The 57,671-nt window shown below is 46.8% G+C and carries 51 protein-coding genes and 2 tRNA genes (1 of these 53 running past the window's edge); 37 read left to right on the forward strand and 16 right to left on the reverse strand.

Translation table 11 applies throughout. From position 1 onward, the window contains the following. Positions 1-262: 262 nt before the first annotated feature. Positions 263-1,513 (reverse strand): serine hydroxymethyltransferase, encoded by a 1,251-nt coding sequence (glyA, locus tag QN395_RS12335; protein ID WP_322119902.1) that lies wholly within the window; start codon positions 1,511-1,513, stop codon positions 263-265. A 687-nt stretch (positions 1,514-2,200) separates the two neighbouring features. Here glyA and QN395_RS12340 point away from each other — a divergent pair. The 14 genes from QN395_RS12340 (at position 2,201) to QN395_RS12405 (ending at position 18,718) form a co-directional block, all read left to right on the forward strand. Continuing rightward, complete coding sequence (locus tag QN395_RS12340; RefSeq protein ID WP_323492125.1) at positions 2,201-2,953, forward strand: SDR family NAD(P)-dependent oxidoreductase; 753 nt, start codon at positions 2,201-2,203, stop codon at positions 2,951-2,953. A 133-nt stretch (positions 2,954-3,086) separates the two neighbouring features. Further along, a complete protein-coding gene (gene ybgC, locus QN395_RS12345) occupies positions 3,087-3,488 on the forward strand; it encodes a tol-pal system-associated acyl-CoA thioesterase (protein WP_323492124.1) in 402 nt (133 codons plus the stop codon). A gap of 161 nt (positions 3,489-3,649) precedes the next feature. Then, positions 3,650-4,345, forward strand: a complete 696-nt coding sequence (tolQ, locus tag QN395_RS12350) for a protein TolQ (protein WP_322119899.1) — start codon at positions 3,650-3,652, stop codon at positions 4,343-4,345. A 5-nt stretch (positions 4,346-4,350) separates the two neighbouring features. Next, positions 4,351-4,803: an ExbD/TolR family protein gene (locus tag QN395_RS12355; RefSeq protein ID WP_322119898.1), complete on the forward strand. Its 453-nt coding sequence runs from the start codon at positions 4,351-4,353 to the stop codon at positions 4,801-4,803. 41 nt (positions 4,804-4,844) lie between these two features. Beyond that, complete coding sequence (locus QN395_RS12360; protein ID WP_322119897.1) at positions 4,845-6,812, forward strand: autotransporter assembly complex protein TamA; 1,968 nt, start codon at positions 4,845-4,847, stop codon at positions 6,810-6,812. Between the two features lie 58 nt (positions 6,813-6,870). Then, on the forward strand, positions 6,871-11,379 hold the full coding sequence (locus tag QN395_RS12365; RefSeq protein WP_323492123.1) for a translocation/assembly module TamB domain-containing protein: 4,509 nt from the start codon (positions 6,871-6,873) through the stop codon (positions 11,377-11,379). Positions 11,380-11,718: 339 nt separating this feature from the next. Beyond that, positions 11,719-12,657, forward strand: coding sequence for a cell envelope integrity protein TolA (locus tag QN395_RS12370; RefSeq protein ID WP_323492122.1), 939 nt, complete (start codon positions 11,719-11,721; stop codon positions 12,655-12,657). Between the two features lie 34 nt (positions 12,658-12,691). Continuing rightward, positions 12,692-13,930 (forward strand): Tol-Pal system beta propeller repeat protein TolB, encoded by a 1,239-nt coding sequence (gene tolB / locus QN395_RS12375; protein WP_323492121.1) that lies wholly within the window; start codon positions 12,692-12,694, stop codon positions 13,928-13,930. 65 nt (positions 13,931-13,995) lie between these two features. Further along, a complete protein-coding gene (gene pal / locus QN395_RS12380) occupies positions 13,996-14,535 on the forward strand; it encodes a peptidoglycan-associated lipoprotein Pal (protein WP_322119893.1) in 540 nt (179 codons plus the stop codon). A 186-nt stretch (positions 14,536-14,721) separates the two neighbouring features. Continuing rightward, entirely contained in the window at positions 14,722-15,492 is a 771-nt protein-coding gene (gene ybgF, locus QN395_RS12385; protein ID WP_416200120.1) for a tol-pal system protein YbgF, read from the forward strand. A gap of 91 nt (positions 15,493-15,583) precedes the next feature. Beyond that, positions 15,584-15,659 (forward strand) — tRNA-Lys (locus QN395_RS12390). A gap of 113 nt (positions 15,660-15,772) precedes the next feature. Further along, positions 15,773-15,848 (forward strand) — tRNA-Lys (locus QN395_RS12395). A 198-nt stretch (positions 15,849-16,046) separates the two neighbouring features. Continuing rightward, positions 16,047-16,940, forward strand: coding sequence for an SAM-dependent methyltransferase (locus tag QN395_RS12400; protein ID WP_322119892.1), 894 nt, complete (start codon positions 16,047-16,049; stop codon positions 16,938-16,940). A gap of 320 nt (positions 16,941-17,260) precedes the next feature. Next, on the forward strand, positions 17,261-18,718 hold the full coding sequence (locus QN395_RS12405) for a Ppx/GppA phosphatase family protein (RefSeq protein WP_323492120.1): 1,458 nt from the start codon (positions 17,261-17,263) through the stop codon (positions 18,716-18,718). Here QN395_RS12405 and QN395_RS12410 read toward each other — a convergent pair. Continuing rightward, entirely contained in the window at positions 18,715-19,263 is a 549-nt protein-coding gene (locus QN395_RS12410) for a GNAT family protein (protein WP_322119890.1), read from the reverse strand. The two genes, QN395_RS12405 and QN395_RS12410, sit on opposite strands and share 4 nt — an antisense overlap. 257 nt (positions 19,264-19,520) lie before the next feature. Here QN395_RS12410 and QN395_RS12415 point away from each other — a divergent pair, with 257 nt between their 5' ends. Continuing rightward, positions 19,521-20,096, forward strand: coding sequence for a hypothetical protein (locus tag QN395_RS12415; protein WP_322119889.1), 576 nt, complete (start codon positions 19,521-19,523; stop codon positions 20,094-20,096). Positions 20,097-20,439: 343 nt separating this feature from the next. On the opposite strand, the gene QN395_RS12420 is transcribed toward QN395_RS12415, so the two are convergent. The 5 genes from QN395_RS12420 to QN395_RS12440 form a co-directional block, all read right to left on the reverse strand. Beyond that, the gene (locus QN395_RS12420) at positions 20,440-21,054 is read right to left on the reverse strand and encodes an alpha-ketoglutarate-dependent dioxygenase AlkB family protein (RefSeq protein ID WP_323492119.1); all 615 of its coding nucleotides are present in this window, start codon (positions 21,052-21,054) and stop codon (positions 20,440-20,442) included. A gap of 53 nt (positions 21,055-21,107) precedes the next feature. Beyond that, positions 21,108-21,617 (reverse strand): DUF1993 domain-containing protein, encoded by a 510-nt coding sequence (locus tag QN395_RS12425; protein WP_322119887.1) that lies wholly within the window; start codon positions 21,615-21,617, stop codon positions 21,108-21,110. Positions 21,618-21,704: 87 nt separating this feature from the next. After that, complete coding sequence (locus QN395_RS12430; protein ID WP_323492118.1) at positions 21,705-22,490, reverse strand: head GIN domain-containing protein; 786 nt, start codon at positions 22,488-22,490, stop codon at positions 21,705-21,707. A 448-nt stretch (positions 22,491-22,938) separates the two neighbouring features. Continuing rightward, a complete protein-coding gene (locus QN395_RS12435) occupies positions 22,939-23,151 on the reverse strand; it encodes a hypothetical protein (protein ID WP_323492117.1) in 213 nt (70 codons plus the stop codon). Further along, the gene (locus tag QN395_RS12440) at positions 23,124-23,474 is read right to left on the reverse strand and encodes a DUF2726 domain-containing protein (RefSeq protein ID WP_323492116.1); all 351 of its coding nucleotides are present in this window, start codon (positions 23,472-23,474) and stop codon (positions 23,124-23,126) included. The genes QN395_RS12435 and QN395_RS12440 overlap by 28 nt, the downstream gene beginning before the upstream one ends. Before the next feature lie 748 nt (positions 23,475-24,222). On the opposite strand from QN395_RS12440, the gene QN395_RS12445 reads away from it, so the two are divergent. From QN395_RS12445 to QN395_RS12460, 4 genes are all read left to right on the forward strand, one after another. Further along, on the forward strand, positions 24,223-25,512 hold the full coding sequence (locus tag QN395_RS12445; protein ID WP_322119884.1) for an efflux RND transporter periplasmic adaptor subunit: 1,290 nt from the start codon (positions 24,223-24,225) through the stop codon (positions 25,510-25,512). Positions 25,513-25,515: 3 nt separating this feature from the next. Beyond that, entirely contained in the window at positions 25,516-28,632 is a 3,117-nt protein-coding gene (locus tag QN395_RS12450) for an efflux RND transporter permease subunit (protein WP_323492115.1), read from the forward strand. A 284-nt stretch (positions 28,633-28,916) separates the two neighbouring features. Then, positions 28,917-30,164, forward strand: a complete 1,248-nt coding sequence (locus QN395_RS12455) for an SGNH/GDSL hydrolase family protein (protein ID WP_322119882.1) — start codon at positions 28,917-28,919, stop codon at positions 30,162-30,164. Between the two features lie 161 nt (positions 30,165-30,325). Next, positions 30,326-31,042, forward strand: a complete 717-nt coding sequence (locus QN395_RS12460) for an OmpW/AlkL family protein (RefSeq protein WP_322119881.1) — start codon at positions 30,326-30,328, stop codon at positions 31,040-31,042. A gap of 160 nt (positions 31,043-31,202) precedes the next feature. On the opposite strand, the gene QN395_RS12465 is transcribed toward QN395_RS12460, so the two are convergent. From QN395_RS12465 to QN395_RS12475, 3 genes are all read right to left on the reverse strand, one after another. Continuing rightward, positions 31,203-32,174 carry a GGDEF domain-containing protein gene (locus QN395_RS12465; protein ID WP_323492114.1) on the reverse strand — a complete coding sequence of 324 codons (972 nt, stop codon included), beginning with the start codon at positions 32,172-32,174 and terminating at the stop codon, positions 31,203-31,205. A gap of 109 nt (positions 32,175-32,283) precedes the next feature. Continuing rightward, complete coding sequence (locus tag QN395_RS12470) at positions 32,284-33,150, reverse strand: HDOD domain-containing protein (RefSeq protein WP_322119879.1); 867 nt, start codon at positions 33,148-33,150, stop codon at positions 32,284-32,286. Further along, complete coding sequence (locus QN395_RS12475; protein ID WP_323492113.1) at positions 33,147-33,464, reverse strand: hypothetical protein; 318 nt, start codon at positions 33,462-33,464, stop codon at positions 33,147-33,149. The genes QN395_RS12470 and QN395_RS12475 overlap by 4 nt, the downstream gene beginning before the upstream one ends. Positions 33,465-33,688: 224 nt before the next feature. Here QN395_RS12475 and QN395_RS12480 point away from each other — a divergent pair, with 224 nt between their 5' ends. Beyond that, on the forward strand, positions 33,689-34,345 hold the full coding sequence (locus tag QN395_RS12480) for a DUF1345 domain-containing protein (RefSeq protein WP_323492112.1): 657 nt from the start codon (positions 33,689-33,691) through the stop codon (positions 34,343-34,345). A 77-nt stretch (positions 34,346-34,422) separates the two neighbouring features. Here the strand turns inward: QN395_RS12480 and QN395_RS12485 are convergent, their stop codons facing one another. Then, on the reverse strand, positions 34,423-34,971 hold the full coding sequence (locus QN395_RS12485; protein ID WP_322119876.1) for a hypothetical protein: 549 nt from the start codon (positions 34,969-34,971) through the stop codon (positions 34,423-34,425). A 415-nt stretch (positions 34,972-35,386) separates the two neighbouring features. Here QN395_RS12485 and QN395_RS12490 point away from each other — a divergent pair, with 415 nt between their 5' ends. Then, the gene (locus tag QN395_RS12490) at positions 35,387-36,625 is read left to right on the forward strand and encodes a nucleoside recognition domain-containing protein (protein WP_323492111.1); all 1,239 of its coding nucleotides are present in this window, start codon (positions 35,387-35,389) and stop codon (positions 36,623-36,625) included. A 190-nt stretch (positions 36,626-36,815) separates the two neighbouring features. After that, entirely contained in the window at positions 36,816-37,250 is a 435-nt protein-coding gene (locus QN395_RS12495) for a hypothetical protein (protein ID WP_323492110.1), read from the forward strand. Positions 37,251-37,317: 67 nt separating this feature from the next. Here QN395_RS12495 and QN395_RS12500 read toward each other — a convergent pair whose 3' ends face one another. The 4 genes from QN395_RS12500 to polA form a co-directional block, all read right to left on the reverse strand. Then, complete coding sequence (locus QN395_RS12500; RefSeq protein ID WP_322119872.1) at positions 37,318-39,114, reverse strand: M14 family metallopeptidase; 1,797 nt, start codon at positions 39,112-39,114, stop codon at positions 37,318-37,320. Between the two features lie 18 nt (positions 39,115-39,132). Continuing rightward, positions 39,133-39,501 (reverse strand): hypothetical protein, encoded by a 369-nt coding sequence (locus tag QN395_RS12505; protein WP_322119871.1) that lies wholly within the window; start codon positions 39,499-39,501, stop codon positions 39,133-39,135. A 199-nt stretch (positions 39,502-39,700) separates the two neighbouring features. After that, the gene (locus tag QN395_RS12510) at positions 39,701-41,020 is read right to left on the reverse strand and encodes a TRZ/ATZ family hydrolase (RefSeq protein WP_323492109.1); all 1,320 of its coding nucleotides are present in this window, start codon (positions 41,018-41,020) and stop codon (positions 39,701-39,703) included. Positions 41,021-41,346: 326 nt separating this feature from the next. Then, a complete protein-coding gene (polA, locus tag QN395_RS12515; RefSeq protein WP_323492108.1) occupies positions 41,347-44,163 on the reverse strand; it encodes a DNA polymerase I in 2,817 nt (938 codons plus the stop codon). Between the two features lie 13 nt (positions 44,164-44,176). Between polA and QN395_RS12520 the strand changes: the two genes are divergently transcribed. The 4 genes from QN395_RS12520 (at position 44,177) to QN395_RS12535 (ending at position 47,742) form a co-directional block, all read left to right on the forward strand. Continuing rightward, positions 44,177-44,914: a TIGR00730 family Rossman fold protein gene (locus QN395_RS12520; RefSeq protein WP_323492107.1), complete on the forward strand. Its 738-nt coding sequence runs from the start codon at positions 44,177-44,179 to the stop codon at positions 44,912-44,914. 393 nt (positions 44,915-45,307) lie between these two features. Continuing rightward, positions 45,308-45,811 carry a hypothetical protein gene (locus tag QN395_RS12525; RefSeq protein WP_323492106.1) on the forward strand — a complete coding sequence of 168 codons (504 nt, stop codon included), beginning with the start codon at positions 45,308-45,310 and terminating at the stop codon, positions 45,809-45,811. Positions 45,812-45,841: 30 nt separating this feature from the next. Next, positions 45,842-46,822 (forward strand): homoserine kinase, encoded by a 981-nt coding sequence (locus QN395_RS12530; RefSeq protein WP_323492105.1) that lies wholly within the window; start codon positions 45,842-45,844, stop codon positions 46,820-46,822. Between the two features lie 8 nt (positions 46,823-46,830). Next, positions 46,831-47,742, forward strand: coding sequence for a BPSS1780 family membrane protein (locus QN395_RS12535; protein WP_322119865.1), 912 nt, complete (start codon positions 46,831-46,833; stop codon positions 47,740-47,742). 24 nt (positions 47,743-47,766) lie between these two features. On the opposite strand, the gene QN395_RS12540 is transcribed toward QN395_RS12535, so the two are convergent. Further along, positions 47,767-48,225, reverse strand: coding sequence for an OsmC family protein (locus QN395_RS12540; RefSeq protein ID WP_322119864.1), 459 nt, complete (start codon positions 48,223-48,225; stop codon positions 47,767-47,769). Positions 48,226-48,878: 653 nt separating this feature from the next. Here QN395_RS12540 and rplM point away from each other — a divergent pair. The 11 genes from rplM to QN395_RS12595 form a co-directional block, all read left to right on the forward strand. Next, positions 48,879-49,307: a 50S ribosomal protein L13 gene (gene rplM, locus QN395_RS12545; protein WP_322119863.1), complete on the forward strand. Its 429-nt coding sequence runs from the start codon at positions 48,879-48,881 to the stop codon at positions 49,305-49,307. 9 nt (positions 49,308-49,316) lie between these two features. Next, entirely contained in the window at positions 49,317-49,709 is a 393-nt protein-coding gene (gene rpsI, locus QN395_RS12550; RefSeq protein WP_322119862.1) for a 30S ribosomal protein S9, read from the forward strand. A gap of 160 nt (positions 49,710-49,869) precedes the next feature. Further along, positions 49,870-50,907: an N-acetyl-gamma-glutamyl-phosphate reductase gene (argC, locus tag QN395_RS12555; protein WP_323492104.1), complete on the forward strand. Its 1,038-nt coding sequence runs from the start codon at positions 49,870-49,872 to the stop codon at positions 50,905-50,907. Between the two features lie 48 nt (positions 50,908-50,955). After that, entirely contained in the window at positions 50,956-51,636 is a 681-nt protein-coding gene (locus tag QN395_RS12560) for a DUF6776 family protein (protein ID WP_323492103.1), read from the forward strand. A gap of 11 nt (positions 51,637-51,647) precedes the next feature. Then, positions 51,648-52,037, forward strand: coding sequence for a polymer-forming cytoskeletal protein (locus QN395_RS12565; protein ID WP_322119859.1), 390 nt, complete (start codon positions 51,648-51,650; stop codon positions 52,035-52,037). Between the two features lie 105 nt (positions 52,038-52,142). Beyond that, positions 52,143-52,493: an iron-sulfur cluster insertion protein ErpA gene (erpA, locus tag QN395_RS12570; RefSeq protein WP_322119858.1), complete on the forward strand. Its 351-nt coding sequence runs from the start codon at positions 52,143-52,145 to the stop codon at positions 52,491-52,493. 179 nt (positions 52,494-52,672) lie between these two features. Further along, positions 52,673-54,220 (forward strand): FAD-linked oxidase C-terminal domain-containing protein, encoded by a 1,548-nt coding sequence (locus tag QN395_RS12575; RefSeq protein WP_323492102.1) that lies wholly within the window; start codon positions 52,673-52,675, stop codon positions 54,218-54,220. Between the two features lie 153 nt (positions 54,221-54,373). After that, the gene (gene glcE, locus QN395_RS12580; protein ID WP_323492101.1) at positions 54,374-55,438 is read left to right on the forward strand and encodes a glycolate oxidase subunit GlcE; all 1,065 of its coding nucleotides are present in this window, start codon (positions 54,374-54,376) and stop codon (positions 55,436-55,438) included. A gap of 11 nt (positions 55,439-55,449) precedes the next feature. Further along, positions 55,450-56,706: a glycolate oxidase subunit GlcF gene (glcF, locus tag QN395_RS12585; RefSeq protein WP_323492100.1), complete on the forward strand. Its 1,257-nt coding sequence runs from the start codon at positions 55,450-55,452 to the stop codon at positions 56,704-56,706. A 10-nt stretch (positions 56,707-56,716) separates the two neighbouring features. After that, the gene (locus tag QN395_RS12590; protein ID WP_323492098.1) at positions 56,717-57,049 is read left to right on the forward strand and encodes a CidA/LrgA family protein; all 333 of its coding nucleotides are present in this window, start codon (positions 56,717-56,719) and stop codon (positions 57,047-57,049) included. Continuing rightward, positions 57,046-57,671: the 5' portion of an LrgB family protein gene (locus tag QN395_RS12595; RefSeq protein WP_323492096.1), read on the forward strand. The gene runs 118 nt beyond the window's last position; only the first 626 of its 744 coding nucleotides appear in the window; its start codon is at positions 57,046-57,048; its stop codon lies beyond the right edge, outside the window. Before QN395_RS12590 ends, QN395_RS12595 begins: the two co-directional genes overlap by 4 nt.

Genomic DNA, 57,671 nt, shown 5'->3' on the forward strand with positions numbered 1-57,671 from the left:
ATGGCCGCTCCTTTCTCATCTATTTTGCGCTTCTCGCAATAAAATTACTCTCCGGTGTTTCGTTTTGCAAGAACCTCGGTAGATAGTATATTTATTCTTATTGTATTACTTATGAGCTGAATTTGGCAAAACGGGTACAAAAACTATCAGTTATTACAACAACGCCACTCGGTCTGAGTGGCGTTGGTTTTACTGCGATCCGTATTTACACTACCGCTAATATTTTACGGTGGATTATCTGTGCTGCGTTTTATGCAGCGTTTTATGCAGAATACACAGGGAAGGCATCGGTCAGTTTTTTGACTTCGACTTTAACCCGTTCTATGGTCGCAGCATCATTTGGATTGTCCAACACATCGGCGATCAGATGGCCGACTTTGATCGCTTCTGCTTCTTTGAAGCCGCGCGTCGTGAATGCCGGGCTGCCCAAGCGGATACCGGAGGTAATCATCGGTTTTTGCGGATCGTTAGGAATGCCGTTTTTGTTGCAGGTCATGTGGGCAGAGCCGAGGATGGCTTCTGCTTCTTTGCCTGTCAAACCTTTAGGACGCAAATCGACCAGCATCACATGCGACTCGGTGCGGCCGGAGACGATGCGCAGACCACGTTCAGTCAGGGTTTGCGCCAGTGCAGCGGCATTTTTGACAACTTGTTGCTGGTAGGCTTTGAACTCAGGCGTCAGAGCTTCTTTGAATGCCACCGCTTTGCCTGCGATGACGTGCATCAATGGACCGCCTTGGATTCCAGGGAAAATCGCTGAGTTAACTTTCTTGGCAATCGCTTCATCATTCGACAAAATAATCCCGCCTCGCGGGCCGCGCAGACTCTTGTGCGTGGTGGAAGTTACTACGTCGGCGAATGGCATAGGGTTAGGGTAAACACCTGCCGCGATCAGACCGGCATAGTGCGCCATGTCGACCATAAAATAGGCGCCGATTTCTTTGGCGATTTTGCTGAAGCGTTCAAAGTCGATGCGCAGAGAGAATGCGGATGCGCCAGCGATGATGATTTTTGGTTTGGCTTCGCGCGCGAGTTTTTCCATTGCATCGTAATCGATGTCTTCGGCGGCATTCAGTCCGTAAGACACCACGTTAAACCATTTGCCTGACATGTTGAGAGGCATGCCGTGAGTCAGATGTCCGCCTTCTGCCAGGCTCATACCCATGATGGTATCGCCCGGATTTAACAGCGCGAAGAACACGCCTTGGTTTGCTTGGGAGCCGGAATTAGGTTGGACGTTAGCGAAGTTCGCGCCGAATAATTCTTTCAGGCGATCAATCGCCATTTGCTCAACCACGTCCACATATTCGCAACCGCCGTAGTAGCGCTTGCCCGGGTAGCCTTCAGCGTATTTGTTAGTGAGTTGTGAGCCTTGGGCTTCCATCACCGCTGGTGAGGTATAGTTTTCTGAGGCGATCAACTCAATATGTTCTTGCTGGCGGTGATTCTCTTGTTGAATCACGGCAAACAATTCTGGATCGGTGTTGGCGAGGGTATGAGTTTTTGCGAACATGACAAGCTTCCTGTTTAATTAGAGGGTAATTGCAGATGATCTGGTGCCCTGAAAAGGGAACGGGCAGCCTAAATCGCTATGTCCATATCAGGCTACCCAGGCGCACGGCTATTGAACCGAGATTTTCCATCAGGCGCACCAAAGGTGCTATTTGATTGCTGACAGCGCATTTTCGGTCATTTTTGACGTTCTTCGTTGCCCATGGCTCGCCATGAGCGCCTCATTCACGCTAAAGCTGCCTCGAAAAATGCATCCGTCATCAACTCAAATCCTGATGGAAAATCTCGGTTGAAATCTCACGCTTCCCGATGGATCTCCATCTTTGTCGTTAAGCGCTGCGTTTGTTGCTAATTGTGCAAACTGCTGCGTTTAAGACATTTTCGCCAGTCACGTGAGACGAAATGGTGCCCAAATTTTACGCCAAGCCCCATTTTTGAGCAAGATTTGGATGTGATTTGCCGAATAACGCTGTTTTAGTCTGATGAATACTTCGCGTTAAATAAATTGAAGGTGTTTGCTAATTGGAGGTTACAAGGCGTCACAAGCGCAGGCATAGCGATTGTATAAAAACCGCATAGAATGAGGGCAGGCGTTTTCGCGACGATGTTCGCCATGCAAAAAATTACTCACATCATCAGCATCAAATCCAGTATCACATCCAACATCACATCAAACTAAGAGGAAATCATGATCGTTTTAATCACCGGTGCAAGTTCAGGTTTTGGCGAAGAAATGGCGCGTAAGTTTGCGTCGAATGGTCATAAAGTCATTGCTACTGCCCGCCGCACGGATCGTCTGGACGCATTGCAGGCGGAACTGGGCACAACCTTGTTGCCTATCAAAATGGATGTCACCGACAAAGCATCCATCAGTGCAGCGCTGGCACAGTTGCGTGCCGAATGGAAAGAGATTGATGTGCTCATCAATAATGCCGGACTGGCGCTCGGCACGGAGCCAGCACATCTGGCCAATCTGGATGACTGGGAAACCATGATCGACACCAACACCAAGGGATTAGTCAGAATGACCCGCGCTATTTTGCCTGCGATGGTGGAGCGTGGCAGCGGTCTGGTGATTAATATCGGTTCGATCGCTGGTTCTACCCCCTATCCGGGCGGCAATGTGTATGGCGCAACCAAGGCATTTGTCGATCAATTTACGCTTAACCTGCGCGCCGATCTGGTTGGAACTGGGGTGCGGGCAACAAATCTTGCGCCGGGCTTATGCGGCGGTACTGAATTTTCTAATGTCCGCTTTAAAGGGAATGATGATGCAGCCGCCAAAGTGTATGAAGGTACTGTTCCGTTGACGGCAGTGGATATTGCGGAATCGGCTTACTGGATTGCGACCTTGCCCAAGCATATCAACATCAATTACATAGAAATGCTGCCGACTTGCCAGGGTTTCGGCGCTTTCAATATCAAGCGTAATCCGGCGTAAAACCCCGCATATGATCGACTAGGTTGAAATTTTATACTGGATGGGGTATTTTAAAGTGTCTAGGTAATGTCTGGACACTAAGTATATAAATCGGGGATACTCCCCCAATTTCTACCTTATTTATTGCTACATTATGGCTAAAGAATTCAACTGGTTTGTCCGTGTATATTACGAAGATACCGATGCGGGCGGCATCGTCTTCTATGCCAATTATCTGAAGTTTTTTGAGCGCGCGAGAACCGAATGGCTGCGCGCAGCCGGTATCAACCAGCAAATCATGACCACGCAGCATCAAGTCATGTTTGTCGTCAAAGGCACGGCAGTCGAGTATCATGCACCCGCCAGACTGGATGATGAACTCAAACTCACCGTTGTGGTCGAAAGGATGGGACGCGCTTCTGTCCAGTTTGTGCAAGAAGCCTGGTGCGGTGATCGCTTACTCGCAACCGGCACGATCAAAGTCGGATGCGTTGGCACAACGACTGTGCGCCCAAGTGCGATTCCAGCGGAAGTACTGGCAAAGCTGAGCCAGTAAAATCAGGAAAAATCAGCAAAAATCAGCAAAAATCAGAGAAATAAGACCAAACAAATACTGTAAGGTCAATCAGCCGAGCAAGTTACAAAGTCAGGCATCAGTTGCGCGAACTTACACACCCGTGCGCATACGAATAATCAACTTACCCAGATAGACTATTTATGAACGTTACACAAGACCTCTCATTTTTTACCCTGATTTCCGAAGCCTCTATCTTGGTACAACTGGTGTTGCTCTTGCTGGTGGGCGTGTCAGTGACGAGCTGGAATTATATTTTCAGAAAAATGTTTGCAATCAGCAAAGCGCGCAAGCAGACGGAAGAATTTGAACGCAATTTTTGGTCCGGTGGCAATCTCGGTGAGTTGTATCAGGTGGCAATGAGCAATCGTCGCAACAGTGGTAACAACTCAGGCGCGCTAGAGCGTATTTTTGAAGCCGGTATGAGCGAATATCAAAAGGTCAAAGCGGCAAATAAAGCGAACTTAGATGCGACCGCAATGCTGGACGGTGCGCGCCGTGCGATGCGTGCCGCTTATCAGCGCGAGATGGATCATCTGGAATCCCACTTATCGTTTTTAGCCTCAGTCGGCTCGGTCTCACCATATGTGGGTTTGTTCGGTACGGTTTGGGGGATTATGAATGCCTTCCGAGGTTTGGCTAATGTGCAGCAAGCCACGCTGGCTGCGGTGGCTCCCGGTATTGCCGAGGCTCTGATTGCCACTGCCATTGGTCTGTTTGCGGCGATCCCTGCAGTGCTGGCATACAACCGCTACTCACATGATATTGATCGCTTGGCGATCCGGTTTGAAACTTTTATTGAAGAGTTCTCCAATATTTTGCAAAGACAATCTCGTTAAATTGTATGAGTTCTCTGCGTGGCGAACGTAAACGCAAATTCAAAGCAGAAATCAATGTCGTGCCCTATATCGACGTGATGTTGGTACTGCTGATTATTTTTATGGTGGCTGCTCCGATGACCAATCCCAGCGTCATCAATTTGCCGACTGCCGGGCAATCAACCCAGCCGCCGTCTGAATATATTGAGGTAACGCTAGACACTAACAAATATGTGATCAGCATCAATACCAAAGGCGCTAACGGCAAAACTGGCAATGGTAACAACCAGCAAGAGGCTAAAGAGACCGCAGCCAATCGCGCCCAGTTAATGCAAAAGTTGAGCGAATATCACACGGCAAAACCCGATTTAGCCGTGCTGGTATCGGCAGATAAAGAAATGAAATACGACGAGATTATTCAAGTCATTTCCGAAGCCAAAAAGCTTGGTATTAATCGGGTTGGTTTGGCGACCAAGTGATGCGCCTGCGCCCATTATTCTTATTGCTAACATGCATCGGCATGACAAATTTTTGTCACGCCGATGCACCGCCTGCCGCGCTTCTTTCCCTGCCTGTCCCGAGCGTGATGTCTGCGCCAAGCTCGACAGCAGCGTCGACGGAAGTACAAAAGCAAGCGGAAACACCAACTCCAGCATTAACACCAGCGCCCACGCCCTCCACCGACATCGACACCAAAATTGCGCCCGATGCGGAAGAAGAGATTCTTGTAGCGAAATCGAATTTACGTCGTTTCCAGATAGGTGTTGCTAAAGGTGATTGGCTAGCCCTGTTGACACAACATATTCCAGAATTATCGTCAGATACCGATCCGCAAAACGTCACGCCAACGCTGATCCGAAAATTGCGTCAGGACATTGGCAACATATTAGCGACAGAGGGATACTTTTCGCCCGCGATCACATTTGATGCCGGAAAAGAGGGTCAAAATGGCGGCTCGTTTTTCCGTGGTGGCATTGGCAACCTCAGTAGCAACCTCAGTAGCAACCTCAGCAATAATGTCATTCGTGTCAATATTGATGCCGGCCCCAGAACTACAATACAGCAAGTGGATTTGCAATTTTCGGGTGCCTTAGAAGACGCTGCCAAGCAAGGCAAGGTCGATGCAGTCAAACGTCGTGAGGAGCTGATAGCCGATTGGCGCTTACCTGTGGGATCTGTTTTTAGGGACGAGGAGTGGGATAAGGCCAAAACCGATATTACCGAGAGTCTGCGCTCCAATGTCTATGCCTCGGCCAGCATCATTAACAGCAACGCGACGATGGATGCAGATAGCCAGTCCGGTAGCTTAAAGGTAGAGATCGACAGTGGTCCGCCATTTACTCTTGGTGAAGCGGTTATTACGGGTTTGCAGCGCTATCCTCCCTGGTTGCTTGATCGCTATTTGCCACCCAAAAAAGGTGAGCCGTATTCACGCTCACGCTTGCTGGAATACCAGAGAGCTTTGCAAAATTCGGCCTATTTTTCTGCTGTGGCAGTCAGTGTCGATCCCGATCCGAGCAAAGCTGACGGCGTGCCGGTGGATGTGTCGGTCGTTGAGCGCCGCCCCCGTGATCTAGCGTTCGGCGTGGGTTACAGCAGCAATACTGGTTTCCGCACAGAAGTGTCTTATCGTGACCGCGATCTGCTCGACAGAGCCTGGGATTTACGCAGTGCGGTCCGCTTAGAGCAAAGGCGTCAGCTGGCTTATGCAGACATTTATTTGCCACCACGGGACAATCAATTTTTAGATTCTTTTGGCGTCTTACTGGACAAATCTAATCTCGCTGGATTAGATCAGACCCGCACCGCGATTGGTGTCAAGCGTACCAGCACACGTGGACACCTGGAGCAGCGTTTAGGTTTGAATTTATCGCGTGAAAAGGTAGCGCTGGATGGCGAGCCGCAATCGGTCAGTAAGGCCTTAGTCAGTTCGGTGGGCTGGACATGGCGTGATGTAGATGACAGCTTTGCACCGCGCAAAGGACAAATTTTGCAGCTCGATTTTGCTGTCTCAGAAAAAGCCTTAATTTCGGATCAGCGCTTTATCCGTACTTATGCCAAATATCAGCAATGGATACCGGTCGCCAAGCGCGACGTCCTGTTACTCAGAGCAGAAATAGGGCAGGTCTTGGCGCCAAGTATTGACGGTATTCCTGAGGATTATTTATTCCGTACCGGTGGCAGCAGCACGGTGCGCGGTTATAGCTATCAAAGTCTGGGTATTCAGCATCCTACTGGCGTGACTGGCGGCATGGTGATGGGTGTTGCCAGTGCCGAGTATGTACACTGGACTCAGGCGAATTGGGGCGCTGCTGCTTTTATCGATGCCGGTGACGCGGCGGATGATTGGAATACCTATAAAGTCAAACAAGGTTTCGGTGTTGGCGGAAGGTATAAAACACCTGCTGGTCCGATTGCACTGGATCTTGCCTACGGCAAAAACATAAAAAAATTCCGTTTGGATTTTTCGATTGCGGTGGCATTTTAATGATGGCGAAATATTCTGCTGAAGCCGGTTTTTCTAAGCTCACGATGAGCATTTGCTTATGACACAAACGCCTTCAAATCCTGATGAAAAAAACTCAACAACGGTGGTGAGCGCTGCTGGTGCGTCTGTTGCGCCTGCTACTGCTGCAGAATTAGCTACTGCTAATGTACTGAAGCGCAGAAGTCTGCTTGGGATTTTTTCCCTGATTTTTAGCGCTTTACTGGTTATTCTATGTCTGACTTTAGGATGGGCAAGCTGGACCCAGCATGGCACGCGTACTATTCTCAATTGGCTACAAAATGCCAGCGGCGGCGAATTGCAATTAAGCGATGTCCGCGGACGTTTGTCGGACCATGTAACGATTGGCGAGTTATCGTATCAAACCAAGACGCTGCATCTTAAAGCAAGTGGAATACAGCTTGACTGGCATCCATTGAGTTTGGCTAACGGCAAATTATCCATCAGCAGTTTACAGATTGCCGCGTTGACGATTGCAAGCCTGGAGAGTAAATCATCACCACAATTGCCAGGCGATCTCGATGTTGTTATTGAAGTCGCCTTGCAGCAAGCCGCGATTGGCCGCCTGACGATTGCCACGCTATATGCCGATGGTCACACTACACCTGTTACCACAATGACCGGATTAACAGGGCAATTAATCTCCAACCAAAAGCAGCATCAGTTACAGGCCAAAGTCACCACTGATTTTGGTATCGTACAAGCACAAGCGACCGTCGCTGTGCACCGGCCATTTGTAGTGCAGGGGCAGTTTGATTATCAGGGTCAGATCGATCAGCACATACCACGTATGGGCATCACCGGAAGTCTGACTGGTTCTTTACAAGAATTGGTTCTCAATGCCAACGCCAAAGTTAGCGATGAACTCGCTGGGGAAAAACCAATTGATTCTACCCAAGTTACCTCCGCATCTGAGCTGCCTAAATTATCTAAAGTATCTAAATTAAGTGGTGAACTTAAAGCAGTACTAGCACCATTTTCTGCAGAAATACTGCATTCATTACAGGCCACGATTGACGGACTGGACCCCGCCGAATTTGCAGCACAGGCACCGCATGCACAATTAAAAGTGGCGGCTAACCTAAAGCCAGATACCAAACTTGGTCCCAATGGATTAGCGGGTACGATCAAACTGAGTAATGCGCAACCGGGCACGATAGACAAAAACGGAATACCGGTCAGCGCGATGACTTCTGCCTTACGCTGGTCGGGTGATCGTCTTGAGTTGAGTCAAACCTTGCTGCAATTAATGGGTAAGGGGAAAATCTCCGGCGCTGCACAAATACAGTTCACGACCAGCGCTTTCCCTATCGTTGATACCCGGCTTGAAGTGAGTGAGGTGGATCTTTCGCAGATCGATACGCGGATTCGTCCGACTCAAATCAAAGGCACTATTCAAGCGCAGACAAGAGCGCAGAAAGACGGTGATCATCAGATTACTTTTCAGGCGCAGTTGCATGATCCGCGCGCTAGTCTAAATGTCGATGCGAGTTACCAGCCAGGAAGTAGCGGTCAGACTGAGGCTAAAGATAAGACTACAGCGCAAACTAAAACGCAGACTATTTCAAAGATTACGTTAGCGAAGCTAGAACTACTTGCTGCAGATTCTCGTTTGCAAGGGCAGGGCGAGATCATCTTGAGCGGTACTGTGCAGCCTTTTAATTTTAAAGGGGTAATTCAGAATTTTGACCCCTCACGCTGGATCGCCGCACCAACTGGCAAGATCAGTGCTGATTTTTTAGTCGCGGGACAATTGCAACCTAAGCTGGATGTGTCCGTGCAACTCCCTTCTTTGCAAGGGCAATATGCGGGACAAGCACTGAGTGGCGCAATTGATGCGCGCTGGCAGCAAGATGCGGCTTTGACTTTGCATAAGCTGGATGTGCACTGGGGTAAAAATGGTGTCACCGGCAGCGGTGCTTGGGGTAGCGACAAAGGGCAGCTGCAATTAGCGATCGATATCCAGGAGTTGGATGCCTTATCGCATTTAATCCCGACCACTCAGGATGTGCCGCATCTGGGTGGGAGCCTGAAAGCGAATTTGGTCTTGCAGGGGAAAATGAGTGAGCCTGCAGGTAAGCTCGACTTAATTGGACAAAATCTAAACTATAGTCAGCAATCGGGTCAGCAAATCGGCATTGATAGTTTGACCGCGAAACTAGATCTGGCTCGCGGTTCACAAGGTATGTTTGACGGTAATATCATTGCTCAAACAGTGCGCAGTAATTTGATGAAGGCAGATGCTACTGATACCACCTATACATATGGTTCGGCTACAAATCCTGGCACCAATCCAGGTGCAAATCCAGCATCAGGTAAAGAAACAAGTAGGGGGGCAAACGCTGCCCCAACTACCGTCGCAAACAAGCCAAATGATAAGAGTTTACCGGTACTGGCAGAGCAAATTAGCTTATCCATTAATGGAACTCGTGAGTCACATAATATTGCTCTCAACAGCCGGTTTAATAACAGACGGTCTGTCAGCATGACTGCTGCGGGCGGTTTAAACGCCATTGGAAAAACTACAAAAATAGTCAGCAATAAATTTGCTGGCTCAGCTAGCCAGGCCGTTGTTGCTGCGCCTGTCAATTCAGTAGCGCAATGGCAGGGACAATTACTGAGTTTTGTGCTTAGCGGAAAACCCGATGTCAAATTACTGGCGCCTATGAGTGTTGTTGCCTCCAGCCAGTCGTTGCGCTTAGGACCCGCAGAATTTTCGGGTGTGGTTGGTAAGCTGGTACTTAAGCAATTGGAGTGGTCGCCCGACGGTTTAAAAACGCAAGGGCAATGGAATGCTATGAACGTCATTGCAGTGGCTAACTTGCTTAAACCGCAGTACGCAGTGGATGGCGATTTACTGTTGAATGCCGTATGGGATTTACAGTTAAAAGACCATTTGCAAGGCGAAATCAGCTTGCAGCGCCAGAGCGGCGATGTTCGTATCAATGATGCGGATGGCACTGGAAAAGCGATACCGCTTGGTATCCGCGACCTGCAAATGAAGATGCTGTTTGGTGGTCTGGTCGTTGGCAGTGACGCAGAAAAAATGGCTTTTACCATGACCGCTGATGGCGCTCGTTTGGGGACTTGGCAAGCGCGGGTGAATTCTGCTTTGAGTAAAAAAACCGGGACATGGGCGATTGCCCCGGATGCGCCGTTAGAAGGGCAGATCAAAGCGAATATCCCAGACGTGCAGTGGCTGGGGCCATGGATTAATCCTGGCCTGGCGCTTAAAGGCCAATTACAAGTTGATGCCCAATTAGCAGGACAATTTAGCCAGCCGCGTTATCAAGCAAAAATTAGTGGAAGCGGATTAGAAGTCGCTTTTGCGGCGGAGGGTTTGTTGTTACCGAATGGCCGTCTGGAGGCGGTGATAGACGAAAACCGCGTTCGCCTAAATAGTTTGGAATTTTCTAATGTAGTGTCCGTCATGCCGCGCCATTCTAAATTTCAGGATGTGAATTGGGTTGGTCAAAAGGGCGAATTAAAAGCCAGCGGTGATATTGATATTCGCAATCAGACCGGCAATATTCAGGCTCAACTGAACCAGTTTCCTCTGCTCCAGCGCAATGACCGGTGGTTGGTTGCGAGCGGTGATTTAGGTGTGGCGAATATTAAAGATGTCTGGAATGTGACGGGCAAAATAAGAGCCGACGGTGCCTATTTTAAATTGCCAAAATTGCCGCCGCCAAGTTTGTCTAGCGACGTGGTAGTGATTCGCAGCAAAGATAAGGCAGCACAAAATAAAGCGGCTGACGATGCCAATAAAAAGGCGCTCAAGTCGCGGCTTGATATGAGCTTCGACATGGGCTCACGTTTTGTATTTGTCGGACGTGGACTAGATACGGCGTTGGCGGGTACCATCCGCTTACGTTCCTCCGATGGCAATCCGGTGCAAGCCAGCGGTTCTATCAGTACTGTCGGCGGGGCTTATGAAGGTTATGGGCAACAACTGGCGATAGAGCGGGGCATCTTAAACTTTCAAGGTCCGCCAGCTAATCCGGGCTTGAATATCCGTGCCTTGCGCCTGGGTTTGGCGGTAGAAGCCGGCGTAGAAGTAGTCGGCACGGTTGCTGCGCCGCAAGTCCGACTGGTTTCTGAGCCCACCGTACCCGATGCAGAAAAATTATCCTGGCTAGTATTGGGACGAGGTTCCGACCAAATCGCAGGCATTGATGCGTCTTTGCTGATGTCGGCAGCCAGTGCAATTTTTGGCGGCGATGGTAGCCGCAATGTTCCAAGGGATATCGTACAAGGCTTAGGTTTTGATGAATTTTCCCTAGGCACTGCGGATACTAGCAATGGCTCTAAATTACCTAGCCAAACCGTAGCTGGCACCACATCGACTAGCGGAGCGACCTCTGGCGATCAGGTCGTTTCGGTCGGTAAGCGCTTAGCGCCTGGCATGGTATTGTCGGTTGAGCGCGGCTTGTCGGACGCCAGCGGCGCGATTAAATTAAGTTGGCAACTGACCCGAAGAGTCAGCATTATTGGCCGCACTGGTACTGATTCGTCGATTGATGCTTACTATACGTTTTCATTTAATTAGGATGCAGAGTCAGGGTAGTAAGTTAAATACTCCAGGTAGGTATATTTAAGTTGTCCAGAGAATCATTGGGCAATAAGGCAGTTGTTAAAAATAAAATGGGGAGTATATTTACTTTCTCTTCTTTGGACTTGTCAGAGATGAGAATTGAACCGTATGTTTTTAGTGCCGATTTGATAGGACTTCTTAGTTACACCAGCAAAGATGATTTGAATCGGTTTGGATCGGAATGCCGATTATAATTTTATTCATAGTATATTTTTCTAAAGAGAAACGGCCTCAGCCAGCTTTTAGACGGAAAATAAACGGAACTAAGCAGCGATAGAAGCATCATATAAAGTCATGAAAGAATTTTCTCCGAACGTCCCTACGCATTCTTCCACTCGTGATTTCCCCCGTGAGGCTGGTCAGTGGCGCTCTTTTACCCTGGCTGCTTTGGTGCATGTCGTATTGATCGCCTTTTTGTGGGTAGGCGTTCAATGGCAAAATAAAGAAACTACTGCGGTGGAAGCAGAGGTTTGGGATATGACCACCAGGCAAGCAGCTCCGAAGCCGATTCCGGAAGAAGAAGTACAGCCAGAGCCTGAGAAAATTGCGCCGCCAGTGGCACCAACGCCAGTCGTTAAAGACGAGCCGGTGGTCGATCCCGAGATCGCGTTAGCCCAAGAAAAAAAGCGTCTGCTAGTTGAGAAAAAGAAAATAGAAGATCAGAAAAAAGCTGAGTTGCAAGAAGCAAAGCTCAAGCAAGAGCAAGAACTGGCACTCAAAAAAGCCAAAGAAAAGCTGGCGGAAGAAAAAAAGAAAGCCGATAAATTGCTTGCCGATGAAGCCGAGAAGAAAAAACTAGCCGATTCCAAAGCGCAATCAAAAACGCAGCAAAATAAAGAACAAGCCGCCCGCGATAAGGTTTTTGAAGAAAATATGCGCCGTCTGAATGGGCAAGCGGCAGTCACGGGTACCGGTGGTACGGGCGATGCGCCTAAATCCACCGGCAATAATCGTGGCGATCCAAGTTATGCAGCCCGTATTGCTTCCAAGGTAAGACAAAATACGGTATTCAACGCAGTTGATAATTCCAATACCAACCCCACAGTAGAATATAGAATTGATTTGTTACCAGATGGTTCTTTGCGTGGCCCGGTGCGTAAATTAAAATCTTCCGGCGCACCTGGTTTTGATGAAGCGGTAGAAAAAGGGATAGAAAAGTCAGCACCTTTCCCACGTGATAAATCTGGCGATGTCCCTACCAGTATTGTCCTCAGTTATAAAATGAAAGAGTAAATTGAAGATAGTTTCCTTGATTAAAGTGTTCTCAGTGAGCACATTATTGATAACCAGTGTGGTGCAGGCTCAGCTTAGGGTCGAGGTATCTGGCGTTGGTTCCACCCAAATCCCGGTTGCGATTGCGAGCTTTGCTGATGAGGCTCTGACACCGCAGCAAATCACTGCTATCGTCAAAGACGATTTAACCCGCAGCGGTTATTTCAAAATTATTGATACTGGTAGCGTTATTACCGAGACGACCGCCGTCAATTTCGATGACTGGAAATCACGCGGAGCCGAAGCCTTAGTCGTTGGCAGCGTGCAAAAACTCAGCGATGGTCGTTTTGACGTGCGTTACAAATTATTAGATACGATTAAGTCATCCACATTATCTGGCCTTGCCATTGCAACGTCCTCAGCGAATACCAGGGTGACTGCGCACAAAATCGCCGATGATATTTATGAAAAATTAATCGGCGTGCGTGGCGTATTCTCAACCCGTATTGCTTATGTAACCAAGTCCGGTAAGGAATATCGTCTGGAAGTTGCCGATGCAGATGGCGACGGCACACAAGTCGCTTTACGCTCGAATGAACCTATCATTTCACCAGCCTGGTCGCCTGACGGTACCAAGGTTGCTTATGTGTCGTTTGAGGCTAAGAAGCCTGTCATTTACGTGCAAAATCTGATCACGCGCGAACGCACAGTAATTGCCAACTACAAAGGCAGCAACTCAGCACCTGCATGGTCACCGGACGGTAATAAATTAGCGATAGCCTTGTCGCGCGATGGTTTGACTCAGGTATATACCGTCAACGCCAATGGCACGGGTTTGCAGCGCCTGACTCAAACCAGCGGCATAGACACTGAGCCACAATTTTCTGCGGATGGACAAAGCATTTATTTCCTAAGCGACCGTAGCGGCGGACCTCAAATTTATCGCATGGGCGTGACTGGCGGTGAGGCAAAGCGTGTCACATTTAATGGCAGCTATAACATCACACCGAGGATTTCACCTGATGGGAAAACACTGGCGTATATTTCTCGCCGTGATGGCAAATTCCAGTTGTATTCACTAGATATTGCCAGCGGCCAAGAACAGCGCTTATCGGATACCGTTAAAGATGAATCACCAAGCTTTTCGCCTAACGGCAAATATATTATGTACGCTACTGAGTCTGGTCGTCGCGGCACATTGGCGGTAGTATCGGTCGACGGCAGAGTGAAGCAAAAATTGACCTTGCAAGCTGGAGATGTTCGGGAACCCACATGGGGACCTTTTATGAAGTAATGGTCAAATTTTGAAGTCTGTTTAATTCATTTGCTTTATTTAGTTTTTAAAAAAAGGAGAAATACATGCGCTCAGCAATTAATTCTAAAACTCTGGCTTTGCTGTTGACCAGCGTCGCTCTTATCTCAGCTTGTAGTACGCCAGTTAAATTGGACGAGAAGCCACCTGTCGTCGAAGATAAGTCTGCAATGAATAAACCAGTAGAAGACAACACCCGCACTGTTAAACCAGTTGAAGTCGTTTCTGTTGACCCTTTAAACGACCCGCAAGGCGTGTTGGCGAAACGTAGTGTGTATTTTGACTATGATAGCTATGTGGTTAAAGATGAGTTCAAATCTTTAGTCGAAGCCCATGCTAAATACCTGGTCGGCAATAAAGCTCGTAAAATTTTAATCCAAGGTAATACGGATGAACGCGGTGGTCGTGAATACAATCTGGCTTTGGGACAAAAACGTGCAGAAGCAGTGCGTAAAGCTCTGGCTTTGTTAGGTGTGCCAGAAGCCCAAGTAGAGGCGGTTTCTTTAGGTAAAGAGAAGCCAAAAGCAACGGGTAGCGACGAGGCTTCATGGGCAGAAAACCGCCGTTCTGATATCGTCTACCAGTAAGTATTCAATACGTATTGAATACGTATTAAGTTATCCTCATTAATACAGATTGCCGCTAAACATAATGATTGCTGCAATCTGTATTTTGAGAGACGCTTCGATAGCGACAAGCTTCGAATGATGTTCCCTTCTTTGTCCTCCAGCATGCTGGATCACTTCAAGATCAATTCTTATTGAACTCTTCCCATGAAATTTTTTACTTTCTCTAAAACAGCGCGCTCGGTTGCCTTCGCCATGATGTTGACACCAATGCTGCCATCAGTTGCAGCGGCGGGCATCTTTGATGATGATGAAGCACGTAAAGCAATTTTAGATTTGCGTTCCAAAGTGGATGAAGTAAGTAACAAGCTCGATACGAAGTTAGATACCAAAGCCGATAAAAGTAGTGCGCTTGATCTGGCGAATCAAAATGAGCAATTGCGGTCAGAGATCGCAAAATTGCGCGGACAGATAGAAGTGCTGACCAATGATTTAGCAAATACTCAGCGCCGCCAGCAAGACTTTTATGTCGATCTGGACAACCGTGTTCGCAAACTAGAGCCAAAGAAAATGACGGTCGATGGCAAAGAGGCGACGGTAGAAATCAATGAGCAACGTGCCTATGACGCAGCTTTATCTTTATTTAAAGCAGGCGATTACAAAAATGCAAGTGCTGCATTTACAGCCTTCAATGTCAACTATCCGCAATCCGCTTTTGCCGGATCTGCGCAATATTGGTTGGGTAATTCCTGGTATGCACAGCGCGATTGCAAGAATACGATTTCATCTCTGCAGGTTTTAGTTAGAAATTATCCTGATCATCCAAAAGCACCGGATGCAATGTTGAATATCTCTGCTTGTCAGCTGGAATTAAAAGACAAATCAGGAAGCAAAAAAACGCTGGAGGCAGTGATTGCACAGTACCCGGAAACTGAAGCCGCACAGGCAGCAAAGAGTCGCTTGGCCGCCACAAAATAAGACTAACTCCCGAGAGAATACTGCTTCGCTGGAAAAAATCCAGCAAGCTCGTTGACAGCGGTATTGGAACATACTATAATTTCGTTCTTTCGGGTCGTTAGCTCAGCTGGTAGAGCAGCGGACTTTTAATCCGTTGGTCGCAGGTTCGAATCCCGCACGGCCTACCACGAAATTCGGAAGACTTAGATGAAAATCTAAGTCTTTTTTATTTATAAACATTCATTTTGGTGTCCGGTAGTTTTTCCCGCATTCATGTTTTGGTTATAAAGCGCAAGTCTTTGGGTCGTTAGCTCAGCTGGTAGAGCAGCGGACTTTTAATCCGTTGGTCGCAGGTTCGAATCCCGCACGGCCTACCAAAGTTTTAAGAATAAAAGGACTCAGGTGAAAGCTTGAGTCCTTTTTGTTTTTCGGCGACGAGAAGTGTCTATACTTGATGCATCGCCACGCACACTTATCCTATTTTTAAATCATGTGTTCACCGAATCGTAAGCGACAATCATGATTTGAAAATCGCATCAAATAGAATTATTCCGTAATTCAGTAAAGGACGTCTGATGAAGCAAAAACAGAATAGCGGCAAGCTCAAAACGGAACAAAAATCAGAGCCAAAACCAGAGCAGCATCATGAAATTCGCCCAGGACAATCGATAGAATTACTCAAAGAATTGCACATCCTCACGCGTGACGGCAAGATGAATCAAGATAGTCGGCGCAAGTTAAAGCAGGTCTATCATCTGTACCAATTTATCGAGCCCTTGTTGCAGCAATTACGCGAAGATCATAGCGACCTCACTCTGGTCGATCATGGTGCTGGTAAATCGTATCTTGGTTTTATTTTGTATGACCTGTTTTTTAAAGCGACGGCAAGTCAAAATCAGTCCCGTATTTACGGCATAGAGACTCGTGATGAATTAGTACAAAAGTCTGTCGAGCTGGCCACCAGACTAGATTTTCCTGGTATGTCATTCTTAAATTTATCTGTCGCTGACTCCATTACTTCTGCCCAGTTGCCCGATCAAATTGATATTGTTACTGCGCTGCATGCTTGTAATACGGCGACGGACGATGCGATTCAATTTGCATTAAAAAAGAAGGCAAAATTTATGGTGTTAGTGCCTTGCTGTCAGGCAGAAGTGGCGGCAGAGCTGCGCAAACATAAGGGTGATGCTGTGCGTGATAATCCTTTATCAGAGATGTGGCGCCACCCGATTCATACGCGTGAATTTGGTAGCCAGATCACTAACGTGCTACGGTGTCTGCAATTAGAAGCGCATGGCTATCAGGTTAGAGTAACCGAGCTAGTTGGTTGGGAGCATTCAATGAAGAACGAACTGATCATTGCTGAGTACAAAGGCTTACCGGCTAAACGTCCTGCGGAACGCTTGGCTGAGGTGCTGAAGACTACCGGCTTAGAATCTATGCAGGAGCGGTTTTTTACGCCACGCTAATTTCAACATTCGTCGTGCGTTAGTTTTAAATGCAATTTAAAGATAGGAAAATGACACACTAATTGACATGTAATTTGGTGATTTACACCGAAGTCACTAGCACGTCACAAAAAATTATTAATATCATTTATCTTATAAATAAGGCTTAAGCAAAACCGCCCTAGCTGCGTTGTAGCTCCTAGCTGTACTGGAGACTATCTTCGCCGCTAGACCTTGCTAGGGCAATTTTGCGTAAGTCCTGATAAAGTTTTTGAACCTAGTTGCCCAATTGAGAATTTAGATTTTCATCGTTATCAAAAAATCGTTTGGAGAATTACCGTATGTTCGCTGCAGTCGATCTTGGTTCTAACAGTTTTCGCTTGCACATAGGTCGTCATGAGGGTGATGTGATTCGCGTTGTCAAAAGTGCCCGCGATCCTATTCGTCTAGCGGCTGGCCTGGATCAGCAAGGAAATCTGTCACCTGCAGCAATACAAAGCGCGATTGCGTGTCTCGCGCGCTTTAAACAAATCTTAGATAGCTACCCGCTAGATGCCGTCCGCGTAGTAGCAACCAACACCATACGCATCGCAAAAAATAGTGCCGATTTTATGCCCGCAGCGGAAGCGGCTATTGGTTATCCGATCGATATTATTTCTGGTGAAGAAGAGGGACGTCTGATTTATATGGGCGTTTCCAACTCGATTGCTATTCCAGGCGAGCGCCGGTTAGTGCTGGATATCGGTGGTGGCTCTACCGAAGTGATACTTGGTCGCGGCCATGAGGTGGTTAAGGTGGAGTCTTTTAGTATTGGTACGGTGAAGCACAGCAGTACTTTTTTCCCGCAAGGTAGAATCACTGAAGCAGGATTTGAAGCCGCTGTTCTGTCAGCACGATCGATGTTTGAGGATGCCGCACCGCCATATCAGCCTGAGCATTGGCGCAATGCTTATGGCTCCTCGGGCACGATACGGGCGATCTCTGATGCAATCGCAAAAAACAACTTAGGTGACGGTAGTATTACGCTCAAAAGCCTGATAACGTTAAAACAATACTGCGTCCAATGTGGGCAGGTGAGTCAGCTAGAATTAACGGGTATTAAACCCGAGCGTGTCGCCATGGTGGTTGGCGGACTTGCGATCTTGATCGCCTTGTTGCAAGAATTTAGTATCACTGTATTGCAACCAATAGAAGCAGGTTTGCGCATGGGGGTGATGTGGGATTTATACCTGCGTGCGACCAAGCGTGACCGGCGTGAGCAAGCCGTGCATAACGTCGCCACCATGTTCTATGTTGATGCCACACGCGCTAGTCGGGTAGCCGATATGGTACGTTCTTTGTATGCACAATTAAAACCGGCAACGGATACCTATATCCGGCATTTACACTGGAGTGCTATGTTGCATGAGGTCGGTATGGCGATATCGCATACCGGCTATCATAAGCACGGCGCATACATGATAGAGAACGCTGATATGGCCGGTTTCACTACCCGCGAACAGCGTGTAATGAGTAAATTAATTTTGAGTCAAAAAGGTAATCTGAGAAAAATCAGTGACAGCTTTGCCGACTTGGATTTTGCTAAAGCCGTGCTTGCATTGCGTCTCTCTGTCACTTTTATGCATTCACGGATAGAGCTCGATTACGCTGATTTTAGTTTAAAAATGAAGAGTAAAATCGAGCTGGAAATTCGACAAGACTGGGTGACTTTACATCCGACAGTTGCTTTTTGGCTGCAAAAAGAAATCGAATTTTGGCGCGAAGTGGGCGTGGAGTTTATCGTTAAGGCGAATATTTAAGCTGCCAATATTGCGTAATATTCCATATCGAAAAATCGATTATTTTTCCAGGCAACTTCCCGGCGCCTGCCTTCTAATGCGAAACCTAATTTTTGTAAAAGCTGGCTGCTAGCTTTGTTCTCTGGTTCTACCTCAGCTTCAATCCGGTGTAAGCGCAGTTGCTGAAAACCATAGTGCAAAATTATCGACAAACACTCATGCATGACTGCCTGACGCCAATAATCCGGATGCAACCAATAACCAAGATCTGCGTTTTGATTTTCTGTATCTAATTCGTAAAAACCACACGCGCCGATTAGCTGATCTGGTGTGGCTTGTGGACAGATCGCCCACCAGATACCACTTTCTTCTTGCTCAATCCGTCGATACCAGTCTATCTGTTCTTGTGTCGCCACCAGGCTATCGTATGAGATGCCATAGTAGGCGATGACTTTAGGATGCGATAAGCCCTTAAAAATATTACCAATATCCGACTGAACAATTTTTCTCAATACAAAGCGCTTGCTCTGTAGTACAGGAAAACTGATGCGTGGTTGGAAATTCATGCTTGCAACCTTTCATCTGGATCATTAGATATTGTTTAGTGTTGTTTAACACAATGTATCGTCTGAACACCATTCAGTAATAATTTGTAATAGTCACATGACAAAGGTGTGTGGAAGATTATATTAATCATGTTTTATGTACTTTTCTTGATCCCACTCCCGAAGTGGTTTAGAGCTACGCCTACATGGTGTAGCTTTTTTTTGGCCCAGATATTTTGTCCTGACATTTCAGCTACCTTGCTCTAATTGGAGAAATTATGCCCATACAATTTCCGCGACATAGAATTAAATCTATTTTGCTTACGCTCTCGTTGATGCTTAGTTTTACTGCCACGATGCCTGCGAAGGCGATTCCGGTAGCTGATTTTCGTGCGGAAGATGCTTTACCTATTTTGACGGAATTTAAAAAGAATGTGAATCTGAATCCCAATCAGCAATTGCTTTGGCAACAAACCGAAAGCAAGGTACGTAATATTTTTAGAATACGAGAACTACGCCGCCGGGCAATACAAGATGCTGTTAAAGCCAGTTTAGAAAAAAAGAACACAGAACTTCGTGATCTCACGAAATCAATGGATCAGGATGAGGTTATATCTCTGCAAGAGAATCAGCAATTAAGAGAACTTTGGCTAACCATGTACGACGCTTTGGATGACAAGCAGCGAGATATGGTCGTCGATTTATTAATGGATCAGTTGAACCGGGTAGAAGACCAAACGAAGGATCATGGCTCGCGTAGCGATTTGCCTAAAGCCAGTGGCGGTCGTCGCGGCAAAGGCGGATCTGGCGGTGGTCAGGGTGGTATGGGCCAGAACGTACCAATTGGCGAATAAATTTTGTATTGAAATATTTGTGGAGTTTCTAAAAATCTTTCAATCAAATAATGAAAGAATGTACAACAAGATATAACTCATTCCTGTGCATCTTTAGCAAGAATCTAGTGGCGTTGTTAATCACCTAAAGACGCTGGACTACTACGGCCGTTTTAACTATCGTAGCGCAGGTGAGCTGAATACAGATCGAGTTCCCTGCTTTATCTTTCGCAGGAGCGACCAAGTGAGAACCGAATTTAATCGATATATTTAATTGCTGAGTCTGTATAATTTTTTATAATTTCGAGGGATTATGCGGCTTGCAGCGTGATATTGGCTTGAAGACCGCATAATCATTGGAGGATTAATTTTGGATATTTCTGAAGGTAAGATTAATTCTCGGTTGATGTGGTCTGGTTTCTTTCAAAACTGCATGCTCCCAATGCTGTTGCAAGCTCCCTGCCATGAGCAAAATGCTGCCGCTATTTAATTCAATGTTACGGATTTTTTGTTCTGGTTTGCTCTTATGCCTGAGCTTAAAAATACGACTTTCACCAACGCTGACAGAGGCAATTGCTGGCTTATGCCCTAGCTCCGGCTCGTTATCTGAATGCCAGCCTACGCTATCTTGCTGATCCCGGTATAAGTTAAGTAACACGCTGTTATATCGGTTCAGGGTTAGCGCTTCGACCTGACTTTTTATCTTTAATAATGTGTCGGTCCATGGCTGGGGCGCAAGTGCAATCCCTGAGTAGTTATAGCTGCTGGCAACGTCGCCGTACCATGCAGTGAGTCGTGGTTGCAAATAGGTCTTACCCCAAACAGCGATTAAATCCTGACGCCATGGCGTTTCTGCCAGCAAACTTGTATAAAGTTCCCTGGCAATTTCTGATGAGTAAAATTGATGTGCAAATGCCAGCTCACCATCAATAATCGATATCTGTTCCAAGGTAGTGGAGGCAGAAAAAAGATCAGACATAGCGGCTGGCATGTAATAAAACTTGATTCTTAAATTAGCGCTAAAAAGACAACTTAGAAATTACCCATGTAGTCTTTTTTACCAATTTCAATTCCGTTGTGACGTAGTAGCGAGTAGGCGGTCGTTACGTGGAAAAAAAACTGTGGCAAACCATATGACAGCAGATAGTTTTGGCCACTCAGTTTTTTCTCTTTTGGTGTACCGGGGCGCAATACGATCTCTAACTCTTCGCTACCGTCAAACTGAGCTGGCGTTAATGAATCTAGCAGTGCCAAGGTTTTAGCGATACGCGCTTGCAGGTCGGCAAAAGTTTGTTCATTGTCCTCATAGGCAGGCACTTCAATGCCTGCAAGGCGTGCAGGAACACTTTTAGCAAAATCCGCAGCGATTTGTATTTGACGCGTGAATGGCAACATGTCAGGGAACAGACGTGATTGCAACAGCGCAGCAGGATCGATATTTTTTGCCGTGGCATGGGCTTCTGCTTTACTCAATACATCGCTCAGGCTATTGAGCATTTGGCGAAAGACAGGGACGGAGGCGGCATACATAGAAATAGTCATAGAATATCCTCGTTGACAGGTGAGTGGTACATCTACCCAGATTATAGTGAGTTCCTGCCTGATGCGTATTACTCAGATTACTATTGCTTATGAAGGAAAATCGCCGAGTCTGACGACGCTGCCTGATCCGCCTATCGATTTGCTGACTTGCGGATTACCATAATAATTAACCGTACCAGAGCCTCCGATACTGACTTTGAGATTATCTCTGGTAGCAACAGAGACTTTGCCAGAGCCGCCAATACTGACTTTGGCATCATTGGTTTTTAACGCAGAGCCATCCATGGAGCCAGAACCACCAATAGCCATTGAAGTCGTATTAGCGTTACCTGCAATTTTGAAACTACCACTACCGCCGATGGTTAACAATAGTGATTCGGCACTCAGACCTTGTAATTTAACAGTGCCAGAGCCACCGATTGTGACACGCAATTTGTCGGCTTGCAGGCGGCTTGATCTTAGCGAGCCAGAGCCAGCTACTTCTAAATCATCAATTTGCTTTAGTTTGATAATTATTTTCAGGCTACGTGTGTCCAGATGGACTTCCTTTTCTAAGGTGCGGACTTTTAGCGTACCGTTTTCAACTGTCGTTTCAATTAAGGTCAGCAAGTTATCGTCGGTTTCAATTGAGATTCCCTCCGCATTGCCTTGCTGCAGTTCTATCTCTGCAGGCAGGCTAATGCTGATCGCGTTGAAATGGCTCGCAGCGCGGTTTTCTTGTTGTAATTTTCCTGAGCCTGCAATACTTTTGTCTGAACTCCACTGCAAGTTCCAGCCAGATGCTAAGGCGGTGTTTGGTTGAGCCACTATAGCGAGTGCGCTTAATGTCAGGCTGATGGTGAAAACGCGCTTTGCAAAACGAGTCATGTTCATGCTGTTTCCTTAAAAGTGGAAGGCTAGTATTGGCTAATAATTTATCTCGCGGTTATTCTTTAACAGACCTTAAGAGATTATGTCCGGCGAGCTACTCGCAGTATGATCTTGTGCTAAGGGTGGTACTAGCGATTTGCGATAGAGTGTGTTTCCGGCAGGGTAAAGCGTCGTTTGTGGTGATAGACTGAAATGTAATTCTTACATCCGATTAAAAAAAACAATTATTGACGAAGGAGGTATCCCAGGTTGTTCTCGGCGAAGATTTTTCTAAATGCTTTTCGTTCGCTGTCTGGATGGCTGCAATTTCAACCAGGATTTCATTTGGAAATCCTATTCTATTTTCACTCGGACCTTGGATTACCAGCGACCCTAGATAACGTTTTAAATGCATAGGTTCATTACAAAATAAGCTGATGCGTTGCCAGATGTGAGGGTACGCATTTCGTATTTATTGTTGTGGCGTTAATTTTTCAATGTCATGAATAGACAAGGCTACGATGTTGCTAGGGATGAGATGTGATGCATAAATTTGTTGCACTGTGTCTCGACTTTGCGATGCAGTCACTAATTGCGCTCGTGCTACCGTGCTTGGAGCAATATCGGGTTTTGGCGCGGTAAGTGCAGAGAATGGCGCTACAGTGCGCAGAATTTGTTCATACAAAGGTAATGCGCGACGTTCCCAGCGTATAGTTTTGATGCCAGCGGTTTAAAAAATGAGGTGTTGGTCAAATATTTGCCGTCTTCCCCTACTTCTGAATTCAATTCAATCACGCAAAGCAGATGCATGTACGAGTCGAAAATAGCAAAGTCGATTTTGCGACCTTCCAGATCGACTTGCTCGGCTCGTTTTGCTTTTGAATCGACATTAATTGGTTTCAGCAGAGCGATTAAATCTACTTTGGGGAAGATGTAGCAGTTAGGTAATGCGCGCCGCAATCGCCTAAAAATTATTTGCTGTTCTTTATCAAAAAAACTTTTCTTCATAAGCAGTAGAAGTGCTTTTGTTTTTTTTGAACGGAAAAGAAAACATCAGGCGATCTCCAATCTACAGTGTGTATTTGATTAAAGCTGATGAACCGAAATACCCAACCAAACCCTGTATGAGCTTAATTAAATACTTAGATTACATTAGGTGTTGTAACAAAGGTCGCACCGTTTGTCATTTTGACCTTTATTTTTAAGTATAGCAAGTTGAGACACGTCGGTTGTCGTACAAGCAATTGCATTAATGCAACAAACACTAAGTCGTCTAACTATTTTTATAACGGGTGTGTTTTCAAATTAATGTGGATTTACGCAAAACGGAAACTATTTGCTGTGATTGTGCTTGAACTAGTGCATCGGATGAAAAAACTTAAAACATCTCACCACAAAGACATGTGGGAAAACAAAGACAGAGAAAGCTCTGATTCGCTGTCCTCTCAATTTTCTATTTGCCTCTGTGTTCCAATTGTGAAAGGTCTGCCTTTTGCATAAGTCCTAATAGTAATGGTTAAAAATCATGATTTGGCTTGGCATTCTTGTATTTAGTAGCTAATGCGGCAGTTCGACTAAAGAGTTTTTATATATTACTTGGAGCATTGCGAACTTATTTTAATACCAAGAGTCTGAGCAAGGTAGACAGCCATTATAAAAAACAAGAGCAGTTCTTCGCAGTGTCAAAAGTGTCTTTGTCCTTCCAATAAAAATACCTGCTTCAGTAATTGATGTCCGGGTAATAAAAGATCAGATCATGAAAATAGATAATAGTGCTAATAGTGGGAACAGCGTCAACATTTTGTCACCCCAGCAACCCTCTCAATTGACACGCTGGCGTATGCCATTAGCAGGCTTGTTCTTAGTGGTTGCTATCGGTGGTGGTTGGATGATGTATGCAAAAGATATTTCGAAAAATGCCAAATCCTTGGGTAATGCCGATACAAAAAAAGAAGTTATTTATGAGTTGGCGCCTGTTGATGTGACCAAAATCACTACCCGTTCCCTGATGGTGAATTTGCCGATTTCAGGATCTCTCATGCCTGTAAGCCAAGTCACTGTGCGGTCAAAGGTGGCAGCCGAGGTACATGAGACATTGGTGCAAGAGGGTATGCCGGTACGAAAAGGTCAAATCATTGCGCGTTTTGATGGCGCTGATTTGCATGCGCGTTTGAGCATACAAGATGCGGCAGTAGATGAGGCACAAGCACGTTTGGCGTTAGCGCAAAAAAACCGACACTCTAATGAAGCTTTACTAAAACAAAGTTATATCTCACAAAACGCGTTTGATACTACTCAAAGTAGTTTGGATTTAGCACATGCCAGTTTGAAGTCTGCCTTGTCGCAGCGAGAAGTAGCGCAGATTGCCGTGGCGGATACACAAATTAAATCGCCAGTCGATGGCATCATCAGTAAGCGTAGCGTGCAAGCTGGCGACAAGGTATCGCCTGATACCGCCTTATTTAATATCGTCAATCTGGCGCAGTTAATTTTAGAGGCCCAAGTACCTGCGAGTGAGATTCCACGTGTCAAGATTGGTCAAAATGTGAGCTTTGCCGTCGATGGATTCGGTACTCGCTCTTTTATTGGAAAAGTAGCGCGTATTAATCCATCTGCCGAGGCTGGTTCACGTTCGATGCTGGTGTATGTAGAGGTCGATAATGCCGATGGCGCTTTGCGAGGGGGCATGTTTGCCAAAGGTAATCTCACTTTAGAAAAAACTACTTCTTACCCTGTCATGCCATTGGCCGCGATCCGTCAGCAGAATGGTAGCGACGTAGTCTATAAAATAGTAGGGAATCAAGTTCAGCAACAAGCCGTTAAGCTGGGTTTGCGTAGTGAGGATGAAGGCTTGGTACAAGTGTTGCAGGGGCTAGAGCCAGGTGTTCAGGTTATTTCTGCCAAGTTAGATAGTATTAAGCCAGGTAGTAAAATCCTGTTGCCAAAAACTGCAAACTCTGCTGAGATCACAAATTTGGCACCAGATTTAGCACCTGCTTCCGCGGTAGCCGCCACTTTAGCGACTTCCCCTAAATCCAAAGGCTAAGCCATGTGGATCACCAAAGTCAGTATTCAAAATCCTGTTTTTGCGACCATGATGATGGTGGCGCTCGTCGTTCTGGGACTTTTTTCGTATCAAGGTCTGGGTCTGGAGCAGATGCCGGATGTGCAGTCTGTTGGTGTCTCGATTCAAGTTCAATATCCTGGCGCTTCGCCAGAAATTGTCGAAAACGACATCACCAAACCAGTTGAAAGCGTAGTCAATACCGTCAGCGGTGTTAAGCGAATTTTAGCCAGTTCGTTTGAAGGCCGCGCCACTCTTTGGGTAGAATTTCAACTATCGGTCAATCCAGACAAAGTGCTACAAGAAGTGCGGGATAAGATTGCCCAGATTCGACCAAGCTTTCCTAAAGATGTTAAAGACCCATTTATCGTGCGTGGCGGCAGTGACGGTAACGAAAGTCCCGTTGTTGAAATGTCAGTTAGTTCGCCCACCAGAAGCTTACGAGAATTATCGACATTAACAGATCAAGTCATTTCTAAAAAAATACAAAGCGTACCTGGAGTAGGGCGGGTAGATGTGCGCGGTGCGGTGGTGCGTCAGGTGCAGGTTAAGTTGAGCCCGGATCGGATGGCGGCGAACAATATCGGCGTGAATGAAGTGTTGACTGCGATCCAGGTAACCAATCAAAACATTCCGGCTGGCTTGATCACGCAAGGGGCTAACGATCAATTAGTCCGGTTAGAAGCTAAGATCACTGATCCACGCGGCTTCAATAAAATTATTGTCGCACGTCGAGCTAATGCCCCAGTGTATCTGGAGCAAGTCGCGGATATTCAAGACGGTGAGCGCGAGGAATTTTCTATCTCACGGGTCAATGGAGTACGCGCAATCAGCATCTCGGTCACAAAAATTCAGGATGCCAATATTGTAGAAGTTGGCGGCGGGATTATTGATGCGATTGCAGATCTGCGTAGTCGTCTACCAAAAGACGTCATCATTAATGTCAACTACAACAATGCGGATAGCGTCAAACAATCTTTAAGTGGTGTTAAGGAAACCATACTTGAAGGTGCTGCTTTAACGATACTAATCGTATTTTTATTTTTACATTCATGGCGCAGTACGGTCATCACCGGCTTGACTTTGCCTATCTCGGTTATCGCTACTTTTATCGCGTTAAAGGCTTTTGGTTTTACGCTGAATTTTTTGACCTTGATGGCCTTGTCACTTTGTATTGGCTTGTTGATTGATGACGCGATTGTGGTCCGAGAGAATATTGTCCGTCATCTGGGAATGGGTAAAGGACATAAAAAAGCAGCAGAAGACGGCACGAATGAAATCGGTCTTGCCGTGATGGCGACGACTTTTGCTATTGTCGCTGTCTTTGTACCAGTCGCATTTATGAAAGGCATGATTGGCCGCTATTTCTTTCAATTTGGTATTACCGTGACTGTTGCGGTATTGGTTTCTTTATTCGTGAGTTTTACACTCGATCCAATGCTGTCGTCCGTTTGGCATGATCCGGCAGAGGGACGGTTTAAACGTTTGCCCTGGCTAGAACGGATAATGGAAAACATCGAACACGGCATTGATAAGCTACATCATTTATATGGCCGAGTATTACAACTGGTATTGCGCAAACGTAAAACCACTTTGGCGTTAGCTTTCAGTTTATTTATCGGTAGTTTTTTCTTGCTACCGTTTATCGGTTCTGAATTCGCTCCCGAAACTGACAATAGCCAGATTTCACTGAATCTCAAAACACCTGTTGGCTCTAGCCTGATCTATACCAATGAAAAAACTATACAGGTCGAGGCAATACTAAAACTGATGCCAGAAATCGTCACAATGACCACAAGCGTTGGTGTCGATGGTGAGCGCAATACGGCACAGATTAATCTTAAGTTGACGGAACCTCGGATTAGTCATCGTAAGCTGCAGAAAGAAATTGAATCAATGATACGTCAACGTTTGAAATCTGTGCCGGGAATCGAGCTTGGCGTAGGGTTTAACAAGCCAATTTATGTAGCGATTTTGGGGCCGGATGCGGATAAATTGCAGGGTGTGATTGATCAGATAATGCTGAAGATTGGCGCGATCAAAGGAATTGCTGATTTAGAGAGCAGTTTGACTGGTGCCAATCCTACCGTATTAGTAAAAGTGAATAATGAACTGGCAAATGATCTGGGTTTGTCGGTACAACAAATTGGATCAGCTTTACGACCTTTTGTTGCCGGGGACACGATAGGTCAATGGCTTGCTCCCGATGGGCAAAATTATGAAATCAATGTGCAGTTACCAAAATCGGGACGGCAAAAAATTTCTGATCTCGGTGATCTATCGCTTGCCAGCAGCCGGATTGACGCAAACGGCAAACCGATCATGGTGCCTTTACGTCAAGTAGTCCAATTTATCCCTGGTACCAGCCCGCGTGTTATTAAGCGTCAAGATTTGCAACGTCGCGCCGCTATATATGCCAATGTAGAAGGCCGTGCGGCTGGCGACGTTGGAACTGAGGTGCAAGAATTGGTTAAAAAAATCGAACTGCCACCTGGTTATCGGTTTGACGTAGGTGGACAGACTAAAGAGATGCAAGATTCTTTTAATTCTGCTTTGGCCGCATTGGGAATTGCAGTTATTTTTATTTACCTGATTTTGGCATCTCAGTTTGGGAGTTTCTTACAGCCGTTGGCGATTATGACATCCTTACCATTTTCCTTAATTGGTGTATTGTTTGCGTTGCTGATTACCGGCAGTACCTTGAATATTTTCTCGATTATTGGTTTCATTATGCTGATGGGTTTAGTGACCAAAAATGCGATTTTGTTGGTCGATTTTATTAATCAGTCGCAACGACAAGGGATGTCACAGTACGACGCAATTTTGGCCGCAGGTCAGGTTCGCTTACGACCAATTCTGATGACCACACTGGCAATGATTTTTGGTATGTTGCCGATGGCAATAGGTTTGAGTGATGGTGCTGAGTCGCAGGCACCTATGGGCAGAGCAGTTATAGGGGGGATTATCACCTCCACGTTGCTTACCCTATTAGTTGTACCTATTACTTATACTTATCTGGATAAATGGGGGCGGCGAGCATCTGCTTACTTGGGTAGAGGTAGTAAAGAAACTGTTACAACTTTATCGACTGATCCGGCTTGACCAGGAATTATCGCTTTGCAATAATCATGTCCTTGTTCAATTTCTATACCCAAGTGAACCCGACGGCTATTATTTGGCACGTGCATTTGATTTGGAAACAGAATTAATTTGCTGCACCGCAAAGGTTGTTTAGAGGACATTAGAGTACGTTGTTTTTTCAAGAGTGTTTACTCTAATATTGTAACTTTCTCTATTCATCTAATATACGTGATGACATACTAGCCACGCGGTGACTAGCACGACCGTTCACTTTGTTATTAAAAATATTTCCATTAGGAGACAAAATGCGTCAATCTAATTTTGCACTGGCATTGCTCGCGGCTGCCGTTCTGGCCGGCTGCGGTGGCGGTGGCGCTGGTGATCAAACCACTAAAATCAAATTCAGCTCACAAGTATCATTTGGCGACAGCTTAAGTGACGTTGGTACTTATGCGGTTGGTACAGTAGCCGCATTAAAAGGTGGTAAATACAACGTTAATGACGTTGATTCTACCGGTAAAAATAACGCAAAAAACTGGACAGAGTTAATGGCTGCGCAATTAGGTTTGCCAGCACCATGTCCTGCACAAACAGGCTTAAACGGTTTGGCGTCACAAGGTTTTAGCGTTCCAGTTGTCAACCATGCTGGTTGCACTTCTTATGCTCAAGGTGGCGCACGCGTAACAAACCCAGTTGGCCCAGGCAATAAACTATTAGGTGGCTCCAACGCAGTTTTGGGTCAGTTGACCGTGCCTGTTGTTACTCAAATCCAAAACCATCTAGCTTTGAATGGCGGTAGTTTCAAAGGCGACGAAATCGTATTCGTAATGGCTGGTGGTAATGATGTTTTCATTCAACTTGCTACGCTATCTAGTGGTGCAACTGCTGCTGCAACTGCAGCGGTCACAGCGGCAGTTCCTGGACAAATTGCACTCGATATAAAGAGCGGCAAGTGCGTTCCTGCAGATGCGCAAGCTAGTAATTGTCAAGCAGCCGCTATTGCTACATTGACGCCAACAGTAGGCGCAGCAGCAGCAGCAGCGTATGTGCAAACCAATGCACCTGTTGTTGTTACGGCGATGGGTACTGCAGGAGCAGAATTGGCCGGCTACGTCAAAACTTTAATCGTTGGCAAGGGTGCAAAATATGTAACTGTTGTCAATTTACCCGATATTAGCCAAACACCACTTGGCTTAGGTTCTGATACTGCGACTCAAGGTCTGATCAGCACAATGGTCACGACTTTTAATGCTCAGTTAAGAGCGGGTTTAGATGGTAACGCTAGCGTTTTGTATGTTGATGCATACACAGTCAACCGTGACCAGGCTGCAAATCCTGCCATCTATGGTTTAACAAATGTTACTACCCCCGCTTGTGATTTGAGCGCTGCGAAAAATGCATTAGGCTCATCGCTCGTATGCAACAAGTCAAACACAATTTCAGCAAACGTTGACAACTACGAATATGCGGATACTGTTCATCCGACACCCTATGGTTATCTGTTATTGGCGCGCTATGTTTCTAAAGAAATGGTTGTTAGAGGGTGGTTGTAAGCGCTCGTGATTGAGCGTAGAAGAGTGGATTCCGCTCTTAAATGCTGACCAACTCAAGCAATGCCGATAGTAAAACCAGCTTTGTAATTCAGACTATCAGAATCTGGTTGTAGTGGTCAGCGGCGCTAAAAAAATAACCGAACTATTTAGATGGTGACATCATGTGCCATCAATCAAAAGGATTAGGAGACAATATGAGTAAATGTTTCAAAGGTGCGATTAATTTTGCGGCGGTGATCTTAGCACTTACAGCTAGTGCCGCAGCCTCTGCCCAAAGCGCAGGCACATGGTCCGCTAAAGTTGGTATTAATCAGCTAAAGCCAAAAGTCGATAGTGGTGATCTAAGTGCTCCAGCTTTGCCAGGTACAAAAGCAGATGTTGGAACGGACACCGAACCCGTTTTTGTCGGTAGTTACATGATTACCGACAACATTTCCGCTGAATTGGCCCTTGGTGTTCCTTATAAGTTTGATCTAAAAGGTGCGGGTGCGATTGCTGGTACTGGAAAAATTGGCACAACAGAGGCGTTGCCGCCAACTATTTTTGTGCAATACCGTTTTTTCGAACCTAAATCTACAATTCGCCCTTATGCCGGACTTGGTTTGACCTACTCTTATTTCCAAAAGGAAACAGGTTCTGGTCAAATGACAGCGTTGACTAATACTGGTAGCCCAAATCCAACGACATTTAAAATGGATAACAAGTTCTGTATTACGACGCAGTTAGGTGCGACCTATGCCATTAACGAAAAATGGTTTGCTGACTTCGCCTTGACTAAGACTTTCTTGAAAACGACGGCACATTTTTCAACTGGTCAAACGCAAAATATCAAACTTGATCCACTTGGAATTAGTTTTGGTGTGGGTTACCACTTCTAAGCTTTTAGAGCTTAAGTCACTATTATTTATCTGACTTAGTTTCGCTTGTATGTGTAAAAAAAGCCGCTGATACAAACTTTATCAGCAGCTTTTTTATTAATGTTAAGCCTGTTAAGTTTAGTAACAATCAAACCTAATTACTTCAAGGAAACGCGTAGTGTTAAAGCGCAACTCTATCTCGTCCTTGTTCTTTTGCGCGATACATCGCCGCGTCAGCTTTGGAGATCAAAGCCGTTGCGTCTTCTCCCTTTTCTAAGCTGGCTACACCAAACGATCCGGTAATATGCGGCAGCGCTTTATGCGTATCTGCAAATACTTTAGTTTTACGCAGTCGATTGCAAAGACGCTCTGCAACCAGTAGCGCAGATTTTTGATTGGTTTCAGGCAAAATCACTATCATCTCTTCACCGCCGTATCGCGCTGCAAAGTCAGTAGGGCGTAATCCAGCATTCATTACTTTGGCAGCGCTTTGTAGCGCATCGTCACCTACTAAGTGACCGTAATCATCGTTAAATCGTTTGAAATGATCAAGGTCTACCATAATGATACTCAGCGGATTGCCGCTTGCGTGTGCGCTTTCCACCATATTTGGCAACTGACTATTTAACCAGGCGCGATTATGTAATCCAGTCAAACCATCAACCATAGAAAGCTGACGATAAAATTCACCTACTTTTTGCCGGTTACGAATTTGTGCATTGGCTGCGCGGATACGGAAAGACAGTAGCTGCAATAAATTTTTTGCGACACCATTCGACTCATCAATCAGTCGCCATAAAGTTTCAGCTTCTATCACCAGCAACTCACTATCGGCCAAGGCGCTGATAGTAGCGGAATGAATTTCTTCATCTAATACCGATATTTCGCCGACACATTCACCCGGCAGATATTGGGTAATTGCGGTTTCTAATTGATTGCTGTTGGCGTCTTGTCGCGTGATTCCCAGTACGCCTTTAAGTACAACATATAATCGTGCACCAGAGCTGTGAGCATCCAAAACGACCTGTCCTGTTCTGGCTTTAACTACGGCGCAGTATTGAATAATATCTTCAATTAACTGATGGTTTTCCGGAGAAATATCGCGGAATAAATGGATGCTCTCTATTGGATAATCGGCATCACCGAATTGCATTAACTGTTCCAAAATGGTTTTTTCCAAGTACATGAATTTCTATCAAAAAACGCTAAAATTATGTTACGACCATAGCTAAAACAACGTACTAAAAGTAACTCATTACAAGCTACAATAAAATACCGTCTAAGGCCTCAAAACGCATTTCAGTCTCGCGGAATATCGCTAGATAATCTGATTTATCTAAGCCTAAGGTGTTCCATGCCATCTGTGATATTAACGGTACCAGATCATCCTCTACCTGGCTGATATCTAACGCATGGACGATTGCATTTGCCACATGCACAATCGCCGCAATCGAATTGAGTCCTTCTATTTCTGGATCATGATGTCCGCGAATCGCATCTCGGATCGCTTCAGAAAATTGCCAATGTTCTGCTAGTGCCAAACCTGCGGTGACATGATCAATATTCATGACTGCATGCTCTGCCTCCAGCAAATAACAATCTTCTTGTTCTCTATACAGAATCGCTTGCTCATATTGTGCTGGAAAACGCGTCACTAAAACCAGTCTGCCAATATCGTGCAATAAGCCCGCGGTGTAAGCAAAATCGTGCTTCATCGAGAGCGTGCGTGAGATAAGTTCAGCGCATTCTGCCGTCGCCACGCTATGTCGCCAAAATGCCTGAAAATCAAAGTTCCTGCAACGTGACGTTGGAAAACTATTTGCGATTGCCGTGAGTTGGATTAAATTTTTTATTTGCCTGATACCCAGCATGCTGACAGCCTGTTGCAATGTCACTACTTTAGAATTGCTGCCAAACATTGACGAGTTTGCTAACCGAAGCGTGCTGGCGGTCAGTGACTGGTCGTGCGACACTTTTTCTGCAATCGTGTCCAGACTAATATCATCGTCATTTAAATTGGACAACATTTCTTGCGCCACTGCGGGCAAAGTCGGCAAAGATTTTATGTGTTTAATTACATCAATTAAGAGCAAATGCTGGCTGCTGGGTGAGGGTTGATCAGGGGTCATGGCGTTACATCGCGATAGGCGCGCATATAGTCAAACAAGATCGTCGTTGGCGCATGACCATGTGTGTGTCTGAATAATTGATTAAGACGTTCCAGCTTTGCTTTTTGGACACTCGCATCATCGACCTCGGGCAAGTCGTCTGCTATCACCGACAATTGTTGAACATGATGCTGTGCGATAGAAACTAACATCGACTCCGACAAGGTCACGCCTGCGGGCAGCAAAACATGTCCCTGCTTGTCAAGCAAATCAGCCGCTAGCACTCTGCCGGCAGTGATTTTTGATAGAGGTAAATATTGGTGTCGCTTAGTCATAATAGAGATTTGATGATGTCTTTAGTGCAATAAATTTTCACCCGACGCACATGATTTTGTTTTTCCTGATAGCACAAGCTCTAATATACTACGGCAGGTATGTTTGAGTGGAAACATCCGCATTTACTTTATCGACATTACTTATCTGCCCACTGTTATATTATTTGCCTCGCACTAATGCGCGCTATCGCAACGACGTTTTTCAAGAATGCCTTATTTCTCTTATGTTCTCAATTAAAAATTTTATACATACACGCCCCCGGTTAAGCCTGACATTCTTTTTAGGTTTGCTATTCACGTTTCTACTTCCCGCTAATTTTGATTGGATGACCCGCGCACTATTTGGCTGGAACGTCGCCGTATGGGGATATCTGATTTTGATGGGCTGGTTGATGAGCTGCGCGAATCACGACAGTGTCAACAAAATTGCCCAGCAAGAGCATGAAGGTGCGGTCGCTATTTTGGTGATTTTGTCGGTCGCTGCAACTGCCAGTCTGGTTGCCATTATTTTTGAATTGTCGAATATGAAGGGACTATCTGCTGACATCCGTTTTCTCAAATATATACTCACCGCAATGACGGTATTTGGCTCCTGGTGTTTAGTGGCGATGATTTTTACGTTTCATTATGCGCTAGTGTTTTATCGCTCACCCAAAGGACATCCCGCTTTACGTTTTCCCGATGACGAAAAAAATCCTGACTACTGGGACTTTCTATATTTTTCATTCACCATCGCTATGGCAGTACAAACATCGGATGTCAGTGTAATGACACGCCAAATGCGTAAGACGGTATTAGGACAGTCCGTATTAAGTTTTTTATTTAATGTCGCGATTGTCGGTTTCTCAATCAACATCGCAGCCAGTCTGGTCGGTAATTGACTCTATTCCTGACGGCGATGCTGACACTGGTCCTTGAACATTGTCTGCCAGTTGTGCGTTAGTTAGTTAGTTATAAATTACCGACTATGGTAACGCTCGTCACCATGTTGGTTAGTATCATGCCGATCACGATAATTGTCGCGGTCATCATGCTCATGGCGCTCATAGCGGTGATCGTCACGGTAGCCGTCCCAACGACCATCCCGGTGATCGTAGCGGTTGTCATAGTAAGTGTGTTGGTAATGCGCCGTGCGCCATGGCTGACCGTAAGTTTGCTCCACATAAGCGTGTTGCATATAAGGGCGATCAGAGCCCAACACCACAGGTACGCCACCAAGGCGCAGATCAACATTTAAATAGCCAGGTAAGCGCGCACCTGCTTGCCAATTCCCGCCATTCGCCCAAAACCAGTTGCCATTATTGGGTGAGTAATACACGCGTTGGGCTGGGTAATACACATAGTTATAGTTACGAACTACTTCGTGTCTGTATTGTGGTTGATGCCATCCACCGCGATTCCAATCACGATCTTGTGCAGAAGCCGTGCCGCTGATACCTGCGCCAACAACAAGAACACCGAATGCAAGCGATTTTGCCAGCATGTTGAAAGAAGTAATAGTACGCATGATGAACACCTTTTCTTTAATTTAACTACACCTCTACAACGAACTGAGCAACAAGAAAGCTGACAAAGATGTGTATTTTTCTCAAAAAAGATGCAACAAAATGTATCTGACTATAAGCTGTTGGCGGTGATAACCGATACGCTTCACCGTCTTTATAAAATGTGGAAACCGATTTGTAGTCATCAAATCAGCGATCAATTTAGATATCAATGCAGATCGAAAAATTCAGGCGATGCCCTTGTGTTTCATGATACAAAGTGCTTGTATGGGTAGCGCTAAATCTGAGCTGAATTTGGCACTTGAATGTGGCAATAGAGTTTTTCAAATGAAATTATTTTTAGTTTTTTGATTAGCTTCCAACATCACTTATCAACATAATTTGGCAACATAACGTCCCAACATTACGACTCAAAAAATGGCACTCAACTACATCTGGACCGGATTTTTTTTCATCAGCTTTATCGCCGCGCTAGGACAATGGTTGTTGTTGGGTGATGCCGAAATATTTAAGCGCATCATCGACGGCACGTTTGAATCCGCCCGCATCGGCGTGATGGAAATTGCTCTGCCATTGGCAGGCATCATGACGCTCTGGTTGGGTATTATGAACATCGGCGAGAAAGCCGGTGCGATCAACTTTATTGCCAGGATCATCGCACCATTTTTTCAGCGTATTTTCCCAGGTGTGCCCAAAGATCACCCGGCCAACGGGCATATGGTGATGAACTTTTCTGCCAATTTATTAGGGCTAGATAATGCAGCCACCCCCTTCGGCTTAAAAGCCATGGAAATTCTGCAAAGCCTAAATCCAAATAAGGACGAGGCCAGCGATGCGCAAATCATGTTTTTGGTCCTGCACACTTCCGGCCTGACGCTGATACCACTGGCGATCATGGCGCAACGCGCGGTCTTGGGTGCGCACGACCCTTCGGATATTTTTATCCCCTGCATGATCGCTACTTATGTCGCTACCATCGTTGGTCTAATCGCGGTCGCCATCAGACAAGGTATTAATTTATTGAATCGTGTTGTCTTGGGCTGGCTCGGCGGGATCAGTGCCTTTATTATTTTGTTGGTCTGGTACCTTAGTCAATGCATGAGCCGGTCCGAGATTGAAGTCTTTTCTAAACTCAGCAGCAATCTTCTGCTGTTCGGTATCATCGTCGGTTTTATGCTGGCAGCGATGCGCAAGCAAGTGAACGTGTATGAAGCCTTTATCGAAGGTGCCAAAGGCGGCATACAAACCTCGATCACCATCATCCCGTATTTAGTCGGCATGCTGGTTGCGATTGGCACCTTGCGCAACGCTGGCGTACTCGGATTTGTTGTCGCCGGATTTAATTGGGTCTTCTCGCACCTTGGTATCAACACCGACTTTACGCCCGCCTTACCAACTGCATTGATGAAGCCGCTCAGCAGTAGTGGATCGCGCGCTCTGATGGTTGATGCGATGAAAACCTATGGTGTCGATTCCTTCGTCGGTCGCCTTGCCTGCGTGTTCCAAGGTTCTGCCGATACTACGTTTTATATTGTCGCTCTCTATTTCGGATCGGTCGGCATACGTAAAACCCGCTATGCGATTTCATTCGGTTTGCTCGCCGACTTTGCTGGCATTGTTGCAGCGATTTTTGTGGCATATCTATTTTTTCACTAGATCAATTTTTAATACAGTGAATAGAATGTTGTATGCATAAATCAATCAGGAGTCATAGAGCGTAAATGTATATACTCCTGGTATGTATTTTAATTTGTCCATAGATTATTTGGACAATAGAGCATATTTATGAAAAATAAGGGGGAGTATATGGTTTTATTATCCCCGTAAGCAAAAAAAGGAAGCCAGCATGTCAGAAGAAAACAATACCTCATTAGAGCAAGAATGGGTTGTCCTGCAAAATAATATCGAAGCCTTAGAACGTAGCTGTCTACTAACCAAACTTTGTGCCGTCGCCTTGTTTATTGCCACTGCCGTTTTTAACTTTAGTGTAGCGATGATCGTCGGATTATTATTGTTGATGTGCCTGCAGGAAGCCATCGTCAGGACTTCGCAAGCGCGTCTGAGTAATCGTATTCTGCGGATAGAAGCGATGATGAAGCAGCCGCCTCAAGAGGATTTTTCCGCCTTCCAATTACATACCGAATGGTTGAAAGAACGTAAAGGCGTAGTTGGCTTATTAATGGAATACGCAAGTCAGGCACTACGCCCGACGGTTGCGTTTCCGTATGTGTTGCTGGTGGTATTTAGCTTTGCTTTGAATTGGGGGCAGTCGCCATATTGATGTCATTGCTTTAGCTGCAATCCCAACTCATTAATTTGTTTGAATCTAATCCATTACTGAGAGCCCGTCACTGCGGTACCAACGCCGTTCTAAACACCGGATACAAATTAAACCGTTCGTCCCAGGAAGAATGTCTGCGCGCAAAAAAATTTAATCTGGCGACAGAGTTTTTTGCGAAGCTGGCATCGCTGGCGAGGCGTTGTTCAAATTCTTTTCGTAATGCCGGGTCTGCGGCTAATTGCTCACGGGCGACTTCTTCGGCGACGTAGGCTTCCATATATTCTTTACGTTCGAAGGCATTATTAAACCAGCCCCAGTTGACTAGCGCATCGGGTGCGCTGGGCTCGAACAATTCGATAACTAATCTGGCTTTGGCTTGGGCGATGGGTACAAACAGACTGCCTGGCGCCAGCGTACGTTGTTCGGTTTTCCATGCACCTTTTAGCGTAAGTATCTGGTGGCCTTCAAATGATTCGGCAGTGAAACTGACTTTATCTGCACGCAGGCTTTCTATCCTTGCGCTGTCTAGTCCAGATTTGAGTACCCGGAATTGGATGCCGTGTTGAGTCAGTTTTTGTGCGATGGCATCTGCATACGCGGCGCTGACCAGGTAGCCTGCCTGCGGTGCGGTGACGATGTTTTTGGGCACGATCTCATTACGTAAGGTCACATTCCAGATTTGTGGTTTGGTCTCATCATAGCGTGTCATCAGTGCGCCAGAGATAGTCGATGGTGTTCGCTCGTAAGCATAGCCGCGAAAGGCGATAGGGATGGTTTTATCAGTAGTGGCATAGCTGACGACCACTTGTTTGCCCGCCAAGGTGGCGGCTCTTGCATCGGCGGCGATGGCTAAATTGCGCCATTCAGCACCGTGCAATGCAATCTGATTGAATACAGAAATGATGGTGTTGTGCGTGATGCGGACACGGGTTGGATAGTCTTTCCAGGAATGCGTTTCTACCAGCATTCCATAGCGATTGCGTAATACAAAATAGCCATGTGAAAACCGGGCTGTCGGTACATTATCTGCAAAGCCAGAGAGCGGATCATCCTCTTTTTCAAACGACATATAAAACGGTAATGGCAGAGAACCTTGCTTTGCCAGATCGGTAATCACCGCATCGCGTAGCTGTTTGCCAGATGCCCGTAAGTTGGTGTCGCCAGAATTGACCGGCTCTACTTGTATCGAAATATCATGTTCAAATTGAGCGCCGTCGGTCACATGCAAATCAACCGTGGCAAGTGGATCCCACTCATTGATCAGCTTAAGCATTGCCTGCATTTCGGGGGAATCGGCTTTAACGTAATCCCGGTTTAAATTGAAGTTTTGTGCGGTCGTGCGCCAGCCCATTTCTTCTGGCCCTCGCTGATTTGGCCGGTTCCATCGACCAAAGCGTTCATGACCATCGATATTAAATACAGGAACAAAAATCAGTACCTGCTTATCCAGTGCGCCTTTGGCAGCAGTGTTTTCTAAAGCCTCGCGCAGCGCTAAAAAACCGGCATCTTTTCCATCAATTTCACCCGCATGTATTCCACCCTGTATCAGCACGACAGGAATATTGCGCTGCTGTGCTTCTGTTGCCGTCAATGCCCCTGTGCGTGAGGCGATCAGTGCCAGCATCGGACGACCTTCCGGTGTACGGCCAAACTCAGTGCAGCGCACAGCAGACGGATAGGCTTTCTGGAATTCTGCACAGAGCGCGATGACTTCATCATAACGTCCTGTTTTGACGAAGCCAGAACGTTCAGAGAGTGTAGTCAGATTATTCTTAAGCGGTGCCGCGCTATTGGCTGTATTGCTTGTAACAGATAACGTAGCGACGGACAGCAGGCAAAACAAGAGGCGTGAAGACATCAACATCAGATCACTTTCTGGGAGTTATTTTTTAGGTGCAGAGGATGTGTTAGTACATGTGTTGATGCATTGAAGATTTTTATCGTCGCATGCCCGATAACGCTCTAATTTGCGATTCATAAAATCCTTATTTGCGACTTCTTTATTGCGGATCCTATCGGCTAAGCGATCATGGTTTGAGTCATTTGGATTTCTGCTACCTGATGATGCGGTGATCATTGAGTCAGTATCAAATTTTGTTTGTGTATCTGCGTTGGCGCGGCATTCTTTTTTCTCAGATGCACAAATGGATTTACAGAGATCCGAGTCACCTGCATGCACAGCCGATGCTGCTATGGAAGCGCTGAAGGAGATGAGAGAAATTAGAGCGAAGCGGAGGGAGATTTTTTTCACAGACTTTCCTCTGATTTAGAATATTTGCCGTTGTTACTTATTGCGGATCAGTTGCTAAGCTTGTTCGGTAGGTAGCGTAAATTGGGCGATGTGAATAAGTTTTTAGTAGTAGAGCGCGCCATGCGCACCGCTGTGCAATTTGATCTTGCTATACAAAGCTGTTGGTGCGGATGGCACACCCTACAGATAACCGTTGTTTTTATACCGTAGCAACAGCGATCTTTTTCTGCCACCAACGTGCCTTATCTAATAACTGATCCATCTGCAAATCGCAGAATACTCTGTCGCTCATCAGACACTTGCCATTGACCCAGACGTGGCTGACTTGTTCTCGCCCAGCGGCGTAGACTATTTGCGATATCGGATCGAACAGAGGTTGCGTTTCTATTGCGGACAAATCAATGGCGATCAGGTCAGCTTGTTTGCCTGCGACCAGGCTACCGATTTGCTGATCCATGCCCAATGCTTTGGCACCAGACAATGTTGCCATTTCCAGTGCGATGCTGGCATTGAGTGCGGTTGGGTTGCCGGATTGTGCTTTGGACAGCAGCGCTGCCATACGCAGATCACCTAGCAAATCGAGCTTGTTGTTACTGGCTGCGCCATCGGTACCGATACCAACCTGAATACCCGCTGTTTGCATATCATGCACACGGGCAAAGCCAGAGGCGAGTTTAAGATTGCTGGCAGGATTGTGAGCGACATGTACACCTTGTCTTGCCAGTAGCGCGATTTCGGCATCGTTGGCATGCACCACATGCGCAGCGATCAGGGCAGGGCTTAGGAGTCCTAGCTGATGCAAGCGCTCTAGCGGACGCATGCCGTATTGTTTGAGGCTGGTATCGACCTCGTCCTGAGTTTCATGAATATGGCAATGGATATCGATACCTAGTTTTTCAGACAGCGCAATGATTTTGCTAAAAGTCTCATCGGCTACGGTGTACGGTGCATGCGGCGCAAGGCGGAAGCTGATGCCGGCTTGCCCGACAAATGACTGACGTGCAGCCAGCGCTTTGCTGATGTATTCATCGGCATCATTGGCATATACCGTAGGGAATTCTAAAATACTGCAACCAACAATAGTGCGCATACCGGTGTGCACACCAGCGCGCGCCACCGCCTCGTGGCAGAAGTACATATCGTTGACCGTCGTTGTGCCACCACGGATCATTTCCGCCATCGCATGCACGCTACCATCAAACACAAACTCATCCGAGACATGCTTCTTCTCTGCTGGCCAGATGTGATGGTTAAGCCAATCCATCAAAGATAAATCGTCCGCCAGACCGCGCAGCAAACTCATCGCAGAGTGGGCGTGCAGATTGATCAAGCCAGGCAGTATGGCGTGCTCTGGCATCTCCAGATGCTTCGCGCTGGCGTATTGCTGGCGCGCCTGATCTGCAGGTAACACCGCAAGAATTTTATCGTCTTGCATCACCAAGGCGTGTTGAGTCAACACGGTGGCGCGTGGCTCAACCGGTATCAGATAGTGCGGATAAAGGCAGGTGATTTTTGTCATGGGATTAGCGTATTAGCTTATGTAATTACCGTTGATTATAGCGGGATGACGAATAACTTATGGAGCTGTAAGTAACATATATTGCGTGTCTGTTGGTAGGTTTATTTACCTTGGTTAACTCACCAAGTAATTTTAAGTATCCCAAATAATAATGCGGCTGTTGGCACGAAATACTTCCAACAGCCGCATTATTATTAGGGTACTGATTTCGGGACGGTCTAAAAAATCTTTGCTTGAGCTGATTGCATCGCTTTATTGCAAATTCGGCCCGGCGCTCCATCTAAATCAAAGGGTTTCTGGAAGTTCCGCTTCAGCTTATTCCAGCTTTAATGCGCCTCTTCCCAATTATTTCCCACGCCAACTTCCGCCAATAACGGCACTCGTAGTTCTGCCACATTCGCCATCAATTCCGGCAATTTTCGTTTAACCAATTCCAGTTCTGCATCTGGTACTTCCAGCACCAGTTCATCATGGACTTGCATGATCATTTTGGATTTTAGCTGGTCGGTTTCTAGCCAACTTTGTACTGCGATCATGGCGAGTTTGATCAGGTCGGCGGCAGTGCCTTGCATCGGGGCGTTGATCGCTGCGCGTTCTGCGCCTTGGCGGCGGGGGCCGTTGGGGCTGTTGATTTCTGCTAACCAGAGGCGGCGGCCAAAGACGGTTTCTACATAGCCTTGGGCTTTGGCTTGGGTGCGGGTGTCGGCCATGTATTGGGCAACGCCTGGGTAGCGTTGGAAGTATTTGTCGATATAGCTTTGGGCGGCGCTACGTTCTATACCTAAATTGCCTGCCAAGCCAAACGCGCTCATGCCATAGATCAGACCGAAGTTGATGACCTTGGCATAGCGACGCTGTTCGCTGGTAACTTCTGGCAGGGAGACGCCGAAGATTTCTGATGCGGTGGCGCGGTGTACATCTTCGCCAGCGGCAAAGGCATTCAGCAGGCTGGCGTCGCCGGAGATGTGCGCCATGATGCGGAGTTCGATTTGCGAATAATCGGCAGAGACGATGCGGCTACCGGTCGGTGCGACGAAGGCTTCGCGGATGCGGCGGCCTTCGGCGGTACGGACGGGAATATTTTGCAAGTTGGGGTCGTTGGATGCGAGGCGACCTGTGACGGCGACCGCTTGTGCGTAGTTGGTGTGGACGCGACCGGTGCTTGCGTTGACCATCTTTGGCAGCTTGTCGGTATAGGTTGATTTGAGTTTGGCCAGTCCGCGATATTCGAGCAACACTTTGGGTAGCGGATAATTTTCTGCCAGTTTTTGTAAGACTTCTTCGTCGGTCGACGGCGCACCGGAAGGCGTTTTTTTGACGACGGGCAGACCCAGTTTGACGAAGAAAATTTCACCTAATTGTTTGGGTGAATTTAGGTTGAAGGGTTGCTCTGCCAGCTCGTAGGCTTTTTGTTCCAACTCAAGTAAGCGGATACCAATTTCATGTGATTGTGTGGCTAATAAATCTTTGTTGATGAGTACACCGTTGCGCTCGATTTTTTGCAATACGATAGAGGTGGGCAATTCGATCTCGTGATAAATACGGGTGAGTTTGGCATCGGGTTCTATCTGTGGCCACATCGCCAGATGGAGTTGCAGCGTGATATCGGCATCTTCTGCCGCGTATTGTGTAGCGCGCTCCAGATCAACTTGATCGAAACAAATTTGCGACGCACCTTTGCCACAGACTTCTTCAAAGCTGATAGTTTTTCTGCCTAGATGGCGCAAGGCCAGGCTATCCATGTCATGCGATTTGTGCGATTCAAATACATAAGATTCCAGCAGCGTGTCGTGTTGTATCCCCATTAAATGAATACCGTGATTAGCGAAGATATGGCTGTCGTATTTGAGGTTTTGGCCGACCTTGGGATTGCTGGCATCTTCTAACCATGGCTTGAGTTTTGCCAGCACCACCTCGCGGCTGAGTTGCGCCGGCGCGCCGGGGTAGCTGTGTGCTAGCGGGATATAAGCGGCTAATCCCGGTTCGCAACATAAAGAGATGCCGACCATTTGCGCCGTCATCGGCTCTAGCGACGTAGTTTCGGTATCGACAGAGGTGAGGGCGGCTTGATTGATTTTTGCCAGCCATTGATCCAGCGCGGCTTCGGTCAGAATCATGTCGTACTGAGTTACTGCGGGCGCTGCCGGAATTTCAGCAGGGCTGGTGACTGAGGCTGTAGAAGAGGCTGCAGAAGTCGCGTTGCTAGCCTCATCGCCAAACAAGCCCGCTTGTGCGTTGTTTGTATTGGATGCTGTTTTGAGTGGCGTTGCACCGGCAGTTGGATCGCCCGATAATTCACGCAGCCAGCTTTTAAAACCATAGCGTGTGAAGAAGGCGAGCATGGCTTCTTTGCTCTCTTCTTTGGCGACTAGCGATTCGTCGATGGAAATATGCTGTGCCGACAAGTCGCAATCTGTTTTGACGGTGATCAAAACCCGGCCTTGCGGCAACCAGTCTAATGCCTGACGTAGGTTGTCGCCAACGACGCCTTTAATCTTATCGGCATTGGCAATGACGCCATCGAGACTGTCATATTCTGCCAGCCATTTAACGGCAGTCTTTGGTCCGCATTTGGCGACACCTGGTACGTTATCGACGGTATCGCCAATCAAGGTGAGGTAATCGATGATGCGGTTTGGCGGTACGCCAAATTTGGCGATGACACCAGCTTCATCGAGCTTCTCATTACTCATGGTGTTGATCAGTGTGACATTGGCGTTGACCAGTTGCGCCAGATCTTTATCGCCGGTCGAGACGATGGTGTTCATGCCGCGTGATGTTGCTTCTACCGCGAGGGTGCCAATCACGTCGTCTGCTTCAACGCCTTCGACCATTAGTATCGGCCAGCCCATGGCAGTGACGGCTTCATGAATGGGGACAATTTGCAGGCGCAGGTCGTCGGGCATCGGTGCGCGTTGTGCTTTGTATTCTGGATAGAGGTCGTCGCGAAAGGTTTTGCCTTTTGCATCAAACACGCAGGCGATGTAGGCGGCCGGATAATCGTAGCGTAATCGGCGTAACATATTGATCATGCCGTAGATCGCGCCTGTTGGTTCGCCTTGCGCATTGCGCAGATCGGGCATGGCATGGAAAGCGCGGTATAGGTAGCTGGACCCATCGACTAATAACAAGGTTTTTTGCATAAGGATAATGGTAATGAGTGACAGCGGAAAAAGGATATTGAAGTTGCGCCAAATGGTCAACGGCGAAAAAGCCACGGCGCTCAAAGCGCGCGAATCTTGGCATATGTTCACGATTATGGCAGAGTTTATTGAGTCTACCGAACGTCTCTCGGGCGTCGGTCCCGCCGTGACGATTTTTGGTTCTGCCAGAACGCCGGTTGAGCATACTGATTATTTGATGTGCGTCGATCTGGCGCGGCGTTTGTCGGATGCCGGTTTTGCGGTGATCTCTGGCGGTGGCCCGGGGATTATGGAGGCGGCTAATAAAGGTGCCTTTGAGGGTACATCGTCATCGGTGGGCTTAAACATTGAGCTACCGCATGAGCAGAAAAATAACCCCTGGCAAAATATCTCGCTGACCTTCTGGCATTTTTTTGCACGCAAAGTCGCCTTTGTAAAATACGCCGATGCTTATGTGGTTTTCCCCGGCGGTTTTGGTACCTTGGATGAATTGACCGAGGTGCTGACATTGATCCAGACCGGCAAGACGCGGCATATTCCGGTGATTTTGGTCGGCAGCAGTTTTTGGCGTGGCTTGCTGGATTGGATTAAAACCCAGCTAGTCGGCAATGGCACCATAGACGCAAGCGATTTAAATCTGGTGCAGTTGATTGATGAGCCAGCCAATATTGTGGACGCGATTTTTGCGTTTTATGAGGCAAGAGATATTGAACCTTCGGACGAAGAGCGGCAGAAAATGCTGTATTTGTAGTGCTTGGTATTAGATCGCTAACAGCATTAAATATGGTAGATACTGCGTGCGTTGCGGGTTGCATTGCTGGCTAATGTGTTGATTCGATAAAATATATACTCCATATTAGTATATTTAAGTATCTATAGATTAATTGGTCTGTAAGGCATATTTATGAAAATAATGGGGGAGTATATTTATTTTGGTCTGTTATTGGCATTGATGGCGGTTGCTCATATTGCTATCCTAGTTCTGAAATATGCCAGGGTTGTCGGCTTGAGTTAGGTACCTTGATTATGGTCTCTTGGTATTTTTGTCGTTTAAATCCTTGCCAGATAATCTGGATATAACTGTGAGTAGTTGCAGCCCTTTGCTACAATGGCAGCACGATTCCACAAGCCTGAAGCGACTATCATGAAAAAATTTTCCAAGCCATCTACGCTCGTTTTGTTTTGCTTAAGTGCAGTAATTTTGCCATTTAGCGCAATAGCACAGACTAAGCCAGTCTCGTCAGCCCCGCCTTCCGCTGCATCAGTAGCATCTACGGCAGTACCTTTAGAGCGCATTGAAGAAGCGCCAGATAGTGGTGTCAAACTGATTAAACCGGGACCAAAGGCCAGCACGCCAAGCAAGATCGTAGAAAAGCGTGCGGTGGGCGGTAAAGTGACAGAGGCTGAAGTGACTGCTGCTGGTAGTAAGTACACCATCAAGGCCAATCCAGAAATTGGCAATGCACCCCGAGGCACAGTACAAGGCGATGCAAACCGTGGCGCGCAGTGGAAGATAATGGAGTTCGGGGGCAAAAAAGAAGCAAAAGAAGTGGAAGAGATTCCTACTTTGCCTCCAGCACCGAAAGTCTCTTCACCAGCGTCTTCTGCGGCGACAAGCTCATCGATAAATTCAGCCACAAAAAAATAATTCATAACAGCCTCACACTCTTTTCTTGATATGGCAGTATTTACATCGGTAAGTCTGGACGATCTCCGTCCGTGGATGACGCAGTTCCCATTGGGGAACGCGTTATCAATTAAAGGTATCGCCTCGGGTATTGAAAACAGCAATTTTTTTATCAATACCGATGCAGGTGAATTTGTTCTGACGATTTTTGAAAATCTGAGTTTTGAACAACTGCCGTTTTACCTCAAGTTAATGCGCCATCTGGCAGATCGTGGTGTTTTAGTGCCGGCACCCATTGCAAACGATCAAGGAGAATTGGTCTCTTCCTTGCATGGCAAACCAGCAGCAATTGTCAGCAAATTAGAAGGCAGTTCGCAAATGGCACCCGCCGCATCCCATTGCGCAGAAGTAGGTGCAATGCTGGCGCGTATGCATGTGGCGGCCAAAGATTTTGAAATACGCCAGCCTAATTTGCGCGGTCTTGAATGGTGGAATCAGACTACCCCCGCGGTATTGCCGTTTTTATCTGAGACTAACCAGCATCTGCTGTGCGCAGAGATGCACTATCAAGAGACATTTGCCACTACCGCGATTTATAAAGCATTGCCGGGCGGACCTGTGCATGCAGACTTGTTTCGTAATAATGTGATGTTTGACGGTGAGCGGCTGACAGGTTTTTTTGATTTTTATTTCGCCGGTTGCGATACCTGGTTATTTGATGTCGCTGTAACGGTCAACGACTGGTGTATTGACGTAGCGACTGGTGAGCTGGATTTGCCCAGAGTCCATGCTCTACTGACTGCCTACCATGCGGTGCGAGCATTTACTGCAGATGAGCAAATTGCCTGGCAGCCGATGCTACGCGCTGCGGCGCTGCGATTTTGGTTATCCCGATCTTATGATTTTTATTTGCCGCGTGACGCTGAAATGCTGACGCCGCATGACCCCGGCCATTTTGAGCGTATTCTTCGCCTGCGTGAAGCCAATAACGCTCCTCCTTTACCGATCCCTGTACCCCTAGCCGCCACGTAACACAAACAATGAATCAGCCTAATGTAGAGTTATCCCCCAATTCCAATCCCGCGCCAATGATGGGGTGGGCTTGGGTTAAAGCTGGATTTCAGCTTTTCCGTAAACAGCCTGTAGAAATGTTGACGCTGTTTTTTGCGTATATGTTTTTGACGATGGCAATTGGCCTGATTCCCTTCGTCGGGCAGTTTTTGCCGATGATACTGGTGCCGGTTTTTTCCATGAGTTTCTTACAAGCTTGTCGCAATATCGAAAACGGACAAAGAGTTCATCCTAATCTTTTACTGCTGGGTTTTCGTTCGCCTGCATTTTCTCGGTTGCTGACGCTGGGTTCTCTTTATCTGCTTGCCGCGATGCTGGCAATCGGCGCATCGACTTTGGTTGACGATGGGGCATTCTGGAATTATCTGACGACCCAAAAACCGATAGACCCAAAAGACACTCAAAGTTTGCCGGATCCCGGTATGTTTTGGGGCATGCTGTGTTCCGCAGTGGTGTATATCCCCGCATTAATGGCATTTTGGTTCGCTGCGCCGCTGATCGTCTGGCAAGAAATGGGCTTGGGCAAGTCCGTGTTTTATAGCTTTTTTGCGGTACGCGGTGCTGGTAAGGCGTTCGTGATTTATGGATTGTCCTGGTTATTAATCGGGGTGATGTTACCAACCGTATTGAGCTTAATCATCGTCCTTATCGTAGGCAAACCAATTTTAGGCGTGATTATTATGTTGCCGGTATCACTGATGTTGACAGTGGTGATGTACTGCTCATTTTATCCGACGTATATTTCGATTTTTGGCAGGCTGCAAGACAAACCAAGTAACGCCGTCGATCAGGTCACAGACGCTACCGCAAACACTGCACCAAAGGAGCCAGCAGAGCGCGATTCTGCCGACCCTGATCATACTAAGCCCGGCGGAAATTAAAGCCTGGCAATTAAAACATCCAGTTTAAGCCACAAGCTGCGCATGCTCTGAGGCTAAGTCCAAGTCCTCAATGATTTCATAGGTGTGTGTCATCGCAGCAGTTTTCTCTAGCATGATTGAGGCAGAGCAATATTTTTCATGCGAGAGTTTAATCGCGCGCTCCACCAAGTTAGGTTTCAAGTTACGACCGCGAACGATAAAGTGGAAATTGATCTTGGTGAAAACCTTAGGCTCGGTTTCTGCCCGCTCTGCTTGTAATTTGACTTCGCAGCCACGTATATCTTGTTTGCTTTTACGCAATATCAACACCACATCGTAAGCAGAGCAGCCGCCAGTCCCTAGTAACACCATTTCCATCGGGCGCGGTGCCAGATTGCGACCGCCGCCATCGGGCGCGCCATCCATCATGACGGCATGGCCAGAGCCCGTTTCTGCTAAAAACGACATACCCGATAAACCAGTCCAACGTACCGTTGCTTCCATGTGCTACCTCCAAAATATAGGTTTTACGCAAAACTACTCCGGCTGCGTTGTAGCGACTAGTCATACTTGCGTACTGCCTCAGTCACTAAGCTTTGCAGGAACAATTTTGCGTAAGCCCTAAAATAATATAACCAGGGCATCATTGTAACGCAGCGCTAAGTTTGGGATTTCTCCGTAAAAATAGTAAAAAATGCTGCACATAATCATCACCCCAGTCCGATAATCAGAAATAAGTGCTTCTGCTATAAAAAACTTGTAAAAAAATGAGTTTAAAAGGCACTATTTTTAAAAAATTTACATAGATTATCTTGCACTGCACAATTTATTGTTCTATTATTGACTCATCGGTTATTTAAGTATTGCTTGTAAGTAACCACGCAATTGTCTCCTCTGCCTCCTTAGGTGGATTCAACCCGAAGCCAAGTCTTCGGGTTTTTTTTGTTCATTTTTTGTGCTTGGTTAATCAAGATATGGCCGATCTATTTGCTCATTTTTTAAACAGTGCTTGCACTAAGTCCTTGAAAATACTATAATTTCCGACTCTCTGTTAGCCCAAGAGGGAAGTTACAAGGGAGAGTCTGTCAATTAATTGTAGGCAGAACCACCAAAGTACCAAGAACACAGGGCGTTTTTAACTCTTACTAGGATTCATCATGAAAACCTTTTCCGCAAAAGCACACGAAGTGCAGCGCGACTGGTTCGTGATTGACGCGACGGACAAAATACTCGGACGTGTTGCCAGCGAAGTGGCACTCCGTTTGCGCGGCAAACACAAACCTGAATTTACTCCCCACGTTGACACGGGCGATTTCATCGTCGTAATTAATGCAGGTAAACTGCGTGTTACAGGTACTAAAGCTCTGAATAAGACTTACTACCGTCACACTGGCTACCCAGGCGGTATCTACGAAACTAATTTCCAGAAAATGCAAGCGCGTTTTCCAGGCCGTGCACTCGAGAAGGCAGTTAAAGGCATGTTGCCTAAAGGCCCACTCGGTTACGCGATGATCAAGAAGCTGAAAGTGTACGCTGAGGCAACTCATCCGCACACTGCGCAGCAACCTCAAGTACTCGACATCTAAGGATTAGCCATGATCGGTAATTACAACTACGGTACTGGCCGTCGCAAGAGCGCAGTTGCTCGCGTCTTCCTGAAAACCGGCAGCGGCAAGATCGTTGTGAACGGCAAGCCAGCGAACGAATACTTCTCTCGTGAAACAGGTCTGATGGTTATTCGTCAGCCTTTGGAATTGACTAACCATCTCGAAACTTTCGATATCATGGTCAACGTTCACGGCGGCGGCGAGTCCGGCCAAGCTGGTGCGGTTCGTCACGGTATTACTCGTGCATTGATCGACTACGAAGCAACATTGAAGCCAGAGCTGTCAAAAGCTGGTTTCGTTACTCGTGATGCTCGTGAAGTTGAACGTAAAAAAGTCGGCTTGCGTAAAGCACGTCGCGCTAAGCAGTTCTCCAAGCGTTAATCTCGCGGACTCTGTTTCAAAAAGCCGTCAGGTTATCTACCTGGCGGCTTTTTTCATTTGGAACTGTATTAAGAGTCTAATTTATGTCAGAGTCTTATTTACAATTTTTTGTCGGTTCTACTGCTAAAATACGAACAAAATTTCTGTCGAGGAATATACGATGATCAAAATAGGTATAGTTGGTGGCACTGGCTACACGGGGGTAGAGCTGCTACGTTTGCTCGCAACTCACTCGCAGGCGCAAATCGTTGCAATCACTTCACGTAAGGAAGATGGATTGCCAGTAGCGGACATGTATCCGTCTCTGCGTGGACATCTTGATATCGCATTTTCTTCCCCTGATAAAGCAAAATTAACTGAATGCGATGTGGTATTTTTCGCGACGCCACACGGTGTCGCCATGGCGCAAGCGCCTGAGTTGCTGGCTGCGGGTGTCAAAGTAATCGATCTGGCAGCGGATTTTCGTTTAAAAGATGTTAATCAGTTTGAAAAATGGTACGGCATTCCCCATAGCTGCACAGACGTGTTGGCTGAGGCTGTGTATGGTTTGCCTGAACTGAATCGTGCTGCGATCAAAACAGCACGTGTTATTGGTAATCCCGGCTGCTATCCAACAACCATGCAGCTCGGCTTTTATCCGTTGCTAAAGGCTGGTGTAATTGATGCAGGCAATCTGATTGCCGATTGCAAGTCCGGTGTCTCTGGAGCGGGTCGCAAAGCAGAAATCAGTTTGTTGTTTACTGAAGCGGGCGATAATTTCAAAGCGTATAGCGTGTCGGGTCATCGTCATCATCCAGAGACCGTCGAGCAACTGCAATATGTGACAGACGACAAAATTGGATTGCTATTTACGCCTCATCTGGTGCCAATGATACGTGGCATGCATTCGACTTTATATGGTCGCCTGACGCAAGAAATAAGCAATGAAGACTTACAGGCGTTATTTGTTGATGCCTATAAAGATGAACCTTTTGTGGATGTGATGCCATTTGCTAGCCATCCAGAGACCCGGTCTACCCGTGCATCAAATATGCTACGTTTGGCTTTGCATAGACCAAATAACGGTAACACAGTGATCGTTTTGGTGGTGCAAGATAATCTGGTCAAGGGCTCAGCTGGTCAAGCTGTGCAATGTATGAATATTATGTTTGATCTGGATGAACGCACGGGCTTACAGCACGTCGCTGTTCTGCCTTAAGGCATGGCTAAGTCACGTTCTTCGTTACGACGTCTTAGCGCGTCGAAAATGACGATACGCCAAGACCAGCCTTGGACGATCAAAGCGGCGCTGATCATTCTTATTCTTGGTTTGGGTGGCGCCGTTGCGCTGTGGACTTACGATTTAGGGCGCAGTTTTGCGTTTGGGCCGAAAATTAAACCAGAGCAGGTTGAGCAACTACATGTGCAGATAGAACAGATTACTGCCGAACGCGACAAACTGGCTGCACAAGTAAACACGGTAGATAGTCAGCAGAATATTGAGAAATCTACGCAAAAGCAATTAACCGATCAGGTCAAAAATCTGACGGCAGAAAATCTGAAACTAAAAGATGATTTAGCTTTCTTTGAAAGCCTAATGCCATCCGCTACTGGCGCAGAAGGCATTACTGTGCAGCGAGTTAAAGCAGAAATGGTTGCGCCAAATCAAATGCGTTATCGTATTTTGATTATGCAAGGCGGTAAAGGTGGGCGCGATTTTGTTGGTGACGTGCAGTTATCGCTATCCTTAGTACAGGCTGGCAAACCTGTTATGATGCAATTCCCCGATCCTAAAATGGGCGATGCTGGCAAACTAAAGTTATCGTTTAGATACTACCAGCGTTTAGAGGGTGTAGTTACTTTGCCAGAAGGCGCAACGGTAAAATCGCTAGAAGCCAAAGTAATGGACAAAGGTCAAATACGCGCTCAGCAGTCGATTAATTTGTAAGGAGTTTATTCATGTTTAATCGCAAAAATAAAAATACGATTGATAGCCTGATTGGCGTTTCCACCAGCATCCAAGGCGATTTGCATTTCAAAGGCGGCCTACGGATTGATGGTCATGTGACCGGTAACGTCATCGCTAATCCTGAAGAATCCAGCATGCTGGTCATTTCTGAGCAAGCTAAAATTGATGGCGAAGTCCGCGCCGGTCATGTCGTTGTGAATGGCGAAATCAACGGGCCTGTTTTTTCTTCAGAATTGATTGAGTTGCAACCTAAAGCCAGAATTTCAGGCGATGTGCACTATAAGGCGCTAGAAATGATGAACGGCGCTTTAGTTACTGGTAAATTGACACATGAACAAGCTAGCGAGCCCGTATTGAAATTAGCTTCCTCGCACAGCTAAGCTTAAGTAATAGCCAAGCTTAAATGTACAAGCAACCGCGACACTGAAACACCCAACGCCATATAGGTCTATAATAAAGATCTGTCAGAACAGTAGGAGCATGAAATGAATGCAGTAGCCGAAATGCCAGCACCAATTATTTTTAGTGAGAGTGCCGCCGCCAAAGTAGCACAATTGATTGAAGAAGAAGGTAATCCTGATCTGAAGCTACGCGTCTTTGTCCAAGGTGGTGGATGCTCGGGTTTTCAATACGGTTTTACTTTTGATGAAATCATCAATGAAGACGACACCGCAATGACTAAAAATGGCGTGCAGTTGTTAATCGATTCAATGAGCTACCAATATCTGGTTGGTGCAGAGATTGATTACAAAGATGATTTAGAAGGCGCACAATTTGTGATTAAAAACCCAAATGCGACAACAACCTGTGGTTGTGGATCTTCTTTCTCTGCATAATATTTGCGAGAGTTGGGATAAAAAAGGACGCTGCGGCGTCCTTTTTTTACGCCTGAAAATTATTCAGCGCAGCGCTTTGCAACAATTCATCACAACGAAGACGACTTTGATTACACTGAACTTAAAACGGAACCACCAAAAGGCCATCGCTAAAAGCGAGTCGTTAAAAGGGAGCCAATATGACGCAGACAGCAATTGATGAAGTGCAGCCAAAACAAATACTGCCACAAACACTGCCGCAAGTAGCATCGCAATCGACCCAGGCGCATCAGCAGCGCCAGCGTGCTGTGGTCGCTGCATTGCGAAAGGTATTACCAGAGCGTAGCGTGCTGTATCAGGAAGAAGATACCCGACCGTATGAGTGCGATGGCTTAGCGGCTTATCGTCAATTACCTATGGTCGTCAGCTTGCCTGAAAATGAGCAGCAAGTGATTGCCGTCGTAAATATTTGCCGCGAACTCAACGTCCCTATCGTACCGCGCGGTGCCGGTACTGGCTTATCCGGTGGCGCGATGCCTATCGTCGATGGCGTTGTATTATCTACCGCCAGACTAAACAAAATTATCAAGGTGGATGCCTATTCGCGCACGGCTATTGTCCAGCCTGGCGTACGCAATCTTGCCATCTCAGAAGCCGTATCTACTTTAGGCTTGTATTACGCACCCGATCCATCTTCCCAAATCGCCTGCACGATAGGTGGTAACGTTGCCGAAAATTCTGGCGGTGTACATTGTCTCAAGTACGGCTTGACCGTTCACAATGTTTTACGCGTTCGCGCTATCACCATTGATGGTGAGGTAATTGAATTGGGTGGCGAGTCATTAGACGCCCCAGGGCTTGACCTTCTCGCTGTATTCATTGGTTCAGAAGGCATGCTCGGTGTTGTCACCGAGGTAACTGTCAAATTAGTTCCTAAGCCACAAGCCGCGCGCGTCATCATGGCCTCGTTTGATGACGTGGTGAAAGGCGGTAACGCCGTCGCGAATGTGATTGCCGCAGGCATTATTCCGGCCGGATTAGAGATGATGGATAAGACCTCATCACGCATGGTAGAGCCGTTTGTAAAAGCAGGTTACGACGTCGATGCCGAGGCGATTTTATTATGCGAATCCGATGGCACCGATGATGAAGTAGAAGAAGAGATCCAGCGCATGTGCGAAGTGCTGGAAAACGCAGGTGCTACCGCTATCGCTGTCTCTCAAAGCGAAGCAGAGCGGCTTAAGTTCTGGTCGGGTCGTAAAAATGCCTTCCCTGCTGCTGGCCGGATTTCTCCTGATTATTACTGTATGGATGGCACGATTCCACGCAAAAATCTGTCCCAGGTATTACTCGGCATTGTAGCTATGGAACAAAAATATGGCTTGCGTTGCGCTAACGTATTCCATGCTGGCGATGGTAATTTGCATCCTTTGATTTTGTTCGACTCGAACAAGGAAGGGGAGTTTCATCAGGCTGAATTATTCGGTGCGGAGATACTGGAATTATGTGTAGAAGTCGGCGGCACGATTACTGGTGAGCATGGAGTAGGCATAGAAAAAATTAACTCGATGTGCGTGCAGTTTTCTGCTGCAGAGTTAGATGCCTTCCGTGCGGTAAAGCGCTCGTTTGACACCGCATTTTTGCTCAACCCGGATAAAGCAATTCCGACTTTGCGTCGCTGTGCTGAGTACGGGCGTATGCATGTCAAACGCGGACAATTGAAGTTCCCAGATTTGCCTCGATTTTAGATGTCCATATGCTCTGCGGCTTCTGGCACGAAAATGGCTGGAGAGCCGCAGGATATACGGACGATTGATTTTGGAAATTATTTTCTAGAAAGTCCGGCATTTATATAAGCAACAAGATAAACATGAAAAACACGACGAATCAATATTGCTGATATGGAAAATATTCTACAAGACTTTCGTGAACGAATCCAGGCTGCATCTGCGCAGAAGACCGCGCTACGCATTCAGGGCGGCGCGAGTAAAAGCTGGTATGGTCAGCAAAGCGTCGGCGAGTTGCTTGACACCCGTGCTTACACTGGCATCGTAGCCTATGAACCAACTGAGCTGGTCATCACGGCGCGTTGCGGTACCCCGCTGGCGCAGATCGAAGCAGCTCTGGATCAGCATCATCAAATGCTGGCATTCGAGCCGCCACGCTTCAATCAGCATGCGACCTTGGGTGGTATGCTTGCTGCGGGTTTATCCGGTCCGCGGCGGGCGACGGTCGGTGCGGTAAGGGATTTTGTGTTGGGTGCCAACCTGATGGATGGTCGTGGCGAATTACTGCATTTTGGTGGTCAGGTGATGAAGAATGTCGCTGGCTATGACGTCTCACGGTTACTGGCGGGGTCGATGGGAACCTTGGGTTTGATTACCGATATCTCGATTAAGGTATTACCTAAACCGTTTGCCGAGACCACGCTGGTATTTGCTTTGTCAGAAGCCGAAGCACTGACTAGACTAAATCAATGGGGAGGACAGGCCTTGCCCATTTCCGCCAGCGCATGGCATGTTGGTCGCCTGATGTTACGTTTGTCTGGTGCTGAAGCGGCGATACGTTCCGCTAAAAAACAGCTTGGTGGTGAAGAGGTTAAGGACGCGGCAAGCTACTGGCATTCTTTACGGGAGCAGACACATAAATTTTTTGCACAGGATGATGAACATGGATTATGGCGCTTGTCTTTCCCAAGTAGTGCAGCACCGGCGCAGTTGACAGGCAAATCCATGATCGAGTGGGGTGGTGCGCAACGCTGGTTATTCACCGACGAAAACCCGCAGCACATACGCGATACTGCCAGTCGCGCTGGTGGTCATGCGAGCTTATTCCGCGCTGGTGACAAGTCGGTTGGCGTGTTTGCGCCATTAGCGCCTGCGGTTGCCAAAATTCATCGCAATTTAAAAGCGGCGTTTGATCCGGCGGGGATATTTAATCCCGGACGCATGTACCTTGATCTGTAATTAGAAAAACTATGCAAACTAATCTCGCTGATTTTATCAAGAACACTCGCGAAGGCCAGGAAGCCGAAGAGATTTTGCGCAAGTGCGTTCACTGCGGTTTTTGTACCGCTACTTGCCCCACTTATCAATTGCTGGGAGACGAATTAGATGGTCCGCGCGGACGCATTTATCTGATTAAGCAAGTATTGGAAGGTAAGCCCGCTACGGTAAAAACCCAGCAGCATCTGGATCGCTGTTTAACCTGTCGCAATTGTGAATCGACTTGTCCATCTGGTGTGCAATACGGCCGGCTGATCGACATTGGTCGCAAGGTGGTTGAAGACCAAGTCCCACGACCAATGGCGCAACGCTTAATGCGCGCTGCGCTCAAGCAGATACTGCCGCGACAATCTATTTTTAATCCAGCGATGAAGTTGGGACAGGCGCTACGTCCTGTATTACCTAAAGCCTTACAGAATAAAGTGCCTGTTGCGCAAGCTTCAGGCAACTGGCCGCAAACGCAACATGTGCGCAAGATGCTGCTGCTGGATGGCTGTGTACAACCTGCGATGTCGCCTAACATCAATGCCGCCACTGCGCGCGTGTTGGATGCATTAGGCGTACAACTGATCGTCGCAGCTAAGGCTGGCTGCTGCGGTGCCATTCGTTTTCACCTCAACGATCAGGATGGTGGTTTAGACGATATGCGTCGCAATATTGATGCATGGTGGAATTATGTAGAGAAGGGTGCAGAAGCCATTGTGATGACGGCATCGGGTTGTGGCGTAACCGTAAAGGACTACGGACATTTACTTGCAGACGACAAAGCTTATGCAAAAAAAGCACAACGTATTTCTGCAATGACGAGAGACTTAAGCGAAATACTGCCAGAATTCGAAATCGAATTAGCCAGTAAACTTCAAGGCAAAATAACCCAACGTATTGTCTGGCATCCGCCTTGTACTTTGCAACATGGTCAGCAAATTCGCGGCAAGGTAGAAGGTTTGTTACGCAGTGCTGGAGTGGATGTAAAATTGTGCGCAGACAGCCATTTATGCTGTGGATCCGCCGGGACTTATTCCGTATTGCAGCCAGAATTGTCGTATCAGTTGCGTGACAATAAATTACGCAATTTACGGGCGACGGGTGCCGAGATCATTTTGTCGGCCAATATTGGCTGCCTCACGCATTTGCAATCCGGTACAAGTACGCCTGTGCGACATTGGGTGGAATTGCTGGACAGCGCTTTAAGCGATACTTTAAGCGACACTTTAAGCGAAATTAAGTAAGCGAATAATCATGATACAAACCTTCACTATTTTGCTGATTTTTCAGTGCTTAGGCGAAGGCTTTGTGTATGTAACTGCACTGCCAATACCCGGGCCGGTGGTCGGTATGTTGTTGCTATTCTTTTTCCTCTTGTTAAAAAAAGATTTGGCACAAAAACTCGCACCCACGGTTCAGGAATTTTTACGTCATCTCTCTCTATTATTTATCCCTGCCGGAGTCGGCATTATGGTGTACGGTCAGCGGGTGTTAGATGAGTGGTTGCCGCTGATATTGGCTCTGCTGATTAGCACCGCTCTCTCAATTGTTGTGACGGCAGTAGTTGTGCGCTGGTTGCAAAAATGAATGCCCACTTCAGTGATTTTAGTGAATTCAGCAATCTGTGGGTATATCTTGCAGCATCCCCTTTATTAGGGTTGACTGCCACGCTATTAGCTTACCAAGTTGCGTATAAATTGTATGAAAAAGCAAAGTTCAATCCGCTGGCTAATCCCGTTGCGATTGCGGTTATTTTATTGGTGTCATTGCTGACGCTGACTCGTACACCCTACAAGACGTATTTTAACGGTGCTCAGTTTGTCCATTTTTTGCTGGGACCCGCAACTGTCGCCTTAGCAATCCCTTTGTATCAGCAGTTGGGTAAGCTCAAGCGGGACTGGTTTGCTTTTCTCGCGGGTGCTTTGCTGGGAAGCGCGACTGCGATTGTCAGCGCGATGTGTATCGCCTGGTTATTGGGTGCGTCAGCATTAACGATACTGTCCATCGCACCCAAATCGGTGACAATGGCAATCGCGATGGGGATTGCAGAAAAAGTAGGTGGTTTCCCCTCGCTAACCGCTGTATTGGTGATGACGACCGGCATTCTGGGGGCGACGATGGCGCGTGGTTTACTTAACCTACTAAACATCAAGGACGAGAGCATTAGAGGATTCGTACTCGGTGTGAGCGCCCATGGCATCGGTACTGC

The sequence above is a fragment of the Undibacterium sp. RTI2.2 genome, assembly GCF_035018705.1.
Taxonomy (GTDB): domain Bacteria; phylum Pseudomonadota; class Gammaproteobacteria; order Burkholderiales; family Burkholderiaceae_D; genus Undibacterium.

Excerpts from the sequence above, each read along its gene's own strand:
- glyA (WP_322119902.1), bottom strand. The coding sequence starts at position 1,513 with ATGTTCGCAAAAACTCATACCCTCGCCAACACCGATCCAGAATTGTTT.
- QN395_RS12340 (WP_323492125.1), top strand. The coding sequence starts at position 2,201 with ATGATCGTTTTAATCACCGGTGCAAGTTCAGGTTTTGGCGAAGAAATG.
- ybgC (WP_323492124.1), top strand. The coding sequence starts at position 3,087 with ATGGCTAAAGAATTCAACTGGTTTGTCCGTGTATATTACGAAGATACC.
- tolQ (WP_322119899.1), top strand. The coding sequence starts at position 3,650 with ATGAACGTTACACAAGACCTCTCATTTTTTACCCTGATTTCCGAAGCC.
- QN395_RS12355 (WP_322119898.1), top strand. The coding sequence starts at position 4,351 with ATGAGTTCTCTGCGTGGCGAACGTAAACGCAAATTCAAAGCAGAAATC.
- QN395_RS12360 (WP_322119897.1), top strand. The coding sequence starts at position 4,845 with ATGACAAATTTTTGTCACGCCGATGCACCGCCTGCCGCGCTTCTTTCC.
- QN395_RS12365 (WP_323492123.1), top strand. The coding sequence starts at position 6,871 with ATGACACAAACGCCTTCAAATCCTGATGAAAAAAACTCAACAACGGTG.
- QN395_RS12370 (WP_323492122.1), top strand. The coding sequence starts at position 11,719 with ATGAAAGAATTTTCTCCGAACGTCCCTACGCATTCTTCCACTCGTGAT.
- pal (WP_322119893.1), top strand. The coding sequence starts at position 13,996 with ATGCGCTCAGCAATTAATTCTAAAACTCTGGCTTTGCTGTTGACCAGC.
- ybgF (WP_416200120.1), top strand. The coding sequence starts at position 14,722 with ATGAAATTTTTTACTTTCTCTAAAACAGCGCGCTCGGTTGCCTTCGCC.
- QN395_RS12400 (WP_322119892.1), top strand. The coding sequence starts at position 16,047 with ATGAAGCAAAAACAGAATAGCGGCAAGCTCAAAACGGAACAAAAATCA.
- QN395_RS12405 (WP_323492120.1), top strand. The coding sequence starts at position 17,261 with ATGTTCGCTGCAGTCGATCTTGGTTCTAACAGTTTTCGCTTGCACATA.
- QN395_RS12410 (WP_322119890.1), bottom strand. The coding sequence starts at position 19,263 with ATGAATTTCCAACCACGCATCAGTTTTCCTGTACTACAGAGCAAGCGC.
- QN395_RS12415 (WP_322119889.1), top strand. The coding sequence starts at position 19,521 with ATGCCCATACAATTTCCGCGACATAGAATTAAATCTATTTTGCTTACG.
- QN395_RS12420 (WP_323492119.1), bottom strand. The coding sequence starts at position 21,054 with ATGTCTGATCTTTTTTCTGCCTCCACTACCTTGGAACAGATATCGATT.
- QN395_RS12425 (WP_322119887.1), bottom strand. The coding sequence starts at position 21,617 with ATGACTATTTCTATGTATGCCGCCTCCGTCCCTGTCTTTCGCCAAATG.
- QN395_RS12430 (WP_323492118.1), bottom strand. The coding sequence starts at position 22,490 with ATGAACATGACTCGTTTTGCAAAGCGCGTTTTCACCATCAGCCTGACA.
- QN395_RS12440 (WP_323492116.1), bottom strand. The coding sequence starts at position 23,474 with ATGAAGAAAAGTTTTTTTGATAAAGAACAGCAAATAATTTTTAGGCGA.
- QN395_RS12445 (WP_322119884.1), top strand. The coding sequence starts at position 24,223 with ATGAAAATAGATAATAGTGCTAATAGTGGGAACAGCGTCAACATTTTG.
- QN395_RS12450 (WP_323492115.1), top strand. The coding sequence starts at position 25,516 with ATGTGGATCACCAAAGTCAGTATTCAAAATCCTGTTTTTGCGACCATG.
- QN395_RS12455 (WP_322119882.1), top strand. The coding sequence starts at position 28,917 with ATGCGTCAATCTAATTTTGCACTGGCATTGCTCGCGGCTGCCGTTCTG.
- QN395_RS12460 (WP_322119881.1), top strand. The coding sequence starts at position 30,326 with ATGTGCCATCAATCAAAAGGATTAGGAGACAATATGAGTAAATGTTTC.
- QN395_RS12465 (WP_323492114.1), bottom strand. The coding sequence starts at position 32,174 with ATGCAATTCGGTGATGCCGATTATCCAATAGAGAGCATCCATTTATTC.
- QN395_RS12470 (WP_322119879.1), bottom strand. The coding sequence starts at position 33,150 with ATGACCCCTGATCAACCCTCACCCAGCAGCCAGCATTTGCTCTTAATT.
- QN395_RS12475 (WP_323492113.1), bottom strand. The coding sequence starts at position 33,464 with ATGACTAAGCGACACCAATATTTACCTCTATCAAAAATCACTGCCGGC.
- QN395_RS12480 (WP_323492112.1), top strand. The coding sequence starts at position 33,689 with ATGTTCTCAATTAAAAATTTTATACATACACGCCCCCGGTTAAGCCTG.
- QN395_RS12485 (WP_322119876.1), bottom strand. The coding sequence starts at position 34,971 with ATGCGTACTATTACTTCTTTCAACATGCTGGCAAAATCGCTTGCATTC.
- QN395_RS12490 (WP_323492111.1), top strand. The coding sequence starts at position 35,387 with ATGGCACTCAACTACATCTGGACCGGATTTTTTTTCATCAGCTTTATC.
- QN395_RS12495 (WP_323492110.1), top strand. The coding sequence starts at position 36,816 with ATGTCAGAAGAAAACAATACCTCATTAGAGCAAGAATGGGTTGTCCTG.
- QN395_RS12500 (WP_322119872.1), bottom strand. The coding sequence starts at position 39,114 with ATGTTGATGTCTTCACGCCTCTTGTTTTGCCTGCTGTCCGTCGCTACG.
- QN395_RS12510 (WP_323492109.1), bottom strand. The coding sequence starts at position 41,020 with ATGACAAAAATCACCTGCCTTTATCCGCACTATCTGATACCGGTTGAG.
- polA (WP_323492108.1), bottom strand. The coding sequence starts at position 44,163 with ATGCAAAAAACCTTGTTATTAGTCGATGGGTCCAGCTACCTATACCGC.
- QN395_RS12520 (WP_323492107.1), top strand. The coding sequence starts at position 44,177 with ATGAGTGACAGCGGAAAAAGGATATTGAAGTTGCGCCAAATGGTCAAC.
- QN395_RS12525 (WP_323492106.1), top strand. The coding sequence starts at position 45,308 with ATGAAAAAATTTTCCAAGCCATCTACGCTCGTTTTGTTTTGCTTAAGT.
- QN395_RS12530 (WP_323492105.1), top strand. The coding sequence starts at position 45,842 with ATGGCAGTATTTACATCGGTAAGTCTGGACGATCTCCGTCCGTGGATG.
- QN395_RS12535 (WP_322119865.1), top strand. The coding sequence starts at position 46,831 with ATGAATCAGCCTAATGTAGAGTTATCCCCCAATTCCAATCCCGCGCCA.
- QN395_RS12540 (WP_322119864.1), bottom strand. The coding sequence starts at position 48,225 with ATGGAAGCAACGGTACGTTGGACTGGTTTATCGGGTATGTCGTTTTTA.
- rplM (WP_322119863.1), top strand. The coding sequence starts at position 48,879 with ATGAAAACCTTTTCCGCAAAAGCACACGAAGTGCAGCGCGACTGGTTC.
- rpsI (WP_322119862.1), top strand. The coding sequence starts at position 49,317 with ATGATCGGTAATTACAACTACGGTACTGGCCGTCGCAAGAGCGCAGTT.
- argC (WP_323492104.1), top strand. The coding sequence starts at position 49,870 with ATGATCAAAATAGGTATAGTTGGTGGCACTGGCTACACGGGGGTAGAG.
- QN395_RS12560 (WP_323492103.1), top strand. The coding sequence starts at position 50,956 with ATGACGATACGCCAAGACCAGCCTTGGACGATCAAAGCGGCGCTGATC.
- QN395_RS12565 (WP_322119859.1), top strand. The coding sequence starts at position 51,648 with ATGTTTAATCGCAAAAATAAAAATACGATTGATAGCCTGATTGGCGTT.
- erpA (WP_322119858.1), top strand. The coding sequence starts at position 52,143 with ATGAATGCAGTAGCCGAAATGCCAGCACCAATTATTTTTAGTGAGAGT.
- QN395_RS12575 (WP_323492102.1), top strand. The coding sequence starts at position 52,673 with ATGACGCAGACAGCAATTGATGAAGTGCAGCCAAAACAAATACTGCCA.
- glcE (WP_323492101.1), top strand. The coding sequence starts at position 54,374 with ATGGAAAATATTCTACAAGACTTTCGTGAACGAATCCAGGCTGCATCT.
- glcF (WP_323492100.1), top strand. The coding sequence starts at position 55,450 with ATGCAAACTAATCTCGCTGATTTTATCAAGAACACTCGCGAAGGCCAG.
- QN395_RS12590 (WP_323492098.1), top strand. The coding sequence starts at position 56,717 with ATGATACAAACCTTCACTATTTTGCTGATTTTTCAGTGCTTAGGCGAA.